The sequence below is a fragment of the Sphingobium mellinum genome (assembly GCF_037860795.1).
In the GTDB taxonomy this organism is placed as follows: Bacteria; Pseudomonadota; Alphaproteobacteria; order Sphingomonadales; family Sphingomonadaceae; genus Sphingobium; species Sphingobium mellinum.
In genome coordinates this window covers 56,042-112,274 of sequence record NZ_JBANRK010000001.1, presented here as the reverse complement: position 1 = coordinate 112,274, position 56,233 = coordinate 56,042, and the positions used below count along the sequence as shown (strand labels likewise).

Sequence of the window (56,233 nt, the reverse complement as noted above, 5' to 3'; positions counted from 1 at the left end):
AGGACGTGCCGCTCGTTCAGTTCTTCCTGAATATGCATCAGATATCCGTTCCGTTATCCGGTTCTTGCGCGCGCTCGCGGCGCTCAGAAATCATGCCGGTGAAGGCATAGTGCCACGCGCCGTTGTCGCGATGGGCGATGCGGACGGGAAAGCCCGCGATCGCGTCGAACATGCGGCTGAGATGCTCGCCGACATAGCGCGGACTGACCAGGACGCGGCTGACGCGGTGCTCATGGAAGTCGAAGCCTTCATCCAGATGGACTTCCCAATCCTCATTGTCCGCGTCGAAATGGTCGACCGTCCAGCCCTTCAGCTCGGCGGTGCCCGCGATCCGTTCGAAATCGAACGGTTCGCTCACATGAAGGCGCAGCTTGAGGTGAGCGGTCACACCAGCGCCTTTGCCTCATCCGACATGACGCCCGCGATCTGGTTGGGATCGAGCAGCATGTCGGTATGCGCCGCGCCCGAGGGAATCATCGGGAAGCAATTGGACAGCTTCGCCACGCGGCAGTCGACGATCACCGGGCCGGGTGTGTCGATCATCTGGCGGATGCCGGATTCCAGCTCCTGCGGCCCTTCGATGCGGATGCCCGTCCAGCCATAGGCTTCACCGAGCTTCACGAAGTCGGGCAGGCTGTCCGAATAGCTGTTGGAATAGCGGCTTTCATAGGTCAGTTCCTGCCACTGGCGGACCATGCCCATATATTCATTGTTGAGGATGAAGAGCTTGACCGGCAGTCGATACTGGCTGGCGGTGCCCATTTCCTGGATGTTCATCTGGACCGAGGCATCGCCGGCGATGCAGACGACCAGGCTGTCGGGATTGCCGACCTGCGCGCCGATGGCGGCGGGGAAGCCGTAGCCCATGGTGCCAAGGCCGCCCGAGGTCAGCCATTTGTTAGGCGCTTCGAAGCCGAAATGCTGGGCCGCCCACATCTGGTGCTGGCCGACTTCGGTGGTGATGATGACATCCTTCGCCCGGCGCGAGGCCTGGTAGAGCTGGGCAATCGCCTCCTGCGGCATGATCTCTTCCCGGCTTTCGGGATAGGCGAGGCTGTTGCGCGCACGCCACCCTTCGATCCGCGCCCACCATTCGGACAGGTCGGCGGGCCTGTGGCCCTGCGTCTTCCAGCCGGCGATCATGTCCGTCAGCGCGTTGGCGACGTCGGCGACGATGGGCAGGTCGACGTCGACGGTCTTGTTGATCGAGCTGCGGTCGATGTCGATGTGGATCTTCTTCGCATGCGGCGCGAAGGCGTCCAGCCGCCCGGTAACGCGATCGTCGAAGCGGGCGCCGATACAGAGGATCAGGTCCGCCTTGTTCATCGTCCAATTGGCTTCATAGGTGCCGTGCATGCCCAGCATCCCCAGCCATTGCGGCGAGGAGGCGGGGAAGGCGCCCAGGCCCATGAGCGTGGACGTGACGGGCGCGCCCGTCAGCTCCGCCAGTTCACGCAGCAGGATCGACGCCTTGGGCCCCGAATTGATGACTCCCCCGCCGGTATAGAAAACCGGACGCTCGGCCGCAGCGAGCATTTCGACCGCGGTCGCGATGGCCGATGCGTCCGCCTTGGTCTGGGGCTTGTAGCTCGCATGTTCAAAGCCCAGCGGCCGGACATAGGGCGCGGTCGCGATCTGGACATTCTTGGGAATGTCGATGACGACCGGGCCGGGGCGGCCGGTGGTGGCGATGTGGAACGCTTCATGGACGATGCCGGCGAGCTTGCCGGGATCCTTCACCAGATAATTATGCTTGGTGCAGTGGCGCGTGATGCCGACCGTGTCCGCTTCCTGGAACGCGTCGGTGCCGATCAGCTGCGTGGGAACCTGCCCGGTGATGACGATCATCGGAATGGAATCCATCAGCGCGTCGGTGATGCCGGTGACCGCGTTGGTCGCGCCCGGGCCGGACGTGACGAGGACGACGCCGGGCTTGCCGGTCGAGCGGGCATAGCCTTCGGCCATGTGGGTCGCGCCCTGTTCATGACGGACGAGGACGTGGCGGATTTTCGGATGTTCGAAAAGCGCGTCATAAATGGGCAGCACGGCGCCGCCCGGATAACCGAACACAACTTCGACGCCCAGATCGATCAGGCATTCAACCAAAATGTCCGCGCCGCTCTTTTCGGCCACGATGATACCCTTCCGCTAGATGCAGGTTTGGCCATCTGCCCGGGAAGCCGGAGAATGGCAAGGCGGTGCGATTATTCGACACAATATGGCAAGTCAATAGCTATTGTTGTAATTTAATTGCTAAATCAGCGATAATCTTATCATCAATGGTCTGCATTTCGCGCGGCCACTGCGGGGGAGGCTGGCGCGAGAACCAGGTATATTGGCGCTTGGCATATTGGCGGGTGGCGATGCGACCGCGTTCGAGCATGGTGTCGCGATCCACAGCGCCAGCCAGCCAGGCGGCGATTTCGGGCACGCCGATGGCCCGCATGACCGGCAGGTCGGGCGAGAGGCGGCGGGACAGCAGCGACCGCACTTCGTCGACCGCGCCGGCGTCCACCATCTGTTCAAAGCGCCGGTCGCATCGGGCGATCAGCCAGTCGCGCGGCGGCAGGAGGATGAGGGGGGAGAGGGCGATGCGATTGCCGATGCCCCCGCTCTTATACTGCTGCCATTGAGCGAGCGGCTTGCCGGTCGAGCGGACGACTTCCAGCGCGCGGGCGACGCGGGTGGTATCGGCGGGCGCGAGGCGGGCCGCGGCTTGCGGGTCCTCCATGGCCAGGGCGGCGTGCGCCTGTGCCACCGGCAGGGCGCGGACTTCGGCGCGGATCGCGGGATCTATGTCCGGGACTGGCGCAATGCCGTCGAGCAGCGTGCGGAGATAAAGGCCGGTGCCGCCGACCAGGATGGGCAGGCGTCCCTCGCCATGGACCCGGTCGATTTCCTGATGCGCTTCGGCGGCCCAGCGGGCGGCGGTGCATGCCTGGGCGCCATCGACATGGCCAAAGAGGCGGTGCGGCACGCCGGCCATCTCCTCCTCGCTCGGCCGGGCGGAGAGGATGGCGAGGTCGGCGTAGACCTGACTGGCGTCGGCGTTGATGACGACGCCACCACTCGCCTGCGCCAGTCGAACCGCGAGCGCGCTCTTGCCGCTGGCGGTCGGCCCGGCAATAAGCGCGACGCGCGGGCGGGATTCGCCCTTTGATGTTTCGGGCCTTGATGTTTCGGGCCTCGATGTTTCGGGAGTGTCCATGTTCGTCGCGACCTTAGTGGCAAGTGGGGCCTTGAGTCAGGAAGATATTGCCGACGCCGTCGCGCGGCTGGCAACCGCAGGCTGCGCCCCTGTGGATAGCGCCTGGCTGGATGACAGCAAGGCGGCTGACATCTTCTTCGGCAGCGATCCCGCGACGGCGCGCGCGGTGCTGACCGATGTCGGCGACAGGGTGGACGTGATCGTCCAGCCGGCGCAGGGGCGTGAAAAGAAGCTGCTGATCGCCGACATGGATTCTACCATGATCACTGTCGAGTGTATCGACGAGCTGGCCGACTATGCCGGAATCAAGCCGCAGATCGCGGATATCACCGAACGGGCGATGCGCGGCGAACTGGACTTTGCCGGCGCGCTGCATGAACGGGTCGCGCTGCTCAAGGGCCTGGCCGACGAAGCGATCGATCGCTGCCGCGCCGAACGGGTCAGGATCATGCCCGGCGCGCGAGCGCTGGTCCAGACGATGCGGGCGCGCGGCGCCAGGACGCTGTTGGTGTCGGGCGGCTTTACCCGTTTCACCGGGCCGGTGGCGGAAGAGATCGGATTCGAGCGCGCGGTCGCCAATGTGCTGGAGATCGCGGACGGAGCGCTGCTGGGCACGGTGACGATGCCGATCGTCGATGCCTCTCGCAAGCGCGCGGAACTGGAAGCTGCGATCGAGGACGGCATCGACCGCAGCCTGACGCTGGCCGTGGGGGACGGGGCGAACGATATCCCGATGATCCAGGGGGCGGGACTGGGCGTGGCCTATCATGCCAAGCCCAAGACCCGGGAAGCGGCAGCCGCAGAGATCGTGCACGGCGACCTGTCTGTGCTGTTGTACGCCCAGGGCATCGCGTCGGCCGAATGGATCGACGCATAGCGCCGGGGAAGGGCGCGCCATCCTGATTTCGTCGGTTCCGCATTCTACCGCTCGTTAGCCACGCCTCGTCGTCATTTCGATCCGGTAATGGAATCGAATGGACGGGATCATCGTTAACCTCTTGCTGCACTCCGCAGCGCAGATCCGGGCTTATCTGCTTGCACCGGCCCTGATGACGAATGCGTTTTCAGGAGGGTGGCAGGCGCCCGTCTGCCTTGAAAACGCTCAAGCTGGCGCGAGGCTTTGCGCCAAGGGAGAGGCTATGAATATCAAGCTAGTGGCACTTCTCGGCGGCACCGCGCTCGCTCTGGGCGCATGTTCGACGACGAGGGACGAGCCCATTGCACCTGCGCCGCCGGTCGGTCCGGGCGCGATCGCCGGCACTGTCGCCGCGGATCGCAACGGCGATGGCATTGTCGATGGCTATTATTCGCCCGACGGCATGTATCACGAGATCATGGGGCCGCCTTGCCCGCCGCCGCCGCCGCCTCCTCCGCCGCCGTCCCGGCGCGGAGAACGCGGCTGAAACAGTTCGTGTCGAGGGCGCGCCCTGCGAGGCGCGCCCGCCCGCTTTTGTGCCTGCTGACAGCGGGACTGCTGGCTGCCGGCATGTTTCCAGCCCCGGTGATGGCGCAGGCCGTCGCGGGGCAGGAGGCTGTGCGCTCGACCGTCGGCGCCGAGATCCGCGCGCTGGTGGGCGGCAAGCTGCGCGACTTCTATGCGCCGCGCGGCTATTGGCCTTTGTGGGTAGAGGGCGAGCGTCTCGGGCCGCAGGCGGAAAGCCTGCTGACGCTGATCCGCGATGTGCAGGCGGATGGACTGAACCCCCGCGACTATGATCTGCGCGGGCTTGAGCGCATGGTGGCCGAGGCAGACGGCAGCGGCGGCGATCCGCGCGTGCTTGCCCGCGCGGATCTCGCCTTGTCGAAGGCCTTTGCCGGACTGGTGAGCGACATGCGCGAGCCGTCGAAGCGCGTGAAGATGCGCTATCTCGATCCTGAAGTGCAGCCCCGGGACGAGGAGCCGGCCGAGATATTGCGCGCTGCCGCCGTGGCGCCTTCCTTCGCGGATTATGTGGGGCAGATGCAGTGGATGAACCCGCTCTACGGGAAGCTGCGCGCTGCGCGAGCCGGTTTTGCCGAACGCTGGGGCATGATGCCCGAGGTGGCCGTGCCGACCGCCGCGAAGCTGCGACCCGGCGCGAAGGGTGATGCATTGGCGCTGCTCCGCAGGCGGCTGGGCCTGCCAAGCGGAGGGGGCTATGACAAGGCGGTGACGGCGAAGGTCCGCGCCTTTCAGGCCGACCATGGCCTCAGGGCCGACGGCGTTGCGGGAGCGCAGACGATCGAGGCGCTCAATCGGCCATCGCGATGGTATGAGCGCGCGCTGGCGCTCAACATGGATCGGGCGCGTATCCTGCCGGGACCCTGGGTGCGCCACGTGGTGGTGGACGCGGCGTCGGCGCAACTCTGGTATTTCAGCAAGGGGCAGCAGGATGGCGTCATGAAGGTCGTGGTTGGCGCCACCGAGAGCCAGACGCCGATGATGGCCGGCATGGTCCGCTATGCCACGCTCAATCCCTATTGGAACGTGCCCACTGACCTGGTGCAGCGCAAGCTGTCCCACCGGATATTGGAGGGCGCCTCGCTCAGCAGCCTGCGTTATGAGGCGCTGTCGGACTGGAGCGCCAGCGCGCGACGGCTGGACCAGTCGGAGATCGACTGGCAGTCGGTGGCCGACGGGCGGCAGCAGCTGCGGGTCCGGCAGCTTCCGGGCGGCAACAATGCGATGGGGACGGTCAAGTTCATGTTCCCCAACGACCTTGGCATCTACCTGCACGACACGCCGTCGCGCGACCTGCTCGCCAAGCCGGCGCGTCATTTCAGCAATGGGTGTGTCAGGCTGGAGGATGCGCAGCGGTTGGGCAGCTGGTTCTTCGGCAAGCCGCTGAAGGCCGAGACGGACGAACCCGAGCAGCATGTTCCGTTGCCCCAGCCCGTGCCCGTCTACCTTACCTACCTGACGGCGGTGCCGACCGGCCAAGGCGTGCAGTTCCTGCCCGACGTCTATGGCCGGGACGCGATCCGGTCGGCCTTCGAGGACTGATCAGAAACCGGCCATCAGTCCGTCGATCGCGCCCTGCAGGATGTAGCTGGCCGCGAGCTTGTCGACCAGTTCGCCACGGCGCGCGCGGCTGGCGTCGGCTTCCAGCAAGGTGCGCGTGACCGCCTGGGTCGACCAGCGTTCGTCCCAGAGCAGGATCGGCCGGCCCAGGTCAGCGACGTTGCGCGCGAAGGCGCGGCTCGCTTGGCTGCGCGGGCTTTCGCTGCCGTCGAGGTTCAGCGGCAGGCCGACGACCAGACCCTTTACCTGCTGCTGGTCCATGAAGGCGGAAAGGGCGATCTTGTCCTTGCCGAACTTGCCGCGCGCGACGGTGTGGGCGGGGCTGGCGATCGACCAGCCTGCGTCGCACAGCGCCAGCCCGATGGTCTTGGTGCCGACGTCAAGGCCAAGCAGGCGTCCGCCCTCCGGCAGGGCTTCGCGAAAGGCCGCACGGTCGGCGGTCAGCAGGCTGATCGTCACGATTTCAGAAATGCCGCGAGGCGCGTTCGCGCATCGTCGCGCACATCCGCCCAGAACAGGCTGTAGTCGTAGACGTGATAATTGTTTCCCGGCAGCGTGAACGGGCCCATGTCGACCGGCTCGCCGATCAACAGCACCCCGCTGGTGTCGCATCGCGCCGGGACCACGCCCTTGAGCAGACGCGGCGGTTTGCTTTCATCACGGCTGTCGAGCGTGCCCTGGTTCGCGCTGGCGGGCGCGGTGCCGTTGAAGGTCCCGGTGATCGGGTTGGTGCAAAGCATGTGCGTGCCCTTGTGAGGGAGGCCGGTATAGCTGGCAAGGCGTTCGAAGCTTTCTACCAGCGGGGCGGGATCGGCCGGATCGGCATAGCTTTGCCAGCTGACGATACAGTGCGCCTGATCCGGGCGGGCGCAGGCAGGCAGGCCGAACGCGGGCAGATCCGCTTCCACCGACACGGGCCAGCCCACGGCATAGACGGCGGCGATGCGACGCTCGACCGGCTTGCCCGCCACCTGATCGCGCAGCAGCTGGAGCAGATGGCGCGATCCCTGGCTGTGGCCGGCCAGGATCAACGGGCCGGTGGGGTTGGCCTTGAGGAAGGCGGCGAAGGCCTGGGCCACGTCGCGATAGGCGGCGGCGAGCGCCGCGTCGCCGGCGGCCTCGCGCGTGAGGAAGGCGCCGTAATTGGCCTGGCGATAGCGTGGCACCCAGATGTCGCCGACCGCGTTGAAGGTGCTCGCCTGGCCCTGCACGAAGCGCCGGGCGGTGGCGAGCGCGTCCCGATCGTCAAGCCGCATGTTCCAGTGCGCGCCGCCGAAGGTCGTGATGTAGGAGGTGGGATGGATGAAGAAAACCGCCGCCTTCTGTGGGACGGGGGCATCCTTCAGGCCATCGGGCTTCCAGAGGGCCGGGTTGTCCTTCCTGATGTCGGGCCGGGCGATCCACATGGCGGGATCGTCATAGGCATCGGGTTTGAGTGGCTGGAGCGGCGTGAAAGCTTCGCGCGGCACCATGACCGCCCGGATCAGCTGCATCCCCCAGATGCGATATGCGAGCAGCGCCGCCAGCACGAGCACGATCAGGCTGGCGACGAGATACAGGAACTTGCGGGCCAACTATGCTCTCCGTCCGTTCGGCGCGCGCCCAAATGCCGCCTCCCGGGCCGCTTGTCTGGCGCAGCCGCAAGGGCTGCGCAAGTGTGGACTTGAAGCGGGCGTGAGCGGGTGGTAGCGGCGCCCCATGTCGATTGACCTTCAGACCGTAAAGAAGATCGCCTCGCTCTCGCGCATTTCGGTGACGGATGCGGAAGCCGAGGCGATGGTGCCCGAACTCAACAACATCCTTGGCTGGGTTGAGCAACTGGGCGAGGTGGACGTGACCGGCGTCGAGCCGATGACCGCCGTCATCCCCAACACGCTGCGCCTGCGCGAGGATGTCGTCACCGACGGCGGCGTGCGCGACAAGGTGCTGGCGAATGCGCCCCAGGCCGAACATGGCTTCTTTGCGGTGCCCAAGGTGATCGAATAATGCCAAATTCCACAGACAAAAGCGCTCTGACTGACCTGACGGTCGCGGAGATCCGCGACGGCTTCCGCGCGGGCGACTTTTCGGCGCGGGAAGTGGCGAGCGCTTTCAACGCCAATGTCGCTGCCGCCAGGGCGCTGAACGCGTTCATCGTCGAAACGCCGGACAAGGCGCTGGAAGCCGCCGACGCCGCCGACAGGGCCAAGGCCGCGGGCGAGGCGCTCAAGCCGCTGGCGGGCGTGCCCATCGGCATGAAGGACCTGTTCTGCACCGAGGGCGTGCAGACGACCGCCGCCAGTCACATGCTGGAAGGCTTCACGCCGACCTATGAGTCTACCGTTTCGAAGAAGCTGTGGGATGCGGGCGCGGGCATGCTGGGCAAGCTCAACATGGACCAGTTCGCCATGGGCTCGTCCAATGAGACGAGCTATTTCGGCAATGTGATCTCGCCGTGGCGGCGGGGCGGCGGCGACAATGCCGCGCTGGCGCCGGGCGGATCGTCGGGCGGCAGCTCGGCCGCGATCTCCGCGCGGCTCTGTCCGGCGGCGACCGGCACGGATACGGGCGGTTCGATCCGCCAGCCGGCAGCCTTCACCGGCATTTCGGGTATCAAGCCGACCTATGGCCGCTGCTCGCGCTGGGGCATCGTGGCCTTCGCCTCGTCGCTCGACCAGGCCGGGCCGATGGCGCGGACGGTGCGCGACACTGCGATCCTGCTGGAGACGATGGCGGGCTTTGACCCCAAGGATTCGACTTCGCTGGATCTGGCGGTCCCGCACTGGGAAGGCAATTTGTCGAGTGATCTCAAGGGCAAGAAGGTCGGTATTCCCAAGGAATATCGCCCGGACGGCCTGAACGCGGAAATCTCCGCCATGTGGGATCGCGGCATCGAATGGCTGAAGGACGCCGGCGCCGAGGTGGTCGACGTCTCGCTGCCGCATACCCAATATGCGCTGCCGACCTATTATATCATCGCCCCGGCCGAGGCTTCCTCGAACCTCGCCCGTTATGACGGCGTGCGTTACGGCCAGCGCGACCTGCCCGATGGGGCAGGCCTGCAGGACATGTATGCCGCGACACGTGCCGCCGGTTTCGGGCCGGAGGTCAAGCGCCGCATCATGATCGGCACCTATGTGCTGTCGGCGGGCTTCTACGACGCCTATTATACACAAGCGCAGAAGGTCCGGGCGCTGATCGCCCGCGATTTCGAGCAGGCGTTCGAGACGTGCGACCTGCTGCTGACGCCGACCGCACCGAGCGCGTCCTTCGCGCTGGGCGAGAAGCAGGCCGATCCGCTGGCCATGTATCTGAACGACGTTTTCACCGTTCCCGCCTCGCTGGCGGGGCTGCCGGCGATGGCGGTGCCGGGCGGGCTGGATTCTGCGGGGCTGCCGATCGGGTTGCAAGTCATCGGCAAGGCGCTGGACGAGCAGACCGTGCTGAACGCGGGTCTGGCGATCGAAGAGCGCGCAGGGTTCGTCGCGCGGCCGGACAAGTGGTGGTGAGATGGGCAACCTGCTGGAGATAATTCTCTGGTTGCTGCCCGATACGCTGATCTCCATTATCTTTGGAGGCGGCGAAAGAGAACAAGAAACGCGGATCGTCCCTCCGCCTGCCGAGGCTGATGATGATCTTGCTTAGGACTGATAGGTTGAAATGACCGAGACAGCATATCGCATCCAGGGCGCAACCGGCGAGTGGGAGGTCGTGATCGGCCTGGAAGTCCATGCGCAGGTGACGTCGAACGCCAAACTGTTCTCCGGCGCGGCGACGGCATTCGGGGCGGAGCCGAACACGCAAGTCAGCCTGGTCGACGCGGCGATGCCCGGCATGCTGCCCGTGCCGAACCGCGAGTGCATCCGCCAGGCGGTGCGCACCGGCATGGCGATCGACGCGCAGATCAACAAATGGTCGCGTTTCGACCGCAAGAATTATTTCTACGCCGATCTGCCGCAGGGCTATCAGATCAGCCAGCTCTATCACCCCATCGTGGGCGAAGGCGCGATCGACATCGTGCTGGACGAGAAGAACCCGCAGGCGAGCACCAAGCGGATCGGCGTCGAGCGCATCCATGTCGAGCAGGATGCCGGCAAGCTGATGCATGACCAGCATCCGACCCGCTCCTATGTCGACCTCAACCGGTCGGGCGTGGCGCTGATGGAAATCGTGTCGAAGCCGGACATGCGTTCGCCTGTCGAAGCAGGGGCTTATCTGTCGAAGCTGCGGACCATTCTGCGCTATGTGGGATCGTGCGACGGCAATATGGACCAGGGATCGATGCGCGCCGACGTGAACGTGTCAGTCCGCAAGCCGGGTGAGCCGTTCGGCACCCGTACCGAAACGAAGAACGTCAATTCGGTGCGTTTCGTCATGGCGGTCGTCGAACATGAGGCCAGCCGTCAGGTCGATGTGCTGGAGTCCGGCGGCAAGGTCGTGCAGGAAACCCGCCTGTACGATCCGGACAGGAATGAGACGCGGTCGATGCGGTCGAAGGAAGATGCGCATGACTATCGCTACTTCCCCGATCCCGACCTGTTGCCGCTGGAACTGGACGACGAATTCCTGGAGGCATGCCGCCAGTCGCTGCCCGAACTGCCCGACGCCAAGCGCCGCCGTTATGAGGAGCAGCTGGGGCTGTCCGCCTATAATGCCGCGACACTGACCGCTGACGCCGATACCGCTCGATGGTTCGAGGCGCTGCTGGCCGAAGGCGCGCGCATCCAGAAGAAGAGCGAGGCGGAGGTCGCCAAGGCATCGGCCAACTGGCTGCTGTCGGAATTATATGGCGCGCTCAACCGCATCGGCAAAAACCTCGAAGAAAGCCCGGTAAACCCCGAGGAAGGCGCTGAATTGCTGGCGCTGGTGGCCGATGGCACGATCAGCGGCACGATCGCCAAGCAAGTGTTCGAGATCATGCTGGAAACAGGGGGGCGCGCGCCCGACATCGTCGAGGAGAAGGGGTTGAAGCAGACCTCGGACACTGGCGCGATCGAAGCAGCCGTGGCCAAGGTGCTCGCCGACAATGGCGACAAGGTTGAGCAGTATAAGGCGGGCAAGGAAGCCCTGTTCGGCTTCTTCGTCGGCCAGACGATGAAGGCGATGCAGGGCAAGGCCAATCCGCAGGTTGTCAATGAGTTAGTCCGCAACGCGCTTGCATGAATCGAACGTCACCGTCTAAGTCCCTGACCTAAGGCCGAAAGCCCCGTCTTTCGGCAACAGGGGGGTAGACATGACTGCACGCGGGTTGATCGCAGGACTGATGCTGGCGGCTTGTGCGCTGCCGGGCGCCGCAAGGGCGGAAACATTGACCAATGACATGGTCGTCGCGCTGGTGAAGGCGGGGCTGGGCGAAGACGCCGTCATCGCGAAGGTCAAGGCGTCGGCCGGTCATTATGCGCTGGCGACCGACGATCTGATCGCGCTCAAGAAAAATGGCGTGCCGGGTCCGGTGATCGCCGCGATGATCGAGGCGGGGGCGCAGGGTTCGGTTTCAGCCAAGGCGGCCTTGTCTGCGGATTCCCCCGATCCGCTGGTGCCGCATCCTTCGGGCATCTACATGCTGATGGACAGCCCGCCCCAGGCGCGGATGGTCCGGATAGATCCCACCACGTCGAACCAGAGCAAGAGCGGCGGGATATTGGGCTATGCGCTGACGGCGGGCATCGCGTCGCTCAGCATCAAGGCGGTGATCCCCAATATCAGCGCGCGGGTGCGGACCGGGAACGGCCAGCCGACCTTCTACTTCTATTTCGACGAGGCCAATCGCGGTCTGTCGCAGGCGGGCACGTCGTCGTTCTGGCTGTCGGGACCGGCGAGCGCCGTCACATCGCCCAACGAGTTCAGCCTGATCCGGTTCGACGTGAAGAAGGACCGGCGCGAAACGCGGACCGGCAGCATGAACCTGGCGGGCGTCAAGGCAGGCGTGATGGACAAGGACCGAATCGGCTTCGACTATGAGCAGGTGACGCCGGGCGTGTTCAAGGTCGTGCCCAAAGCCGCACTGCCCGCCGGGGAATATGGCTTTCTCTATTCGCTAAGCGCCGGGACGGGGCCGGGCATGTGGGGCGCCGGCACGGGCGGGGCGCGCATCTTCGATTTCGCCGTGCAGCCCTGACGTTTCGTCGCGGCACGCCGGGCGAGAAAGGGACGTCGCCTAGCCCAGCAGGCGGCGCCCCTTTCCCTTGTGCCAGAGCCTCAGGGGGGAGGCATGGTGGCAACTGACGGGCCGGGAGGGTCGTGGGTTGACCCGTCAGTTCCTGATCATGACGTCGCGGCGCGAGATTTGCCGTCGCCCTCGATACGATGGCGACGTGAAAAATTTCGCGGCCTGAGTCTATTTGTCGCGACGCTGGTCGGTCGGCCCGGAAACGGCGCGCATTCTGGTCAAAAAGCCAGATCGATGCCGAACCTGAGCGTCCGCGGGCGCAGGGGCGTCGTATAGTCGCCGCGCAGGTTGAATGGGGTCCCGAGCGAGAAGCGGTTTCCGGCGGCGTCGAACAGATTGTTCAGCGTCAGCGAGAATTGCACCCGGCCGCTGGCGAGGCTGGCGAGGCTGGCGGCCAGCGCCGTGTCGACATAATCGCCCTGGGTGCGGCCCAGGATCGGCCCGACCCCGAGGCGCGACTTGCCCACATAGCGGGCCGATGCGTTGAGGTGGAGGGCCAGATTGTCGCTGAGGTCCGAGCGATGATCGACGGCCAGCCGCCCCCCCAGACCGGCGACATTGGGCAACGCCAGGGATTGGCCCGCGAAGCTGAGCAGCCGGACATAGGGGGCGGGGCGGATCAGGCGGCTGTCGTTGAAGATGATGCTGCTGTCGATCGTCAGTCCCGGCCAAGGGCTGAGGACGGCGCGCGCTTCGAAGGTGTAGATGCGCCCGTCGCCGATATTGGCGGTGGCCGGCAGCCCGATCCGGTCGATCACATCGGCCTGGATATCACGCCAGTCGGTATAGGCGAGGTTGGCGCTGAGCGCGATCCCGTCGCGGCCCGGCATCCCCTTGCGAAAGCCCAATTCCACCGTCGAAGCACGGTCGTTTCTGTAGCGGCCGACATGCTGGTCATCGACGGCAAGACCGCCCGGCCTGAAGCCCTGCTGATATCTGGCATAGAATGTGACGCCCGGCACCGCGTCGCTCAGCAGGGAAACGGACGGGAGGAAGATGGTTTCGTCCCGTTTCGCCTCTTCCTCGGCGGTGGCGATGAGCGCGGCCGGGAGGAAGGGCGTGGGATCGAGCGCCCGGCCGGAAAGACTGCTGTTGGTGAGCCGGCCGCCGAACGTCGCGACCAGACCCGCCATCGGTTCGAACGACGCCTCGCCAAAGAGGGTGGCTTCGTGAATGCGATTTCGCACGCCCGTCGTCGCGGCAGGCAGACCGCCGCCATAAAGCGGGACGCCGGGTATGACCTGCGCCGTCACCGGCTCCGGACCAAAGGAGGTGAGCGACCGGCTGATGTCGGAACGGCTTTCCAGATAGGAGATGCCCACCAGCCAGCCCAGCCCATTGTCCAGGTCGCGCACCAGCCGGTTTTCGGTGGAGAAGATCGAGACGCGATTGCGCTGGCGGAACAGGCTGGACGGCGTGTCCGGCTGGGTCGCGTCGTAGCTTTCGGTCAGGATGTTGCGGACATAGCCGGTGGACGACACGAAGCGCAGGTCGTCCCATTGCCGCTCGACCCGGAAATTGGCGAGCGCATAGTCCGCGGCATAGGGCTGGGCGACGCTGGACGCGCGGGCGAGGCGGCCGACCTGCTTGCTGGCATATTGCGCGTCATCGCCCTTGATCCGCTGGTAAAGACCCGTCAGGTCGATGGTCCAGTCTTCATCGGGCGCATAGCGCAGCGCGGCGCGGCCGCCATAGGTGCGGGTGCGGTTGACGTCATCCAGCTTGCGCTCGACATCGTTGATATAGCCGCCATCTTGCACGCCATAACCAACGATCCGCAGGGCGAGCTTTTCCGGCACGATCGGCACGTTGAGCGTTGCGGCAAGATCGCCGCCGGGGGCGCCGTGCGCCGTGGCGCTGATCCCCATAGAGGCCTGTCCGCCCAGCGCGGCGAGATTGGGCGGATTGGGGATGATGCGGATGATGCCGCCGAGCGATCCCGCGCCGTAAAGCGTGCCCTGGGGGCCTTCCAATATCTCTATGCCCTGCATGTCGTAGAGACGCAGATCGGGATCGGGCGCGGCATAGTTCAGCCGCATGTCGCCCAGATATTGCCCGGTGGTGGCCTGGGTGGGGCCGGCTATCCCGGAATCGGCGATGGCGCGCAGAAACAGCTTGTTGCGGCCGGTGCCGGCATGGGTGGAGCTGAGGCTGACGACGCGCGCGATCAGGCTTGCGGTTCCGGCTGCCGCTTCGGCGCTGGTGAAGCCGTTCTGCCCCATCACCTCGATCATGCCGGGGTAGCGGGGCAGCGGCATGTCGCGCTTCGATCCCGTGACGATGATCTCGGCCAGACCGCCATCCTGATGACGCCGGACCGGCGCCGGCGCAGCGCGGCCGGGGCGCCGCTCGATGCGCCAGGTGGTGCTGTCGATCTGCTGGGTGGCGGCGCGGCCGTGCAGCAGGCGCTTCAGCGCGTCCTGCGTCGATAGGTGGCCGCTGACTGCCGGCGTGGGCAGATTGGCGAGCGACTGGTCGGACATGCCGATGCTCGCGCCAGTCTGGCGGCCGAGCGCTATCACCGCCTCGCCCAGCCTTCCCGCCGCGATGCTGATCGATTGTCTGTCCGCCGCGTGCCCGGGCGATGCGGCCGTCAGGGCGAGGGCGCCGACGAAAAGGGCTTCAGCGTGGCGAGCCATCCCCCTCCTTGAGCAGCCAGCCATCGCCCTGCCGGACTGCGGACAGGCCCATCAGGGGAGCGGCGGCCGCGAAAAAGCGGACCGGGTCGCGCTCCAGCCTGATCGTGCCGGTGAAATGCATGGCGCGGGCGCGAGGCGTGGCGGTGATGCGCACCCCCAGCGAGCGGGCGATATCGCTGCTGATCTGGCTGACGCTGGCGTTGTCATAGGTCAGCCGACCCTGGCGCCAGCTGGCGACGGCCGGGGGCGCGATGTCCATGACGCGAAGCCCGCCCGCGTCCTGGCTGAGCGCGCGGCCGGCTGGCAGGGCGATGGCTTCGCGCCCGGGATTGTAGATGACCTTGCCCTCCGACACGTCGATGCGGGTCGCCGATGCGGTATGGACGATGTTGAAGACAGTGCCGGCGTCCTCGACCAGCGCGTCGCCGACCGTGACGCGGAAGGGATTCCGCGCGTCGTGGTGCACGGTGAAGGCCGCCTCTCCGCCGTCGAGCGCGGCAAAGCGGCTGTTCTTGCGATCAAGGCGCAGCGCCGTGCCGCCATTCATGTCGATCCGGGTTCCGTCGTCGAGCGCGATGCTACGCGTTTCGCCCGGCCGGGTGGCGACGGAATAGATGTCCGTGCGGTCGGGCAGCCCGATCGAGACAGCAGCGACCAAGGCAGCCGCCAGGACGCCACCGCCGATCCAGCGCATCGGCCGCCGTCGGCGGTCGCCGGCATCATTGGCGGGGGAGGGGATCGCAACGGGATTCGCAGGTATGATCGCGGGTAGATCAACGTCGGCGGCCATCAGCGCGTCATAGGCGGACGCATGCGCGGGATCGGCTTCCAGCCACAGGGTGAAAGCGTCCCAATCGGCAAAGTCCGGGTCGCGCGTGGCGATGACCCAGGCGAGCGCCCTCTCGTCGATCATGGCTCTTGCCCCTGTCATCGCATGCCCCATGCCGGGAGAGACGCCGCGAGTCCGCTCATTCCGTATCGAGCCTCTGCCGGAGGGCCATCATCGCGCGATAGGCCTTCTGCAAATCCTTCTCCACGGTGGTGAGGCTGATCCCCAGTTCCTCCGCGATGAGGCGCTGGCCGACCCCTTCGAGGCGGAAGCGGCGGAAGACCAGTTCCACCCGTGGCCCCAGATCCCTGAGCACCGCCTGCGCCTGCTCCAGCGCTTCGGTCAGGATCATGCGGTCGTCGATGGCGACTGCGGCTGTCGGGTCAGCCATGACTCCCCCCGCGCCCTCCGCCCAGTCCTGCTCCCGCCGCGCACGCCGGGCGCCGGAACGATAGCGGTCCAGCATAAGGTTGTTCGCCATGCGGTAGAGATAGGGAAGCGGATCGGCGACGGGTCCGATATCCTTTTCCTGCAACTTCATCCACATGTCTTGCAACAGGTCCTCTCCGTCCGCGCCCGCGCCGCGCGCGCGCAGGAAGCGCAGCAGCGCGGCGCGGTTTGCCAGGAAGGTTGCCGAAAGGCCGGTGGCCATGTCGTTTCAGGTCCGGTGCAGGTCAGGCCGGATGCCATAAAGGGCGACAGGGGGTGTTGGCAATGCGCTGAGGTGGCGGTTAACGAACCGCGCCTCCAATCTTGTCTTGGCACCGATTTCCGCCCAATGCGCTAGATCCGGCGAGGCACCAAAAGATGCTGGAGCAGGTTCAGCATTGGCGTGTTGGCGAATGACAGAGGCGGGATGCAGGCTGAAGGATCAGTTGACGTCAAGGCGGCGGAAGCCGCGGGCATGGACGCGGCGCGGCTGGAGGCGCTCGTCCGGCATCTTGAGCAACGCTATGTCGAGAGCGGCAGGCTGCCGCACCTGTCGCTGCTCGTTTCGCGCGACGAAGAGCCGCTGCTGCGCCATGTGAGCGGGACGGCGCGAGCGACGGGTGAGCCGCTGCGTGACGATGCCCTGTTCCGCATTGCCTCGATGACGAAGCCCGTGACCTCCGTCGCGTTCATGATGCTGGTCGAGCAGGGGCTGGTGACGCTGGACGAGCCGGTCACGACCGTCCTGCCCGAATTTGCGTCCTTGCGGGTGGGATTGCAGGGCAGGCCGCTCGACCGCCCGATGCGGATGATCGACCTGCTGCGCCATACATCGGGCCTCACCTACGGGTTGCAGCGGCACACGGCGATTGATGCGCGCTATCGGGAGCTTGGCCTGGACGAGTTCCAGCAAAAGCGTAGTCCCGACCAGTTCATCGCCGCCCTTGCGGCCCTGCCGCTGGAATTTTCGCCGGGGGAGCGATGGAATTATTCGGTCTCCACCGACGTGATCGGCGTGGTGGTGGAACGGCTGACCGGCGTCGACCTGAACGTTTTTTTCGGGGAGCGCATCTTTGCGCCGCTGGGCATGGAGGACAGCTTCTTCGACCTGCCCGAGGACAAGGTCGAGCGCATGACCGACGCCTGGCAGCTGGGGCCTGACGGGCGCCTGTCGCTTTATGATCGGGGCGCGCGCAGCGGCTGGCGGCGCCCGTCGCGGCTCCGGTCGGGAGGGGGCGGGCTGGTTTCCAGCGTCGCTGACTATCATCGCTTCACGCGGATGCTGCTGCGCGGCGGTGAATTGGAGGGAGCGCGGCTCCTGCAGCCGGAAACGATCGCCCTGATGCGGGAAAACCAGCTGCCGGGCGGACGCGATCTGGCCAGCCTGTCGACGTCGATGTTCAGCGAGGCGGACTATGCCGACGTCGGCTTCGGCCTGGGTTTCGCCACTGACCTGCGCACGCGGGAATATTTTTGGGGCGGAGTGTTTTCGACCTTCTTCTTCATCGATCCGGTCGAGCGGCTGATCGGTCTGCTGATGACCCAGCATCTGCCATCGAGCGTCTATCCCATTCGCCGCGAACTGCGCGACGGCGTTCACGGCGCCATAAGGGACAGGCGCGGCTGATCCAGGGTTGCGGAAGATCATGCTGCGCTGCAAAATTGCTGTTGGAAAGCGGCGCCGGCCTGTGCCATCATCCTTCCTGGATTCAGCAGGGGACCCCAGCCGATGAACCTTCAGGGCAAAGCCACGCTTCCCAAGCCCGCGCCGCGACAAGTCGACCCGGAGGCGCTTGCCCATGAGATCGTCGAAAGGCTGACCTATCGCATCGGCAAGAATGCGACAGCGGCCAAGCCGCATGACTGGCTGCATGCGGTGATCCTGTCGATCCGCGACCGGGTGATCGACGCGTGGATCGCCTCCACGCAGAAGACCTATGAGGAACAGGGGCGGCGGGTCTATTATCTGTCCCTCGAATTCCTGATCGGCCGGCTGATGCGCGACGCCGCGTCCAACATGGAGATGCTGGACGACATGCAGGCGGCGCTGGCCTCGCTCGGCGTCGACATGGACATCATCGCCGCGCTGGAGCCGGACGCGGCGCTGGGCAATGGCGGCCTGGGGCGGCTCGCCGCCTGCTTCATGGAGAGCATGGCGACGGTCGACGTGCCTGCCTATGGCTATGGCATCCGCTATGTGAACGGCATGTTCCGGCAGGAAATTTCGGACGGCTGGCAGGTGGAATTGCCCGAAACATGGCTGACCCACGGCAATCCCTGGGAATTCGAACGGCGCGAGGCGAGCTATGAGATCGGCTTTGGCGGGCGCGTTGACCCGTCGGAGGAAGAGGATGCCAGCCCGCACCAGATGCGCTGGCGACCCGCCGAGCGGGTAATCGCGACCCCCTATGACACGCCGATCGCCGGCTGGCGCGGCAAGCGCATCAACACGCTCCGCCTGTGGGAAGCGCAGCCGATCGATCCGATCCTGCTCGACCGCTTCAATGCCGGCGATCATCTTGGCGCGCTGGCCGAGAGCAACCGGGCCGAAGCGCTGACGCGGGTTCTCTATCCCGCCGACAGTTCTCCGGCCGGGCAGGAATTGCGGCTGCGCCAGGAATATTTCTTCTCGTCCGCGTCGCTGCAGGACATCGTGCGGCGGCACATCCAATATTTCGGTGACATCCGGACCTTGCCGGACAAGGCGGCGATCCAGCTCAACGATACCCATCCGGCCGTAGCGGTCGCGGAAATGATGCGCATCCTGCTCGACGAGCATGGGCTCGACTTCGACGAAGCCTGGGACCTGACGCGGCGCGTCTTCAGCTATACCAACCACACGCTGCTGCCCGAGGCGCTGGAAAGCTGGCCGGTGCCGCTGTTCGAGCGGTTGCTGCCGCGTCACATGCAGATTGTCTATGCGGTCAACAGCCGGCTCTTGGGCGAGGCCCGCCGATCGGGCCATTTCGATGACGGTGCGATCGGCACGATATCGCTGATTGACGAGGGCGGCGAGCGGCGGGTGCGCATGGGCAACCTGGCCTTCGCGGGATCGCACAGCGTCAATGGCGTGTCGGCGCTGCATACCGACCTCATGAAGGAGACCGTCTTCGCGGACCTCCATCGCCTCTACCCCACGCGGATCAACAACAAGACCAATGGCGTCACCTTCCGCCGCTGGCTGATGCAATGCAATCCCGGCCTGACCGGCCTGATCCGCGAGGCGATCGGCGACAAGTTCATGGACGATCCCGAAGCGCTGCGCGAGCTTGACGGCTTTGCCGACGACAAGGGGTTTCAGGAGAAGTTCCTGGCCGTCAAGCGCGCCAACAAGGCAGCGCTGTCCGACCTGTTGCGCCGGCGGATCAATGCGCGGATCGATCCCGCCGCACTGTTCGACATGCACATCAAGCGCATCCACGAATATAAGCGGCAGCTGCTCAACATCATTGAGGCGGTGTCCCTGTACGACCAGATCCGGTCGCATCCGGAGAAGGATTGGGTGCCCAGGGTCAAGCTGTTCGGCGGCAAGGCCGCGCCCAGCTATCATAACGCCAAGCTCATCATAAAGCTGGCCGGCGATGTGGCGCGGGCCGTCAATCATGACCCGGCGGTCCAGGGCCTGCTGAAGGTGCAGTTCGTGCCCAATTACAATGTCTCGATGGCGGAGCTGATGATTCCGGCGGCGGATCTGTCCGAACAGATTTCGACGGCGGGCATGGAAGCGTCGGGCACGGGCAACATGAAGTTCGCCGTCAATGGCGCGCTCACCATCGGGACGCTGGATGGCGCCAACGTCGAGATGCGCGACCATGTAGGCGAGGAGAATATCATCATCTTCGGCCTGACAGCGGCCCAGGTGAACGAGCGTCGCGCGCAGGGCTATGTTCCACGAGAGGTCATCGCGCACAGCCGGGAACTGGGGCAGGCGCTCGACGCGATAGCGGGCGGGGTATTTTCGCCCGACGATCCGAGCCGCTATCGCGAGCTGGTGCAGGGCATCTACGACCATGACTGGTTCATGGTCGCGGCGGATTTCGACAGCTATTCCGCGGCCCAGCGGCGGGTCGATGCGATCTGGCGCGACCCCGCGCAATGGGCTCGACACGCGATCCACAATGTCGCGCGCATGGGATGGTTTTCTTCGGACCGCACCATCCGCGAATATGCCACGGACATATGGAAGGTGCTATGACGCGGTGCTGAGCCCGGATCAGGTCGACCGGCTGGTCGAAGGGCGCGACGACGATCCCTTTGCCACGCTGGGCGTGCATCCGGCGGATGGTTCTTGTGGCAAGGGGGGCTTTGTCGCCTGCCTCCTGTTGCCCGATGCGGTCAGCGTGACCGCGCATCGGCTGGACGGCAAAGTCGCGGGGACGCTCGAGCAGATCGACCGGCGCGGGTTGTTCCGGGGCAAGGTGTCAATCCGCAAGCGGCAACCGCTGCGCTATCAGGCGAGCTATGCCGACGGCAGCGATTACTGGTTTATCGATCCCTATGCGTTCGGGCCGGTGCTGGGGCCGCTCGACGACTATTATTTCGCGGAAGGATCGCACGGGCGCCTGTTCGACAAGATGGGCGCTCACCTGATGACCCATGAAGGCGTGGAGGGCACGAATTTCGCGGTCTGGGCGCCCAATGCCCGGCGGGTAGCGGTGGTCGGCGACTTCAATCGCTGGGACGGGCGGCGGGGGCTGATGCGGCGGCGGCAGGACACGGGCGTCTGGGAGATGTTCCTGCCCGAAGTCGGTCCAGGCGCGCGGTACAAATATGAGATACTGGGCCCAGACGGCGTGTTGCTGCCGCTCAAGGCCGATCCCTTCGCATTCCAGTCCGAGTTGCGGCCTTCGACCGCGTCGATCGTGGCCGCGCCGGCGGATCATGACTGGGGCGATCATCGGCATCGCGAATATTGGGCGAGTGCTGACCCGCGCCGCGAGCCGATATCGATCTACGAGGTCCATGCCGGATCATGGCAGCGCGACGAGCATGGCCAGTTCCTCAGCTGGGAAGAACTGGCGAACCGGCTGATCCCCTATGTCGTGGGCATGGGCTTTACCCATATCGAATTTCTGCCGGTCAGCGAATATCCCTATGATCCGAGCTGGGGGTATCAGACCACCGGCCTCTACGCGCCGACCGCGCGCTTCGGCGACCCGCAAGGCTTTGCGCGCTTCGTCGATGGCGCGCATCGGGCAGGGGTGGGGGTTATTCTAGATTGGGTGCCGGCGCATTTCCCGACCGATGCCCATGGCCTTGCCCGCTTCGATGGCACGGCGCTGTACGAACATGCTGATCCCCGTCAGGGGTTCCATCCCGACTGGAATACGGCGATCTACAATTTCGGGCGGCGGGAGGTCGCGCAGTTCCTCATCAACAACGCGCTGTTCTGGGCCGAGCGCTATCATGTCGATGGCCTGCGCGTCGATGCGGTCGCCTCGATGCTGTACCTGGATTATTCACGCAAGGCGGGAGAGTGGATCCCCAACGCGCAAGGCGGGCGGGAGAATATCGAAGCGGTCGACTTCCTCCAGCAGATGAACAAGGCGCTGTATGGCACGCATGCGGGCGTGATGACCATCGCGGAGGAATCGACCAGCTGGCCCAAGGTGTCGCAGCCGGTGCATGAGGGCGGACTGGGTTTCGGTTTCAAGTGGAATATGGGCTTCATGCACGACACGCTGCGCTACCTGGAGCGCGATCCGGTGCATCGGCGTCATCATCATGACGATATCACCTTCGGCCTGCTCTACGCCTTTACAGAGAATTTCGTCCTGGCGCTCAGCCATGACGAGGTTGTCCATGGCAAGGCGTCGCTGTTGCACAAGATGCCGGGCGACGATTGGCAGAAATTCGCGACATTGCGCGCTTACTACGCCATGATGTGGGGGTATCCGGGTAAGAAGCTGTTGTTCATGGGGCAGGAATTCGCCCAGCGCGACGAATGGAGCGAGGCGCGGTCGCTGGATTGGCAGTTGCTTGACCATGAGCCCCACCAGGGCGTGCAGCGGCTGGTGAGCGACCTCAATCGACTGTATCGCACGCGGTCCGCGCTGCATGCGCGTGATTGCGAGCCGGAGGGGTTCGAATGGGTGTTGGTGGACGGCGCGGCCGATTCGCTCTTCGCCTGGGTGCGGCGCGCGCCCAAGGCGGCGCCTATCGTCGTCATCAGCCATTTCACGCCACTGTTGCGGACGGGCTATCGCATGCGGCTGCCTTCGGCAGGGCGGTGGCGTGAGATCATGAACAGCGACGCGGCCGACTATGGCGGCAGCGGCGCGGGCAATATGGGGTCGGTGTTCGCCGATGAGGAGGGATGGGCGCATGTTACCGTTCCGCCGCTCGGAACGCTGATGCTGGAACTGGATTATCAAGACCGACGGACATGAGCCGGACGGTCGCGGGCAGGAAGGAGAGCAGCCCCATGCAGCCGAGATATCAGCCGATCGCGCGCGATGCCATGGCCTATGTCCTGGCGGGCGGGCGCGGCAGCCGCCTAGGCGAATTGACCGACCGCCGCGCGAAGCCCGCCGTCCATTTCGGCGGTAAGGCGCGGATCATCGATTTCGCGCTGTCCAATGCGCTCAACAGCGGCATCCGGCGCATTGGCGTTGCGACCCAGTACAAGGCGCATTCGCTGATCCGCCACCTGCAGCGCGGCTGGAACTTCCTGCGGCCCGAGCGCAATGAAAGCTTCGACATCCTGCCCGCCAGCCAGCGCGTGTCGGAAAGCCAGTGGTATGAGGGCACGGCCGACGCGGTATTCCAGAATATCGACATCATCGAAAGCTATGCGCCCGAATATATGGTCATCCTGGCGGGCGATCATGTCTACAAGATGGACTATGAGCTGATGCTCCAGCAGCATGTCGACAGTGGCGCCGACGTCACCGTTGGCTGCATGGACGTGCCGGTGAAGGAAGCCACCGGCTTTGGCGTCATGCATGTCGATGAGCAGGACGTCATCACCGACTTTATCGAAAAGCCGAAGAACCCGCCCTCTATTCCGGGGAAGCCGGGGATCGCGCTGGCGTCGATGGGCATTTATGTGTTTCGCACCAGCTTCCTGATCGATCAGGTGCGGCGCGATGCCGACGACGCGGCAAGCAGGCGGGATTTTGGCGGTGACATCATTCCCTATATCGTGCGCAACGGAAAAGCGGTCGCCCACCGCTTTTCAAGCAGTTGCGTGCGCGCGGAAAGCGAACCGGTGCCCTATTGGCGCGACGTCGGGACGATCGACGCCTATTGGCAGGCGAATATCGACCTGACCGAGGTCGTACCGTCGCTCGACCTGTATGATCGCAACTGGCCGCTATGGACCTATTCGGAGGTCACGCCCCCCGCCAAGTTCGTGCATAATGAGGAGGGCCGCAGGGGTTCGGCGACGTCTTCGCTGATTGCCGGAGGCTGCATCGTGTCAGGCTCGGCTCTGCACAAGAGCCTGCTGTTTTCAGGCGTCCGCACGCACAGCTTTTCATCGGTGACCGAAAGCGTCATCATGCCCGACTGCATCATCGGGCGGGGCGCAAGGTTGACCAAATGCGTGCTGGATTCCGGGGTCGTGATTCCCGAGGGGCTGGTCGTCGGCGAGGATTTGCAGCATGATGCGGCACGGTTCCACCGGACTGACAGCGGCATTTGCCTGATCACACAGCATATGATCGAACGGCTGGCGGACTGAGCGACTTGGGCAAGACAAGCCAGATGAAAGTGCTTTCGGTCGCTTCCGAAATCTTTCCGTTGATCAAGACGGGCGGGCTGGCCGACGTGGCCGGCGCCCTGCCCGGCGCGCTGGCGGCGCACGGGGTTGATGTGCGGACGCTGATTCCGGGCTATCCTTCGGTGCTGGCCCGGATCGGCAAGGGGAAAGTCGTGCGGCGCTATGAGGCGCTGTTTGGCGCGGCGGCGTCCGTGCTGGCGGCAAAGGCCGGCGATCTAGACCTGCTGGTGCTGGATGCGCCGGATTTGTTCGCGCGCGAGGGGGGGCCATATGGCGACGTTGCCGGTCGCGACTGGAGCGATAATTGGCGCCGTTTCGCCGCGCTGAGCCGTGTCGGCGCGGAGATCGCGGCGGAGGGCGCGAAAGGTTGGCAGCCTGACCTGGTCCACGCGCATGACTGGCAGGCGGCGATGACGGCCGCCTATATGCGCTTTGGCCCTGCCCACGCGAAGCCCAAGATCGTAACCATCCACAATCTGGCTTTCCAGGGACGGTTCGGCGCCGACATTTTCGCCGGGCTTGGCCTTCCGCCAGAGGCCTGGGGCGTGGACGGCGTCGAATATTATGGCGGCATTGGCTATCTGAAAGCGGGACTGGTGTCGGCCGATGCGATCACCACCGTCAGCCCGAGCTATGCGGACGAGATCCGGTCGCCCGCCCATGGCATGGGGCTGGATGGCCTGATCAACGGCCGGGCCGATCGATTGCACGGGATATTGAACGGCGTCGACACGGAGATCTGGAACCCGGCAGGCGACCCGTTGATCGCCCGGTCCTACACTGCCCGATCGCTGGGCGCGCGGGGCGCCAACCGGCGCGCGCTGGAACAGCATTTCGCGCTGGATCGCGACGATGCGCCGATCTTCATCATCGTCAGCCGCCTGACGTGGCAGAAGGGCATGGACATGGTGGCGGCCGCGATCGACCATCTTGTCGGACTGGGGGGCAAACTCGCGGTGCTGGGGTCGGGCGATCATCCGCTTGAAGGCGCTTTCCTGGCGGCGGCGGATCGGCATCGCGGGCGGGTAGGCACGCATATCGGCTATGACGAGCCGCTGTCGCACCTGATGCAGGCGGGTGGCGACGCCATATTGATCCCGTCGCGCTTTGAACCCTGCGGGCTGACGCAGCTTTATGGCCTGCGCTATGGATGCCTGCCGGTGGTGGCGCGGGTCGGGGGCCTTGCCGACACGGTGATCGACGCCAATGAAGCGGCGCTGGGCGCCGGCGCCGCGACCGGCGTCGTTTTCGCGCCGTCCGATCCGTTGGCGCTGCATGGCGCGATCGCGCGGGCGGTGCGGCTGCATAAGGAGCGTGCGCTATGGCAGGCGATGCAGCGGGCGGGAATGCGAGCAGATTTTTCCTGGACACACAGCGCCGCGCGTTACGCGCGGCTGTTCCGCTCCTTGCTGTCGCAAGAGGCGGCATGACGCGGCTGCTGGGAGCGCAGACCAGCCCCGGCGGCACCCGCTTCCGGGTCCGCGCGCCCGATGCGTCGCAGCTCTGGCTCTGCCTGTTCGACGAGCAGGATCGGGAAAGCCGGCTGGCGATGGCGCAAAATGGCGACTGCTGGGCTATCGAGGTCGCTGGAGTTGGCGCGGGCGCACGCTACGGGTTGCGGGCTGACGGCCTCTATGACCCGGACGCCGGGCTTTGGTTCGACCCGGACAAGCTGCTGCTCGATCCATGCGCCCGCGCGATCGACAAGGCTTTCGTCTACGATGCCGCGCTGGCGGCCCGACGCGGCGAGGGCACTGATACCGCCGCCCTGATGCCCAAAGGCGTTGTAGTCGAAGCGTTGCCGCCCGTCGCGGGCGAGGCTGCTTTCTTCCGGCCGGGCGGGCTGATCTACGAACTGCAGGTGCGCAGCTTTTCGCTGCTGCATCCCGACCTGCCCGAGGAGCAGCGCGGCACGATCGCGGCGCTGGGGCACCCGGCCATCATCGACCATCTGCGGCGATTACATGTCAGCGCCGTGGAACTGATGCCGATCAACGCCTGGATCGACGAGCGTCATCTGGGGTCGCTCGGTCTGCGCAACGCGTGGGGCTATAATCCGGTAAGCTGGTTCGCGCTCGACCCGCGGATCGCGCCGGGCGGCATGGCGGAATTGCGGTCCGCGATCGCGGCATTGCACGACGCGGGGATCGGTGTGCTCATCGACATGGTCTATAATCATGACGGCGAAAGCGATTGTGAAGGCCCCACATTGTCGTTGCGGGGATTGGACGCGCGGGCGGCTTTTCGCCACGCGGCGGACGGACAGCTGATCAACGACACCGGCACGGGCAACAGCATCGATTGCAATCACCCGGCGATGCAGGCGCTGATCCTGGAATCGTTGCGGGATTTCGTCCTTCAGGCGGGGGTGGACGGGTTTCGTTTCGACCTGGCGCCGGCTTTGGGGCGGCTGCCGCATGGGTTTGACGGGCATGCGCCGCTGCTGAGGGCAATGCGCGACGACCCGGTGCTTGCCGACCGGGTGATGATCGCCGAGCCGTGGGATATTGGACCCGGAGGCTATCAGCTGGGGCGCTTTGGCGACGGTTGGCTGGAATGGAACGACCGCTATCGCGACGACATGCGGCGCTTCTGGCGAGGCGATGCCGGCATGCTGGGGGCGTTTGCCACCCGGATCGCGGGCTCTTCCGACCTGTTCGGTGGCGGCGCCGAAACGCGGTCAGTCAATTATCTCGCTGCCCATGATGGCTTCACTCTGGCGGATGTCACAGCCTATGAACAGCGCCATAATGAGGCCAATGGCGAAGCGAACCGTGACGGCCATGGTGAAAATTTCAGTTGGAATAACGGGGTGGAGGGGCAGAGCGACGATCCTGCGGTCACGCAAGCGCGGCGGCGCGATGTGAAGGCCTTGTTGTCCACGCTCTTCTGTTCCCGCGGGACGATCATGCTGACCGCGGGTGACGAGTTCGGCCGATCGCAGCAGGGCAACAACAATGCCTATGCGCATGACAACGCGATCGGCTGGGTCGACTGGCTGGGGCGCGATAGCGATATTGAAGCGCATGCATTTGCGCTGGCCGGGCTGCGAGCGCGGCAGGATGATCTGTCAGCGACCAAGTTGTTGACCGATGATGATGTCGAGTGGCTAGACGAAGCCGGCCATCCGCTAGGCCCGCCGCAGTGGGAAGAGCCGGATCGGCGACGCCTGATTATGCGCTATAGGGCTTCGGGGCTGGCCCTCTGTATTAATGGCGGTGCGCAAGACTGCCGCTTTCGGATTGGGGACCGGGAGATCATGGTTTTCGCCCGCTCGATCCTGCCTGTTCCTGGCGATGGCGACTAGAGGCAGGCCGTGGCGGAGCAGCGTGGCTGGCCATGGTGAGCCCTGCTGGATTCGAACCAGCGACCTACTGATTAAAAGTCAGTTGCTCTACCGACTGAGCTAAGGGCCCGCATGCTTGCGAGTGGGCACGCACTAGAGGGGGCGATGCGGCTGGTCAACCTCTAGCTGGCGGCAAAGCTGTCGCTTTTCTTGATCGGGCGTGGAGCTGGCGGACGGTGAGGCCAGAGACGGGGTCGCGCCATGTGGCGGCGATTGTCCGCAGCGGCGTGAGAACGAAGGCGCGCGTGCGGAAATGCGGGTGGGGGATGCGCAGGGATGGGCTGTTCCAGCGTCCCCCCGACCAAAGGATGATGTCGATGTCCATGCGGCGGGCGCCCCAGCGGCGGTGACGCCGGCGGCCCAGACGCTTTTCGATCATCTGGAGCGCGTGCAGCATCGCTTCGGGGCCCAGCGCGCTTTCGATGACGAGTGCGCCGTTGGCGAAGTCGCGCAGCGATGGGCCTATCGCCAAGGTCGTGATGACGGGTGCGATTGCCTGGACCTTGCCCAGCTGTGCGATCAGAATCGCGGCCTCGGCCAACAGGCGGCGGGGCGGGCGGGAGGCTGACTGCGCCCGGTTGGACCCCAGGGCGAGGGCATAACGGTGAAGAGCGCTTGTGTTTGCCATCGGCCAGCGCCTACTGCGTCGCCATGACGCTGCAAAGCCCCCTCGCGCAGAGCGAGCCGCCCCGTGACTGCCCGCACTGTCCGCGCCTTGTCGCCTTGCGGGAGCAGTGCCGCGCGGAGCATCCCGAGTGGTGGAATGCGCCGGTGCCGTCCTTTGGCGATCCGCAGGCCCGGATCGCGCTGGTCGGGCTGGCGCCGGGGCGTAATGGCGCGAACCGGACCGGACGCCCCTTCACCGGCGATTTCGCAGGGGAATTGCTATATGCGACGCTCGCCAAATTCGGCCTGGCGGAGGGGCGGTATGAGGCGCGGGCCGATGACGAGCTGGTGCTGAGCGGCGTGATCATCGTCAATGCCGTTCGATGCCTGCCGCCGCAGAACAAGCCGCTGCCCGAGGAAGTTCGCAATTGCCGCGCCTTTCTGGAGCCAGCCCTCGCAGCCTTGCCGCGTGCCCGCGTTTTCGTCGCGCTGGGCCAGATCGCGCACCAGTCGACGGTCAAGGCGCTGGGCGGCAAGCTGCCCAAGGCGCGTTTCGATCATCTTGCCGAACATCGCATGCCCAGCGGCAAGGTCGTGATCGATAGCTATCATTGTTCGCGCTACAACCAGAATACGGGGCGGCTGACCGCCGAGATGTTCGAGGCCGTGTTCGCCCGTGCCGTCACGCTCGCCGGTCAGATGTCCTGAGCGATCCGGGCGTAAAGCTCGGGCCGACGGTCGCGGAAGAAGCCCATGCCGGCACGGTGCTTGCGTGCCTGCGCCAGATCGAGCGTCGCCACCAGCGCGCCGCTGTCCCTCGCGTCGGCGTCCGCGAGGAAATCGCCCCATTCATCGGTGATGAAGCTGTGGCCGTAAAATGTCTGGCCATCCTCTTCGCCGATGCGGTTGGCCGCGATCACGGGCGTGCAGTTGCTGACCGCGTGGCCCAGCATCGCGCGGCGCCACATCCGGCTTGTATCGAGCTCGGCATCATAGGGCTCCGACCCGATTGCTGTCGGATAGAAGAGCATTTCCGCGCCCATCAGCGCCATGACGCGCGCGGCTTCGGGATACCATTGGTCCCAGCAGATGCCGACGCCGATCGTGCCATATTTGGTGGCCCACACCTTGAAGCCCGAATTGCCGGGCCGGAAATAATATTTCTCTTCATAGCCGGGGCCATCGGGAATGTGGCTCTTGCGGTAGACGCCCATGACCTCACCTTCATCGTCGATCATGGCGAGCGAATTATAATGATGCTGGCCGTCACGCTCGAAGAAGCTGGTGGGGATGTAGACGCCTTCCGCCCTGGCGAGCTTGCGCATTTCCTGGACGGCGGGATGCTGGTCCAGCGGCTGAGCGGTCGCGAACAGCGCCTCGTCCTCCACCTTGCAGAAATAGGGGCCTTCGAACAGTTCGGGCGGCAGGACGATCTTTGCCCCGCGCGCGGCGGCCTTCACGACATGGCCGGCGACCATGTCGATATTGTCGGCCATGTCGTCGGAAAAGGCGAGCTGAAGGGCGGCAACGGTGACTTTGGTCATTTCGATCAGGGTCCCTAGAGGCGAATGCCCATGCGCGTGGCGATGGCGACGGTGAGGAGATAGAGAAGGATCGTCAGCACGCAACCGACGATCAGCGCCGGCGCGAAGCAAATGCCCCGCCGCAGCAGAAGGGGGATCAGCAGGAACATCGGCAGCGACGGGATGACATAGAAGAAGGTCGCCTCCGCATGGCGCGCCATATTCTCCGCGTCAGGCTTGTCGTTCCACAGCCAGATCATCCCCAGCACCGAGATCAGCGGCAGCGATGCGATCAGCGCTCCGAGCCCCGGGAAGCGGCGCGAGACCACCGAGACGATGGCGACGAGGATGCCGGACAGCAGCGCCCGCAGCGCAAGCATCGCGGTCATCAGCCGGCCGGCATCTGCTGGCTGCAACAATGGAAGCTGCCCCCGCCGGACAATATGGCATCGCTTCGCAGGGGGACGACGTCCCGGCCGGGGAAAAAGGGCCGGAGGGCGTCGAGCGCGGCCTGGTCATTGGGCTGGCCATAGATGGGCACGATCACGGCGGCGTTGCCGATGGCGAAGTTCATGTAGCTCGCCGGGATCACCTCGCCATCCACCGTCACGCGGCCGGGGGAGGGCATGGATACGACCTCTACCCCGAACGCTTTTGCGCGCGCGCGCGCGTCGGCGTAAATGGCGGCGTTGGGATCATCGTCGCTACTCGCCTCCGGCAGCGCGAGCACCCCCGGCGCCACGAAGCGGGCGAGATTGTCGACATGCCCATCGGTATGATCGTTGATAAGGCCTTCGCCCAGCCACAGCATGTTGGACAGGCCGAGCGAACCGGCGAGCAGCGTTTCGATCTTGCCGCGGTCGAGCTCGGGATTGCGGTTGGGGTTGAGCAGGCACTGTTCGGTCGTCACGAACAGGCCGGTTCCGTCGGTATCGACCGCGCCGCCTTCGAATATCCAGTGCTGGGTCGATGTCGTGAGGCCGGTGGCAGCCGCCAGCCGGGCGCCGACATCTTCGTCTCCGGGCATCTGATATTTGCCGCCCCAGCCGTTGAAGCCGAAGTCCACCAGAGCGCGCTCATGACCGCGCATCACGGCGATGGGTGCTGTATCGCGCAGCCACACGTCGCCGAGAGGCTCCACCAGGATGGTGATGCCGGGATCAACCAGAGCGCGCGCCGTTTCCGCGTCCGCTTCGTTCGCCACCACGAGCCGAACCTCTTCGCCCCTCCCGCCGGCGTACAGCGCATTGGCAAATGCCGTGATCTGCCGACGCGCGTCGTCGAAGGCGCCGGGCCATTCGGCGGGATTGGTGGGAAAGCCGATCCAGGTCCATTCATGCGGCGCCCATTCTGCGGGCATGCGGAAGGTCATGGGCGTTGCTCCTGTGCTGGCGATCCTGAAGGCGCGCTCTACAAGATTGTGGCCTGCATGACAGCGGCAATTAACGGGGCCAATCCACCTTTGTCGCCCCGGTTGAGCGGCGAAGGGAGGAACAGGGCCGTCGTGCCTTGGCAGGGCCAGGATCGGTTTCCCTCACTTCCCGGTCCGGCTCCGGTCCCGGATGGCGCGAAATTCATCGCCAGGCATCCAGTTCGGCCAATCGGTCGTGTTCGCAAGCGCGCGACCGACGTCATAATAGAGTTTCAGGTCCGCCTTGACCCCGCTCCAGTCCCATTTGGGATCATATTCGTCCTTGGGGCCATGATAGCGATGCTCTTCATAATCCTTCGCGGCCCTGGCGCCGGCGGCGGGGCCGCCCTTCACCAGGTCCTGCCCGCCTTCGAAATAAAGCATCGGCACGCCATGTTTGGCGAAGCTGAAATGGTCTGATCGATAGTAGAACCCCTTTTCCGGCGTCGGCTCCATGCTGGCAATGCGCTTCTGCGCGGAGAGGGCCCGGTCGAGATAGGCGTCGAGTTGCGATTTACCCTTGCCGATCACCACGACATTGCGCGCGAGGCCGGCCATGCTGAGCGCGTCCATGTTGACGCCGCCCACGGTCTGACCGAGCGGGAAAACCGGATGGTCGCCATAATAGGCCGATCCGAGCAGCCCCGATTCCTCGGCCGTAGTCGCCAGGAACACCTGGCTGCGATCGGTCGGGCCGGCTTTCACATTGGCTTCTGCCAGTGCGACGAGCGCTGCTGTGCCCGTGGCATTGTCGACCGCGCCGTTACAGATGTCATCGCCGTCGGGAGCCGCCTCGCAGTGGCCCAGATGATCCCAGTGCGCGGCGTAGAGGACATATTCATCGGGACGGGTCTTGCCGGGCAGCAGTGCCACGACATTTTTAGAACTATGCTTGCGCGCCGCAGTGTCAAAGCGCACCGACGCCTTCACGTCCTTGAGCGGAACAGCCTTGAAGCCGCGCCTCTTCGCGGCCGTCATCAGCGTGTCGAGGTTCAGGCCGGCGCTGGCCATGAGTGCTGCCGCCTTGTCCTTCTGCATCCAGCCGATGGCGGCGGACTGGCCGGCGTTGCCGTTGGCGCCGTCGGCGACATGCTGTGGGCCGGTCCAGCTGGATTGCACCACGTTCCAGCCATAGGCGGCCGGAACCGTGTCATGGATGATGATCGCAGCCGCCGCGCCCTGTCGCGCGGCTTCCTCGAACTTGTAGGTCCAGCGGCCGTAATAGGTCATGGCTCGCCCATTGAAAGGGCCGCGCAGGCCGGGCATCTGATAGTCGGGATCATTCACCAGGATGATGACCGTCCTTCCCTTCACATTGACGCCGGCATAGTCATTCCACTTCTTTTCCGGCGCATGGATGCCATAGCCGACGAAGACGACCGGGCTGTCCTTCACTTTCACCTGGCTCTGTCCGGTGCGATAGGTGGCGATCACCATTTCGGGGCCATAGGTGGCGGACACAGCGCTCTTTCCGCCGGTGAAGCGGAGCGGCGAGACATTGCTCGTCGTGATTTCGACGAGCGGGACGTCCTGGAACCAGCTGCCCTTGTTGCCGGGCTTCAGGCCCAGCGCCCGAAACCGCTGCACCAGATAGGCAAGCGTCTTTTCCTCGCCCGCCGTCCCTGGGGCGCGCCCTTCATAGGCGTCCGAGGAAATCTCCTTCACGACCTCCTTCATCGTTTCGATGGAAGGCCCGGCGCCGGGCGAGGCGGCGGTTGACGCGGTGCTGGCGGCCAGGGCGATCAGAGGCAGGAGGGCAAGCGCGCGCATGGCAAGAGCCTTGAAAAGACGGCGGATGGACAGGTGATGCCAGCAGCCCGTTCGTCGCACAAGGCGTGTTGAACAAACAAAAAAGGCGGCCCCGAAGGACCGCCTTTCCTGTATTTCGCGAGGCCTGGATTTTAGCGCGAATAGAATTCGACGACCAGGTTCGGTTCCATCTTCACCGGATAGGGTACTTCGTCCAGCGTCGGAACGCGGACATAAGTGACCTTGGCAGTGCCATCGGGCGACACATAGTCGGGAATGTCGCGCTCGGGCAAGCTCTGCGCTTCCAGCACCAGCGCCATTTCCTGCGCCTTCTTGCCCAGGGTGATTTCGTCGCCCGGCTTCACCAGGCGGCTTGCGATGTTGCACTTCACGCCATTCACATAGATGTGGCCGTGCGACACGATCTGACGGGCCGACCAGATGGTGGGCGCGAACTTGGCGCGATAGACGACGGCGTCCAGGCGACGCTCCAGCAGGCCGATCAGGTTCTGGCCGGTGTCGCCCTTCATGCGAGCCGCTTCGGTGTAGTTCTTCTTGAACTGCTTTTCGGTGATGTCGCCGTAATAGCCCTTCAGCTTCTGTTTGGCGCGCAGCTGGATGCCGTAGTCCGACATCTTGCCCTTGCGGCGCTGGCCGTGCTGACCGGGGCCATATTCACGCTTGTTGACCGGGCTCTTCGGGCGACCCCAGATATTTTCGCCCATGCGGCGGTCAAGTTTGTACTTCGCGCTGGAACGCTTCGACATGATACATCCTTCGATCTGCTAACAACGATATTCCCGGTCCTCGCCTGCTTGCCACAAGGGGGCAGGGCCACCGCTTCACCGGGGTGCGGGGCCAATCGCGAAGGCGCGCGTATGAAGAAGGGGGGGCGTCATGTCAACCCTCGACAGAGCCGTGCGCTGGCCCTAGTCAGCGCTGCCATGAACCCGGATAGTTATACGACCATGGCAGAGGTCCGCGCGGGCGTGGACGAGATCGACCGGCAACTGGTCGCTCTGCTGGGACAACGCTTCGCCCATATGCGGGCCGCCGCCAGGATCAAGCCGGAACGTGGCGCCGTCCGCGACGAAGCGCGCAAGGCGCAGGTGATCGGGAATGCCCGGGCGCGGGCCGAAAGGCTGGGCGCTCCTGCCGACGTGATCGCCGAGCTGTGGGAGCAACTGGTCGAAGCGTCGATCGCCTATGAGATGGTCGAGTTCGACCGGTTGAAGGGATCATGACCCCTGTCGCAACCGGATCCGGGTCAGCGCGTTCGCGGATTGCCGAGCGCTGACAGCACGCCCCGCAGGGTGCGTACCTCCAGATGGTTCCAGCCCGGCTTCGTCAGCAGATTGCGAAGCGTCCTTTTGGTCGCGGGCGCGCGATCGGCCGGGAAGAAATAGCCAGCGCCCTCCAGCAGCGTCTCGAACTGGGCGATCATACCTTCCAGTTCGGCCTGTGGCGCGGGTTCGCCCAGGTCCACCACTGTGGGCTGTTCCAGCGCGGCCTGCTTTGACCATTCATAGGCGCACAGGATCACCGCCTGGGCAAGGTTGAGCGAACCGAAGTCGGGATTGATCGGCACGGTCAGGATTTTCCGCGCGAGTGCAACGTCTTCAGTTTCCAGGCCCGATCGTTCCGGCCCGAAGACATAGGCGGATCGGCCCTGTGCGGAGTGGATTTCCCGTGCTGCTTCCTCCGGCGTGACGACGGGTTTGGTAACGCCTCGCTTGCGGACGGTCGTCGCATAGACATGAGCGCAGTCGGACACGGCCTCGGCGAGCGTTTCGAAGACTTGCGCCTGGTCCAGAACAAGGTCCGCGCCGGCGGCGGAGGGGCCTGCGTCCGGATTGGGCCAGCCGTCGCGCGGGCTCACCAACCGCATTTCGGTGAGGCCGAAATTCAGCATCGCGCGTGCGGCCTTGCCGATGTTTTCGCCGAGTTGGGGGCGAACCAGGACGATGACGGGGGCAGGGGTTTTCATATCGTTCTCGACACGCTTGAACCGAATGGAGAAGCGGCCATGGACAGGCCGTTTCGACCTCGCTCAATGGCTACTCAGGAGGAACGGAGTGACAAGCAGAACCGCCTCATTCACTCCCCACTTCCTTGATGCTTCCGGCGAAATCCTCGAAATCCCGAGCGTCGGTGAAGTCCTTATAGACGCTGGCGAAGCGGATATAGGCGACGCTGTCGAGGCGCTTGAGTCCTTCCATCACCATTTCACCGATTGCGCGCGCGGGCACTTCGCCATCCCCGCTGGTTTCGAGCTGGCGCTGGATGCCGGAGATCAGCTTTTCCAGCCGGCTGGGGTCGATCTGACGTTTGCGGCAAGCGATTTCAATGGAGCGGGCGAGCTTGTCGCGGTCGAACGCTTCCTTGCGGCCTTCGCTCTTCACCACCCAGATGTCGCGCAACTGGATGCGTTCGAAGGTGGTAAAGCGCGCGCCGCACGCCTCGCACTGGCGGCGGCGGCGGATGGCCGCGCCGTCCTCGGTGGGACGGCTGTCCTTAACCTGACTGTCGTCATGAGTGCAGAAGGGGCAGCGCATGCGGCAATCAGCTCCGGTCGTTTCGAAAGGGTCGAGACCCCAGATGGCACAGCGGCGGGGTCTCGACTACCCTCGATCCGAACGGAAGATATCAGCCTTCATAGATCGGGAAGCGCGCGCAGAGCGCCGATACGCGTTCGCGCACATGGGCTTCGACCGTCGCGTCGCCATGTTCGCCATGATCGCGCAGGCCTTCGAGAACGTCCGCGATCATGTCGCCGATCGCCTCGAACTCGGCAACGCCAAAGCCGCGCGTCGTGCCGGCGGGTGAACCCACGCGGATGCCGCTGGTCTTGGTAGGCGGCAGCGGGTCGCCCGGCACGCCATTCTTGTTGCAGGTGATGAAGCTGCGCTCCAGCGCCTCATCCGCGTCCTTTCCTGAAATGCCGTAGGGACGAAGATCGATGAGGGCGAGGTGCGTGTCAGTGCCGCCCGAAATGACGGCGAGGCCGCGCTGCTCCAGCTTGCCGGCCAGGGCCTTCGCGTTGGTGACGATCGCCTGGGCATAGGTCTTGAACTCGGGGCGCAGCGCTTCGCCGAACGCCACGGCCTTGGCGGCGATGACGTGCATCAGCGGGCCGCCCTGAAGGCCGGGGAAGACCGCCGAGTTGATCTTTTTCGCGATCGCCTCGTCATCGGTCAGGATCATGCCGCCACGCGGGCCGCGCAGCGTCTTGTGCGTGGTGGTGGTGACGACATGGGCATGGCCGAAGGGCGTGGGATGCGCGCCGCCGGCGACGAGGCCGGCGAAGTGCGCCATGTCGACCATCAGCAGCGCGCCGACCTTGTCCGCGATCGCACGGAAACGGGCGAAGTCGAGGTGACGCGGATAGGCGGAGCCGCCCGCGATGATAAGGGTGGGCTTCGCCTCGATCGCCTGCGCTTCGAGCGCGTCATAGTCTATGAGGTGCGTATCCTCGCGCACGCCATATTGGACGGCATTATACCATTTGCCCGACAACGCCGGCTTCGCGCCGTGCGTGAGGTGGCCGCCAGCGTCGAGCGACAGGCCCATGATCGTGTCGCCCGGCTTGGTCAGCGCCAGCATCACCGCGCCGTTCGCCTGCGCGCCGGAATGGGGCTGCACATTGACGAAGCCGCAGTTGAAAATCTGCTTGGCTCGGTCGATGGCGAGTTGTTCGACCTCGTCCGACGGCGCGCAGCCCTGATAATAGCGCTTGCCCGGATAGCCCTCAGCATATTTGTTGGTGAAGACGCTGCCCTGCGCCTCCAGCACGGCCTTGCTGACGATATTTTCCGAGGCGATCAGTTCGATCTGGTTCTGCTCGCGCTTCAATTCCCTGGTGACGCCAGCGAAAACGGCCGGATCGGCATCAGCCAGGCTGCGCGTGAAATAGCCTTCCGCGCGTATGTCGGAGAGATTGGTGAGGGTGGCGGTGCTCATCGGGCAGGCTCCTTAAAGCGCGGGCTGGGTGAGTTTATCGACGCGGCCACTGTGGCGGCCGCCGCCGAATTGGGTGGAAAGGAAGGCAGTGACGCAGGCCTTGGCCATGTCGACCCCAGTCAGACGGGCGCCGAGCGCAAGGACATTGGCGTCATTATGTTCGCGGCTGAGAGCGGCCGACAGCGGTTCGGACACCAGCGCGCAGCGACAGGCGGGGTTGCGGTTGACGGCGATCGAAATGCCGATACCGGAACCGCAGAGCGCGATGCCCCGCTCCGCCGCGCCGGAAGCAACGGCGTTCGCGAGCTTGTAGCCGAAATCGGGATAGTCGACCCGGTCGGCGGTCGCCGGCCCGAGATCATCGACATCATGGCCTTCGGCGCGCAGCCAGTCGGCAAGTTCCGCCTTCAGATCCACGGCGGCATGATCGGAAGCGAGGGCGATTTTCACGGGTTGACTATCCTGTCACGCAAAAGCTGATTCGTTTCCGCGCCTCTTAGGGGCACGGGCGCGCAATTGCCACAGTCCAGCGGGACGCCTATGGCCTGCTTCATGGCAGGCACTATTCTTTCCATCCTGATGCTGGCGGGCGTGCTCCTGACCGGCGGCGGCATCTACGCGATCGCCAAGAGAGGCGATCGCAAGCGCGGTACGTTGATGATCATAGCGGGCCTCGTGATGTTCGCCAATGTCGCGATCACCGCCATTCCCGGCCCCGACGTGCCGCTGCTGGAAAAGCAGCCGAACTGATCAGGCGCGCAGGGCGATCGCGGCGAGGAGGTCAGTCTGCGTGACCAGGCCGCGCAGCATGCGGTCGTCATCCACGACGATCGCCTCGCGCCGGCCGCCATCGGTCAGCGGACGCAGCAGCGCAGCCACAGGCGTTCCTTCATGAACGACATAGGGTTCCGAAGCGATGTCCCGCGCGTGCTCGCCCTGTCGCAACAGATCCAGCGGTCCAATCACGCCGCGCACGCGCCCTGTAGTGTCGAGCACCGGCAGGGAAAGCAGCCTGCGCGCGTGCAGCAAGGCCTGCGCGGTTTCCACCGGCTGTCCTTCGTGCACGGCAATCACGTCGCGCGACATGATCTCGCCGCATATCAGCCGGCCATGTGCGCGCTCGGCGGCGCGCATCTCGGCATCGTGGAGGACAAGCTGCAAGTCGGCGGCGTCGACATCAAGCGTATCGCCATAGGCTTGCAGTGCTTGCTCGACATCCTGTTCCGAAGGCGTGCGCAACAGCGGCGCAGGATCGGTGGTGCCGTGGGCACTGGCGGTCTTTGGCACGACATGGGGATAATTATGGCCGGAGAGGCGATGGAAGATGATGGCGACGGCGACCAGAAGCGCCGTGTTCACGCCCACTGGCACGAAGGCGAACATGTAGCTCGGTGCGCCGTGGGTGGCGCCGAGTACGGTGGATAGCGCCACGGCGCCGCCCGGCGGATGGAGGCAGCGCATCAGCGACATGGCGCCTATGGCGCAGCCCACGGCAAGCGCGGCGGCGATGGTCGGATCGGGTATCAGCCTGGCCACGGTGACCCCTGTCAGCGCCGACACGACATTGCCGCCGAGGACCGGCCATGGCTGGGCCAGCGGGCTGGCGGGCACGGCGAACAGAAGGACGGCGGAAGCGCCCATCGGTGCCACCAGTAGCGGGTGCGCCATGCCGTTCCCCAGCATCAGCCCGCACAGCAAGCCGGTTATGGCTATGCCGCCGATCGCGCCGCTGGCTGCCTTGAGCCGATCGACGAAGCCCGGCCGGACCGGGGCAGGGATGAAGGCGCTGTAGTAGCGGCTCCAGATCAGGCGGGGGTCATTCTTCTGCTCACTCATCAGGCGCCGCCGCTAGAGCGCCGGGCCGCTCGCGCCAAGCGGGAATTTCCTCTTCCGGCCCAATCCTGGCTTGTCCTGGCCAGCGGGAATCGTCGTGCGACTTTGCGCCTGCACGTGAAGAGATGAGGCCGCAGCAGCAGCCCCCTTCATCTTGCGCTCAAGCGATTCAGCGGATCGGCGAGTCCGGCGCCAGGCGCATGTCGAGATAATTGTCGACCGACTTCATCAACTGATCCAGTTCATGCTCGAAAAAGTGGTTTGCGCCACGGATTTCGTCATGATGGATGGTGATGCCCTTCTGGGTCCGCAGCTTGTCGACAAGCTTCTGCACCGCGCTGGCCGTCACGACCTCGTCAGCCGTGCCCTGCACGATGATGCCCGACGAGGGGCAGGGCGCGAGGAAGGAGAAGTCATACATGTTCGCTGGTGGCGCGACCGAGATGAAGCCGCGGATTTCGGGGCGGCGCATCAACAACTGCATCCCGATCCAGGCACCGAAGGAGAAACCCGCGATCCACGTCGTCTGCGCTTCGGGATGGAAGCTCTGCACCCAATCGAGCGCGGCGGCTGCGTCGGACAACTCGCCGATGCCATTGTCGAACGTGCCCTGGCTGCGGCCGACGCCACGGAAGTTGAAGCGCAGTGTCGCGAAGCCGCGCTTCACGAAGGTCTTGTAGAGCGCCTGGGTGATCCGGTCGTTCATCGTGCCGCCGCCCTGCGGATGCGGATGCAGGATCATCGCGACGGGCGCGCGCGGACGGGGTGGGGGGCTGAAGCGGCCTTCGAGACGGCCTTCGGGTCCGGGAAAGATAACGTCGGGCATGGCACCTGTTATGGTTCTGGCCGCCCGCCGGACAAGCGGAAGGCGGTGTGGATGCGGGGGCGCGACACGCCTGTGCTGGCGTTGCGCGGCAGACCGCCTATATAGAAGGCGCGACCATTTCCGCAATCAATGAGTAACACGCCGCCCTTGGACGTCGATCGCCTTTATCTGGACCATGCCGCAACCACGCCCATGCTGCCGGAGGCGCGCGCCGCGATGGTGGAGGGAATGGAACGATGGGCCAACCCTTCCAGCCCCCATGCAGATGGCCGCGCGGCCCGCGCCGCGTTGGAACAGGCGCGCGCGCGGATCGCCGCGGCGCTGGGCTGGGGCGGGCATGTGATCTTCACGTCGGGCGCCAGCGAGGCGATTTCTATCGGCTTGGTTCGCGCCAAGGCGAGTGAGGTCATGACCTCCACGGTTGAGCATGATTCGGTGTTGCGGGTTACGCCGCAGGCAACACGGCTGGAGGTGACGGCCGATGGTCTTGTAAGCCGAGCGGAAAGCGGCAGCCCCGTTGGGACGGGCGGCATCTTGCTCGCGATTCAGCACGTCAACAACGAAACCGGCGTAGTCCAGCCGCTCGACACGATCGACCGCGACGGCGTGCTGCTCTTCGCCGACTGCGCCCAGAGCGCCGGCAAGCTCCCGCTGCCCGAGGCCGACATGATCGCGATCAGCGCGCACAAATTTGGCGGTCCGCCTGGCGTCGGCGCGTTATTGGTCAAAGACCTCGCGATGCTGGAGCCCAGCGGCGGTCAGGAGCAGGGCTATCGAGCGGGCACCGAAAATCTGCCGGGTATTCTTTCGATGGCCGCGGCGCTGGAAGCACGGGACGACTGGCTACCGGCTGCGGCCCGCCTGCGCGCCAGGTTGGACGACGGCATAGAGGCGGGCGGCGGCGAGATCATCGGACGGGACGCGCCGCGCATCCCTGTGATTGCAAGCTACCGGATGCCGGGCGTTTCGGCGCGCGCGCAGCTTATCCAGTTCGACCTCGCCGGCATTTCCGTGTCCGCCGGCAGCGCCTGTTCGTCGGGATCGCTCAAGACCAGCCACGTGCTGCGCGCGATGGGATGGGACGAGCAGGCCGCGGCGGAGGTTGTCCGGGTGAGCTTTGGTCCCGCTACAAGCGAGGCGGACGTGGATCGTTTCCTTGACCAGTGGCGGGCGATGGCAGCACGGGCGCGATGACGATCTATCTCGATTATCAGGCAACGACGCCACTCGCGCCCGAAGCCTTTGACGCCATGGTTCCGCTGCTGCGCGACCAGTTCGCCAATCCACACAGTCCGCATCGCCTGGGGCGCATGGCCGCCGCCCAGGTCGAAATTGCTCGATCGGAAATCGGGCAGCTGCTGCCGGAGGGTGGCCGCCTGCTCTTCACCTCGGGCGCGACCGAGGCGATCAACATCGCGATCCAGGGAGCGCCGCGCGGCGACATCGTGACGCTAGCGAGCGAGCATGCCGCCGTACTCGACACGGCCCAGGCCATGGCCGCGCAAGGGCATCGGGTCATCGTGCTGCCTGTCGGGCCGGACGGGCTGGTCGACCTGGCCGCTGCGGCCGAAGCGATCCAGCCGGGTGTCGCGTTGGTCGCAGCGATGCTGGTCAATAATGAGATTGGCGTGATCCAGCCGATCGGCGCGCTCGCCGACCTTGCCCATCAGGCTGGCGCCTTGTTTCTCTGCGATGCCGTTCAGGGCTATGGCCGGGTACCGATCCCGCGCGAGTGCGACATGATCGCGGTTAGCGCGCACAAAATACATGGCCCCAAGGGCGTGGGAGCATTGTGGTTGCGGGACGGGGTCAATCTTGCGCCGGTCTTTCACGGCGGAGGGCAGGAAGGCGGTCTGCGTTCTGGCACGCTCTCGCCTGCTCTTTGTGCGGGTTTTGGCGTGGCGGCTCGTCTGATGCGCGAACGGGCGGGCGAGGACCGCGCCCATGTCGAAATGCTCTGGACGGAGGCGCGCATGTTGTTCCGGAACTGGGCGTTGAACGGAAGCGCGGAAGCGCGCTATCACGGCAACCTCAATATCCGGCGCAATGGGGTGGACGGGGGGCGTTTGTTGTCCGAATGCCGCGATGTCGCTTTTTCGCTCGGCAGCGCTTGCGCCAGTGGGTCGGGGCGGCCTAGCCATGTGCTGCGTGCCATCGGGTTGTCAGACCGCGAGGCGCGGGGATCGGTTCGGATCGGCTTCGGCCGCTATACGACGCTTGCTGACGTGAGCGAAGCGGCGAGACTGATGAATGAAGTGGCAGCCGCACAAGCGGCGCCTTGAGCAGGGAAAGTCGCAAATCATGGTCAGGGTCACCTTCATCAGCGCGGATGGCGAGCAGCGGCAGCAGGTCGATGCCCCGGCCGGTTCGGTCCTGCTGGACGTGGCACAGGCCGCTGGCCAGCCGCTGGAGGGCACGTGTGAAGGGCAGATGGCCTGTTCCACCTGCCATGTCATCGTCGATGCGACGGATTTCGAGAAGCTGAAGGCGGCGAGCGAGGCCGAAGAGGACATGCTGGACCTGGCCGCCGCAGCGACGCGGACAAGCCGTCTGGCCTGCCAGATCATACTGGAAGAGCGACTGGATGGCCTGACTGTCCGGATTCCTGGAGAATCCTACAACATGCAGGGCATGTAAGCGTGCGCTTTGCTTTTCTGGGCCTGGCCGCGCTGCCGCTTCTCGTCGGCGCATCCGCGCCGGCGCAGACCGGCGGCGAGCGGCAGTCGCTGCTCCCGCCCGCGCCGCGCTACATGGTGAGCGATTCCGCGATGAAGGCCGTCCGCAATCCGCGCGACATAGAGAAGGAGAGCGGCGGGCGGCTGGGGGTGGCGCTGGTCGACAGCAAGGGTGCGCTGCTGCTGGGCTTCAATCGTGACGAGCGGTTCGCGCTGTGTTCGACCTTCAAGGCGCCGCTGGCCGCCGCTGTGCTGAGCGGCGCTGAAAGCGGCAAGTTCGGCCTGGACGGGCAGGTCGCCTTCACCAAGGATGATGTTCTGGACTATGCGCCGGCCGTTAAGCAGAACCGCAAGCGCGGCCGCATGTCCATGGCCGAACTGGCGGAGGCCGCCGTTACTCTGAGCGACAACAGCGCGGCCAACCTGCTGCTGCCCTTCGTCGGCGGACCCGAGGGGCTGACCGCTTTCGCCCGCACCCATGGCGACCGCGTGACGCGGCTCGACCGGACGGAGCCCGCGCTGAATGAGAATGCCGAGGGCGACGAACGCGACACGACCAGCCCTGCGGCGATGGCCGAGCTGATGGCACGGCTCCTTTTTCGTGACCTTAAGCCCGACAGTGCGAAGCGGCTGCGCCAATGGCTGGACGCCAGCACGACCGGCGACCGGCGGATCAAGGCGGGCCTGCCTCAGGGATGGACGTCGGGCGGCAAGACGGGAAGCTGCGGAACCGCGTTCAATGATGTGGCGCTGGTCAGATCCCCTGCGGGCGACGAGTATCTGCTCGCCATCTATCTTGACCGGCCGACGGTGGACGCCAAGGCGGCGGACGCTGCGATCGCCGAGACGGCTCGCGCCGCGCTGGATTTCGTCGGGAAGGCGCAGCGCACCGGCCTCGATTGAGGAAGCGTTCGTCATCGGCCTTGTCAGGGCTGCCGCACTTCGCCATATGCCGGCCCGGGAGTCGGGCGGACGTGGTCGTCGCCAACCTGGTCAGATCCTGACGGAAGCAGCCACAGTGATTTCGCCGCGGGTCGTTCCGGCTCCCACCTTTGTCCGGCTTTTCCGGCTTCGACAGCCGCTCCCCTAGCCGCTAGATTGATCGTCATGTCCGATTCCCCCCAGCCCTATCGTGTGCTCGCGCGCAAATACCGGCCGCGCAATTTTCGTGAGCTGATCGGGCAGGACGCCATGGTCCAGACATTGGGCAACGCCATCCGCCGGGGACGGCTGGCCCATGCGTTCCTGATGACGGGGGTGCGTGGCGTGGGCAAGACATCGACGGCGCGCCTGATTGCCAAAGCGCTCAACTGCGTGGGTCCGGACGGGCAGGGCGGCCCCACCATCGACCCGTGCGGCATTTGCGAACCGTGCAGGGCGATCGCCGAGGGGCGCCATATCGACGTTGTCGAAATGGACGCCGCCAGCCATACGGGCGTCGACGACGTGCGCGAGATCATCGAAGCGGTGCGCTATGCCGCCGTGTCGGCGCGCTACAAGATCTACATCATCGATGAAGTCCACATGCTCTCTAAAAATGCCTTCAACGCGCTGTTGAAGACGCTGGAAGAGCCGCCCGCGCATGTGAAGTTTCTGTTCGCGACGACTGAGGTGAACAAGGTTCCGGTCACGGTCCTGTCGCGCTGCCAGCGTTTCGACCTGCGCCGCATCCCCGCCGAATTGCTCGCCAGCCATTTCGCTCATGTGGTGGAGGCCGAGAGCGTCGCGGCCGAGCCTGACGCGCTGGCCCTGATCGCCCAGGCGGCTGAAGGGTCGGCGCGCGACGGTCTCTCGATCCTCGACCAGGCGATCGCGCACGCGGAAATGGGCGAAGGCGCGCCGCTCGTCACCGCCGCCCAGGTGCGCGAGATGCTGGGTCTGTCGGATCGGGGAGCGGTGCGTCGCCTGATGGGCCTGCTGCTGCAAGGTGACAGCGGCGCGTTGCTGGGCGGTGTTCGCGATCAATATGCGCTGGGCGTCGAGCCGCTCGCCCTCATGCGCGGGCTGCTGGAACTGGTGCATGCCGTCACCCTGATGAAGGCCGGTCGCGATATCGTTAGTCCCGGCCAGTCGGCCGAGGAACGGGAGGCGTTGAGCGAGTGGGCCGGGCAGATCGGTTTCGCGCCGCTGCACCGGCTCTGGCAACTGCTGCTCAAGGGGCATGACGAGGTCGCAAGCGCGGGATTCCCGATCGAAGCGTGCGAAATGGCCTTGCTGCGCGTGATGCACGCCGCGAGCATGCCCGATCCGGGCGAACTGGCCAGGATGCTGCGCCAAGGCGCTGCGGCCCCTGGGGCGTCTGCTACGCCGGCGGAGGCGGTTACTCCCTCGCTTCCTTCCTCCTTCGAAGAGATGATCGCGGCGCTGGAGGACGGCGGCCGCCACATGATCGCCGGGCAGGTCAGGGACTGCGTCCGGCTGGTGCGGTATGAGCCGCGGGCGATCGATGTCCAGTTGGTGCCGCCGCTGGGGCGGGATTTTGCCAAGACGCTCGAAAGCGCGCTGCATCAAGTGACGCAGGTGCGCTGGCAGGTGCAGATTAGCGAGGGTGCTGCCGCGCCGACCCTGCTGGAACGGGCCGAGGCCGCCGAGGCAAGAGAGCGGGCCGAGATTTTTGAAACCCCGGTGGTCAAGGCTGCGTTCGCCGCCTTCCCCGACGCCGATCTTGATCGGGTGGAACCATGGAGCGCTGAGCGATGAAGGATCTGAACGAAATATTGGGCATGGCCAGCCGTGTGCAGGAAGAATTGCAACGCGCGCAGGAAAATCTCGACAAGATCGAGGTTGAAGGCGCGGCCGGCGGCGGCCTCGTTAAGGTGCGCGCTTCAGCCAAAGGACGGATCCTTGGCGTGTCGATCGACGACAGCCTGCTCGCGCCGAGCGAGAAGCAGATGCTGGAGGATCTTGTCGCCGCAGCCTTCAACGACGCGCGCAAGAAGGCCGATGAGGCCAGCGCTGCGGAGATGTCGAAGATGACGAGCGGCCTGCCGCTGCCTCCCGGCTTCAAGCTGCCCTTCTGAGCGGAACAGGATAGATCAGCAGCCGTTCATTTGCCCTTCACCAAGGCTAGCCGATTGAACAGGGCAGCAACCATCCCCATAAAACGATGAACCGCATGGCGCCGCCATTTTTCCTGCGGCCTCCGGAGATCGAATGACCACGCAATATCCCCTGCTTCCGCTGCGCGACATTGTCGTTTTCCCGCAGATGATCGTGCCCCTGTTCGTCGGGCGCGACAAAAGCGTCGCCTCATTGGAAGCGGCGATGGAAGCCGATAAGGAAATCTTCCTCGTCTCGCAGCTTGATCCTGCCGAAGATGATCCCGGTCGCGACTCGCTTTACGACACCGGCGTCATTGCCGTCGTGCTGCAGTTGCTGAAGCTACCGGACGGGACCGTTCGCGTGCTGGTCGAAGGCAAGCAGCGCGCTCAGTTGGAAGCGATCGGTTCGGCCGGCAACCATCTGGTGGCTGACGTGAGCCGGGTGGAGGAGGTTGCGGCGGAAGGCCCGGAGGCTGCCGCGCTCATGCGGTCCGTCGCCGAGCAATTCGAAAATTACGCGAAGCTCAACAAGAAATTGCCTGCCGAAACGCCGGTGCAACTGCGCGAGATCGAGGATGCGGGGCGTCTGGCCGATGCCGTCGCCGCCAACATCAACGTCAAGGTCGCAGACAAGCAGTCGCTGCTGGTCGAGGCCGATCCGGTCAAGCGGCTGGAGATGGTCTTCGCCTTCATGGAAGGTGAACTGGGCGTGCTGCAGGTCGAAAAGAAGATCCGCGGCCGCGTGAAGCGCCAGATGGAAAAGACTCAGCGCGAATATTATCTGAACGAGCAGTTGAAGGCGATCCAGCGCGAACTGGGCAACAGCGAAGGCGAGGAAGGCGACGAGCTTGCCGAGCTGGCCGACAAGATCGCCAAGACCAAGCTCAGCAAGGAGGCGCGGGCCAAGGCGAACGCGGAGTTCAAGAAGCTGAAGGGCATGCAGCCCATGTCGGCCGAAGCGACCGTCGTGCGCAATTATCTCGACGTGCTGCTCGGCCTGCCCTGGGGCAAGAAGGGCAAGGTCAAGACCGACCTCAAGCGCGCCCAGGCCATCCTGGACGAGGATCATTTCGCGCTTGAAAAGGTCAAGGACCGCATCGTCGAATATCTCGCGGTGCAGGCGCGCACCAACAAGCTGAAGGGACCGATCCTCTGCCTCGTCGGCCCGCCGGGCGTCGGCAAGACCTCGCTGGGCCGCAGCATCGCCAAAGCGACGGGCCGCGAATTCGTGCGCCAGTCACTGGGTGGCGTGCGCGACGAAGCGGAAATCCGAGGCCACAGGCGGACCTATATCGGATCGCTGCCGGGCAAGATCGTGACCAACCTCAAGAAGGCGGGAACGATGAACCCGCTCTTCCTGCTCGACGAGATCGACAAGCTTGGCCAGGACTTCCGGGGCGATCCTGCGTCGGCTCTGCTTGAGGTGCTCGACCCCGAACAGAACAGCAAGTTCCAGGACCATTATCTGGAAATAGACGTGGATCTGTCGGACGTGATGTTCGTCACCACCGCCAATTCGCTCAACCTGCCGCAGCCGCTGCTCGATCGCATGGAGATTATCCGGCTCGAAGGCTATACCGAGGATGAGAAGGTGGAAATCGCCCAGCGTCACCTGCTGCCCAAGCAGATCGACGCCCATGGGCTGAAGGAAGGCGAGGTGGAGATAACGGAAGCCGCCATCCGCGACCTTATCCGCCATTATACCCGTGAGGCAGGCGTTCGTACGCTTGAACGTGAAGTGGCCCGGCTCGCCCGCAAGGCGCTGCGCAAGATCCTTGAGGGCGCATATGACAAGGTGACGATCACGCCGGAAAATCTTTCCGATTATGCCGGTGTCAGGAAATTCCGCCATGGCGTCGGCGAGGAAGAAAACCAGATCGGCGCTGTGACAGGATTGGCGTGGACCGAAGTGGGCGGCGAGCTGCTGACCATCGAGGCCGTGACGGTGCCGGGCAAGGGTGCGATCCGGACCACGGGCAAGCTTGGAGAGGTGATGAACGAGTCGGTCCAGGCTGCCTTTTCCTATGTGAAGGCGCGCTCGCCGGGCTATGGCATCAAGCCGAGCGTTTTCCACCGCAAGGATATCCACATCCACTTGCCCGAAGGCGCGGTGCCCAAGGACGGTCCTTCGGCCGGTATCGGCATGGTCACGACTATCGTCAGCACGCTGACGGGCATCCCGGTCCACAAGGATGTGGCGATGACCGGCGAAGTCACGCTGCGCGGCCGCGTATTGCCGATAGGCGGCCTCAAGGAAAAGCTGCTCGCAGCGTTGCGCGGCGGCATCAAGACGGTGCTGATCCCCGCCGAAAATGAAAAGGATCTGGCCGAAATCCCGGCGAATATCCGCGAGGGTCTGGATATCGTTCCGGTCAGTCATGTCGACGAAGTGCTCGCGCGAGCGCTGGTCAGCGTGCCCGAGGCCATCGCCTGGACCGAGGAGGATGACCTGGCCGCGCAGCCCAGTCCGGCGTCGGGCCGGGATGGGGAGGCGTCGCTGAGGCACTGATCTGGGTTGGTTTTTCCCCGATTAACTGCCAGTCCCTGCGCGTTTTGTCCCTAAATGGGCAAAAACGCGTCGAAGCTGGCGGCTTCGTCTCTTTCCCTTTGACAGTTGTTTAAAGCTGCGCCTTATTGCGCCGCCTAACGCTGCGATTCCACCATTATTCCGTACAACTAGAAGGGGGTTCCCAAGGCATGAACAAGCAGGATTTGATCGGCGCCGTCGCTGAAAACAGCGGTCTTAGCAAAAGCGACGCCACGAAGGCCGTTGAAGCTGTTTTCGATTCCATTTCCGCTGCCCTAAAAAAGGGGGACGAAGTGCGCCTGGTCGGCTTCGGCACTTTCTCGGTTTCGCAGCGCAAGGCGTCGACTGGTCGTAATCCACGGACCGGCGAGACGATGACCATCAAGGCATCTGCCCAGCCCAAGTTCAAGGCTGGCAAGGGTCTGAAGGACTCGGTCAACTGACAGGGATCGGACGCTCCTGATCGGGCGTCCCTATCGACTTGTCCGCCATTCATGGCGGGCTTGAAAGTTCTAGGAGGGTAGCGCTGCATCAGGCGATAACGCCATTGCGCGCATGTATGTCGAAGGCTGAAGAGGGGCGAGGGCAGGTGGCCTTCGCCCCTCATCTTTTTTCGGCCGCGGCGGTGATTTGGCCGCTTGACGACCAGGGAAGGGCCGCATATGTGCCGCTTCTCTCTCGGGCCGCCTGGCCCTGTGGCGATCGTAGCTCAGTTGGTTAGAGCGCTGGTTTGTGGTACCAGAGGTCGCGGGTTCGGATCCCGTCGATCGCCCCATTTTCGCTTTCGACAGTCTTGCCCAGCCTCTGGGCTCCCTTCTTGCGTCGCTCATTCTGGGCCTTCGCATCGGCGCCGTTGCCGCCTATATGGCCATGATGGACCAAGCGCGCGACCGGGGCTTCACCCTCAATCCCAAATATGACCAGGACGGGCTGATCACCGCCGTTGTCACGGATGCCGAACAAGGCGACGTGCTGATGGTCGCGCATATGAATGCGCAGGCTCTCGCTCTGACGGTGGAAACGGGGTTGGCTCATTTCTGGTCGCGCAGCCGGCAATCGCTGTGGAAGAAGGGGGAGACCTCCGGCCACATGCTGCAGGTGCGCGATATCCGCATTGATTGCGACCAGGACGCGGTCTGGGTGAAAGCGGTGCCTGCGGGCCCCACCTGCCATACGGGCGCGCGATCCTGCTTCTTCCGCCGCGTAGGGGCGGATGGGCTGACGGCGGTCGATGCGGCAGATTAGCCTGGCGTTTCTGTTCTGTCTGGCGTCATGCCAGCCGAGTGCGCCATCATCGACCATGGTCGGGGACAAGGGATCATCGGCCGCCGGTCTGGAACGCGCGGCGATCGACAGTGGCGTCATTGCCGATGCCGCGCGTCTGTCGCCCGTTGGCGTCTATCAGCGCCGGCATGAGGCCGGCCGAGATGTGCTGTGCATCATCCCTGCCAAAAGGGGCGACTTCCGCTTCGGCCTGGAGGCCATGTTCGGCGAAGAACAAAACTGTCATGGCCACGGATCGGCTCGCAGGGCAGGCGACAAGCTGATCCTCAGCTTTTCCGGTCGAGGTGACCACTGTATCATCGTAGGCCAATATGATGGCGACCAGCTGTCCCTCCCGGGTGTCGTAGACATAAAATGCAACACTTTGTGCGAGGGGCGCGGATCACTGGGGGGGGTCAGTTTCCCGCGCTTGAGTAGCGATGCGGGATACGCTCTGCGCGCCGCCGACCGGGACGGTCGCGCACTTTGCGATGCCGATTGAGAGCGACGGTGGCTGGGCGTTTTTCAATCCGATTGCGTCGGCCCGGAAACCCCAGGTCATATTCTGGCGCGTTTTCCGAACTGGCAGATCATTCTGTTCGGTTAGAAGGCGCCCTAGGTCGTGGCCCTGGTCCGGCTCACGTCCAGCATCTTGCCATTGGTGATGATGACGAGGTCGCCCAGCCTCGCGACTGCGAACAGCTTGCGGGCGAAGGCTTTCGGCACGCCAATGCAGCCATGCGTCGCATTCCCCCATCTGACGTCGCTACCGTGGATCGCCACCCCGTCGTTGGTCAGGCGCAGCATATATGGCATGGGCGCGTTGCCATAGGTGCGCGAATAATGGTCGGCATCCTTCTGTGTTATCGGGAAGGCGCCCAGCGGGCTCGGCTTGTCGTCGGCGCCATAGATGACCACTGCCGCGCCGATTTCATGCCCGTCCCGAAAGACGGACAGGGTTTGTGCCTTAAGGTCCACGGTGATGATGACCGGGCCAGCAGCAGGCGCGGCGCTTTCATCCCAGACATAATCGCCGTGACGGAAAGGGCCGTGAATAGGAAGAACGCTTCGCACCACCAGCGCACGAGGGTCGATAGGCAAGGCCTGGTCCCGGCTTCGCTCCACCGGCGCCGCAGACGAGCGAGGCGGGGGTGAGAGGTGCGGCGGGACGACAGGCTCAAGGTCGCGTCCACGCTCGAGCGAGAACCCGACCACCAGAGTTATGCCAGCCATGACGCAGCCGATCGCCAGCTTGGGGCCGGCCGCCTTCGCCAGTGCGGCCAAGAGTCGCGCCATGTCTGTTCCTTCGCCCGTTTGCGTTTGGCGCCCGCTATGGACGAAAAAGGTTAAACTCAGCCTTCCCGATCGACTTCTGCCGCCGCAATCGCGGTCAGATTGAGGATGCCGCGCGCCGTCACGCCGGGGGTCAAAACATGAATCGGTTGGGCGAGGCCCATCAACATCGGGCCCACTGTGGGCGAGCTGGAGGAGGCGGAAAGAGCCGTAAGCGTGATGTTGGCCGCGTCCAGATTGGGCATGACCAGCAGGTTCGCCGGACCGTCGAAGCGCGCATCGGGCACCAGCCGCTCGCGCAACGACTGGCTGAGCGCGGCATCGGCATGCATTTCGCCATCCACCAACAGATCCGGAGCGGACTGATGCACCAGTTTCAACGCCGTCCGCATCTTGCGCGCGCTGGGACTGTGCGACGCCCCGAAATTGGAATGAGACAGCAGCGCCACGCGGGGCGTCAGGCCAAAATGCTTCAACTCCGTCGCACCTGCGATCGCCATTTCGGCGACCTGCTCTGGCGTTGGATCGGGCACCATGTGCGTATCGGTGATGAACAGCGCGCCCGGATCGAGGATAAGCCCGGTCAGGGCATAGACCCGGCTATGGCTTGGCTTGCGATCGATTATGCGCAGCACATGTTCGACCTGCCCCCAATATTCGCTGTTGCCGCCAACCAGCGCCGCATCCACGCGCCGGGTACGAAGCAGCATGGCGGCGGTGACGGTGGGGCGCCGATAGACATGGCGCAGCAGTTCGGCGGCAGGAACTCCCTTGCGGGAGGCGATGGTGCGATACGCTTCAACGAGTTCGCCAAGCAGCTCATGGTCGGTCTCCGGGTCGACCACTTCCACGTCGCGGTCCAGTTCCAGACGCAGACCGAGTCCCGGCAGCTTCTCCTTCAGGATGCGTCGGCGCGCGACGATCACGGGACGCACGATGCCTTCGTCGAGCGCATCCTGGACGGCTCGCAGCACACGTTCGTCCTCGCCTTCGCCATAGGCGATGCGTCGGCAGCTGCCCCGTGCCGCTTCGAAAACGGGCAGCATCAACTGCGCCGAGCGCGTATTCTGCTGCGCCAGCGCGCGTCGGTATGCATCGATGTCCAACGCCCGCTTGGCGACGCCGCTGTCCATCGCCGCCTTGGCGACGGCAGGCGCGATCTCCGCGATCAGGCGTGGGTCGAAGGGGGTGGGGATGATATAGTCCGGCCCAAAGGCAAGTCGTCGCCCGCCATAGGCCTGTGCCACGCTGTCATGAGCCGGCAGGCGCGCCAGGGCAGCGATCGCTTCGGCCGCGGCCGCCTTCATCGGCTCGTTGATCTCCGTGGCGCGCGCGTCGAGTGCGCCTCGAAAGATATAGGGGAAGCACAGGACATTATTGACCTGATTGGGATAGTCCGATCGCCCGGTGGCGATGATGGCGTCGGGTCGCGCCTCGCGCGCGACCTCCGGCCGGATTTCCGGCTCCGGATTGGCCAGAGCGAAGATCAGCGGATTGGGCGCGAGCAAGGGCAGCCATTCCGGTTTGAGCACGCCCGGCGCCGACAGGCCCAGGAAGATGTTCGCACCCGGCAGCACTTCTGGCAAAGTCCGCGCGTTGGTGTCGCGGGCATAGCGCGCCATGTTGGGCAACATGCCTTCGCGTCCCGAATGGATCACGCCATCCTTGTCGGTCAGCGTAACATGATCGACCGGCAGGCCCATGGATACCAAAAGGTCGACGCAGGCGAGCGCCGCGGCGCCCGCGCCCGACGTCACCAGCCGCGCGTCAGCCAGCGTCTTTCCCTGCAGCACCAGCGCATTGCGGACCGCCGCAGCGACGACGATGGCGGTGCCATGCTGGTCATCGTGGAAGACGGGGATGTTCATCCGCTTTTTTAGTTCCGCCTCGATCGCGAAACATTCCGGCGCCTTGATATCCTCCAGGTTGATCCCGCCGAAGGTAGGTTCCAGCAGCGCGACTGCTTCGACGAACTTGTCGGGGTCGGTCGTATCAACCTCTATGTCGAACACGTCGATATCGGCGAATTTCTTGAAGAGGACCGCCTTGCCTTCCATTACCGGCTTGGACGCGAGCGCCCCGATCGAGCCTAGCCCGAGCACGGCCGTCCCGTTGGAGATGACGGCGACAAGATTGCCGCGCGCGGTATAGTCCATCGCCTTGTCGGCATCTTCCGCAATCTCGAGGCACGGCGCCGCCACGCCGGGCGAATAGGCCAGCGCCAGGTCGCGCTGGTTGACCATGCGCTTGGTCGGCTCGATGCGAAGCTTTCCGGGTTGCGGAAAGCGGTGATAGTCGAGGGCTGCCCGGCGGGTATTGTCGTCCATGTCCGGCCATTAGAACCCATTGCCCGGCGGAGCAATGCCGCGCCCGACTCGAGGCGCGCTATTTCCTGGGCATCGAGGGCACCTGTCGGACCAGGAAACCCGATGGGCCGATACGATGAAAAGCCCCGCTTGTGCGTCGGAGCGCTTCCCACTAAATCGCGCGCATGACTTCGACCAACGACATTCGCCGCTCTTTCCTCGACTATTTCGGGGCCAACGGCCACACCATCGTTCCGTCCGCGCCTCTGGTGCCGCACAACGACCCGACATTGATGTTCGTCAATGCGGGTATGGTGCCCTTCAAGAATGTCTTCACGGGACTGGAATCCCGACTTTATTCGACCGCCACCAGCAGCCAGAAATCGGTGCGCGCGGGCGGCAAGCATAACGACCTCGACAATGTCGGATATACCGCGCGCCATCATACCTTTTTCGAAATGCTCGGCAATTTCAGCTTCGGCGACTATTTCAAGGAGCAGGCGATCACCCATGCCTGGACCTTGCTGACCAGGGAATGGGGCATCCCGGCCGACAAGCTGACCGCCACCGTCTATCACACCGATGATGAAGCCTTCGACCTCTGGAAGAAGATCGCGGGCTTGCCCGAAGCGCGCATCATCCGCATCCCCACCAAGGATAATTTCTGGGCGATGGGCGACAGCGGTCCCTGCGGTCCCTGCTCGGAAATCTTCTACGACCATGGCGACCATATCTGGGGCGGCCCCCCCGGAAGCCCTGAGGAAGATGGCGACCGCTTCGTCGAGATCTGGAACCTCGTCTTCATGCAATATGAGCAGGAAGCGAACGAGATCGTCTCCGAACTGCCAAAGCCCAGCATCGACACCGGCATGGGTCTGGAGCGCATCGCCGCCGTGTTGCAGGGCGTCCACGACAATTACGACACCGACACCTTCAAGGCACTGATCGAGGAATCGGGCGCACTGACCCGGACCGCAACCGACGGAGAGCATAAGGCCAGCCATCGCGTGATCGCCGACCACCTGCGCTCGACCAGCTTTCTGATCGCGGACGGCGTGCTCCCCGCGAACGAAGGGCGCGGCTATGTCCTGCGCCGCATCATGCGCCGCGCGATGCGACACGCGCACATTCTCGGCGCGAAGGAGCCGTTGATGCATCGCCTGGTGCCCAGCCTCGTTTCCGAAATGGGCGGCGCGTATCAGGAACTGGTTCGCGCCCAGCCGCTGATCGAGGAAACGCTGCTGCGCGAGGAAACCCGCTTCCGCCAGACGCTGGAGAAGGGGCTGAAGCTGCTCGACGAAGCAACCGTTGACATGTCCGAAGGCGGCACGCTGCCCGGGGAGACCGCGTTCAAACTCTATGATACATTCGGTTTCCCCTATGACCTGACCGAAGACGCGCTGCGCTCTCGCGGCCTGAGCGTCGATCGTGCCGGCTTCGATGCCGCCATGGCCGAGCAGAAGGCTGCCGCCCGCGCCGCATGGAAGGGGTCGGGGGAAAAGGCGTCGGATGAAATCTGGTTCGACATCGCCGAAACCGCCGGCAGCACCGAATTCATCGGCTATAGCGGGACCGAAGGGGAGGCCGAAGTCCTCGCGCTGATCAAAGATGGTGCCCGCGTGGAGAGCGCGCAGTCAGGCGATGAGGTGGTGATCATCACCAACCAGACGCCTTTCTATGGCGAAAGCGGCGGCCAGATGGGCGACGCGGGCACGATCAGTTCGCAGGCTGGGCTTGCGGCCGCGGTTGAGGACACGGCCAAGCCGCTGGGCCGGCTTCACGCGCACAGGGCGAAGATCACCGCGGGCAGCGTCAAGCTGGGCGATACGGTGCATCTGACTGTCGATGTCGACCGCCGTGACCGCATCCGCGCCAACCACAGCGCAACCCACCTGCTCCATGCTGCGCTCCGCCACACGTTGGGCGCGCATGTCACGCAAAAGGGCAGCCTCGTCGCGCCCGAGCGTCTGCGGTTCGATTTTTCGCATCCCGAAGCGCTCACACCGAGCCAGATCGCCGCGGTCGAAGCCGATGTGAACGAGCAGATCCGTCACAATGAAGCGGTCACGACTCGCCTCATGACCCCGGACGACGCAATCGCGGCCGGAGCGATGGCCCTTTTCGGCGAAAAATACGGCGATGAAGTACGCGTACTGTCCATGGGCAGGGGTGATAGCAACAGCTATTCGGTCGAACTGTGCGGCGGTACGCATGTTCGCGCGACGGGCGACATCGCGCTCTTCAAGATCATATCGGAGTCGGCTGTTTCCTCCGGCGTCCGCCGCATTGAGGCGCTGACCGGCGAAGCGGCGCGCCTGTGGCTTTCGGACCGTGAGGAGCGCCTGCGCCAGTCCGCCGCTACGCTCAAGACGACGCCAGAGGATGTCCCGGCCCGTATCGCTTCCCTTGTCGAACAGAGCCGCAAGCTGGAACGTGAACTTGCCGAAGCGAAGAAGGCGCTGGCGTTGGGCGGCGGCGGTTCGGCCCAGCCCACCGGTCCGGAGCAGGTCGGCGCCATCAACTTCATCGGCCAGGTAATCGATGGCCTCGACCCCAAGGAACTGCGCGGCATCGTCGACCAGAACAAGGCGACGCTGGGCAGCGGTGTATCGGCGGTATTGGCCCTGGTCGACGGCCGCGCCAGCATTGCCGTCGGCGTGACCGATGATCTGGTCGGAAGCATCAGTGCGGTCGACCTCGTCCGCGCGGGCGTGGAGGCTCTGGGCGGCAAGGGCGGCGGTGGCCGTCCCGACATGGCTCAGGGCGGTGGTCCCGACGGCGACAAGGCCGACGCGGCGATCCAGGCGGTCAGGTCCGCGCTGGCCGGCGTGCTGGCGTAACATCTTCTTAAAAGCAAAGGGTTAGGGCAGGTCCCTTCATCACAGGGGGAATCGTTTTGCCGTCCTTGCTTTCGATCATCTTGGCCGTCGCCGTACCGGCGGCGACGCCTCCACCACCCACGATTTCGTCAGTGCGCGTACCGCCGCCTGTCTTCGATCCCATGCCGATTGCCGCCGAAGGGGATCGCCTGTCGCCCGTACCGGTGAAGGTTGCCGTCTGGCTCGGACGTGAGGCGCTCTGGTCGGGCACCTTGTCCGTCGGATCGTCGCCCGCCCGCCTTTCGCTAAACGAAGCGGTCGAGACCAAAGGCGATTGCGCGCTGCCTTCCTACCGAGCGAACGCACGGACGATCGAAGTCACGCTCAGCCGCCAGGCCTATCGCGTGAAGGACGGTTTTGCGTTGACGGCTCGATACAGTCGGCCCGCGCAGGATGGCCTCTGTCCCACCGGAACACGGCAAGTGTCGCTGGACCAGCTGCTGTCCCTGTCTGACGGCAGCGTCACCGTCGAAGGGGATGGCGGCTTTCGCGTTACGTTGACCAGATAGATAATATTCAGCCTCACGGCACTTCGTCTGGCCTCAAACGCCGCAGCTTGGGCGCCGTCTCCATTTGCGCGGCGTCCTTGATACCCATGCGCAAATCCTCCCGCGTCTGGTGGATCGACGCGATCACCGGCCCCATCGCTACCCCCAGATCGACGAGCGCCGTTTCCGCAAGTTGCAGCGAGCTTTCCAGCGTCTCGGGCACCGCGTCGCTTGCGCCAGCCTGGTATAGCTGCGCAGCATGATTCGTGTCCCTCGCCCGGGCGATGATGGGGAGGTCTGGCACCCATCCCCGCACCCGTTTCGTGACTCGCACCGATAGAACAGGATCGTCCATCGTCAGGATCAGTGCCCGGGCGTGGCCGAGGCGTAACTTGTCGAGCATTTCGGTGCGCGACACGTCGCCGAACAGTATCGGATATCCATTTCGGCGCCCCTCCGCCGCCACGTCCGGGTCCGATTCGACCACCGTGAAGCGCTGATTATGCAATCGCAAAAGGTCGCAGACCATG

The 56,233-nt window shown here is 64.8% G+C and carries 52 protein-coding genes, 2 tRNA genes, 1 other RNA gene and 1 pseudogene (2 of these 56 cut by a window edge); 31 read left to right on the top strand and 25 right to left on the bottom strand.

All coding sequences use genetic code 11. The features are described 5' to 3' along the window. The 4 genes from ilvN to miaA form a co-directional block, all read right to left on the bottom strand. Window positions 1-38, bottom strand: partial view of an acetolactate synthase small subunit gene (ilvN, locus tag AAC640_RS00565; protein WP_340264126.1) — the 5' portion only. 478 nt of this gene lie to the left of the window's left edge; only the first 38 of its 516 coding nucleotides appear in the window; its start codon is at window positions 36-38; its stop codon lies beyond the left edge, outside the window. After that, window positions 38-388: a hypothetical protein gene (locus tag AAC640_RS00560; protein WP_340264125.1), complete on the bottom strand. Its 351-nt coding sequence runs from the start codon at window positions 386-388 to the stop codon at window positions 38-40. The genes ilvN and AAC640_RS00560 overlap by 1 nt, the downstream gene beginning before the upstream one ends. Then, window positions 385-2,133, bottom strand: coding sequence for an acetolactate synthase 3 large subunit (locus AAC640_RS00555; RefSeq protein ID WP_340264124.1), 1,749 nt, complete (start codon window positions 2,131-2,133; stop codon window positions 385-387). The genes AAC640_RS00560 and AAC640_RS00555 overlap by 4 nt, the downstream gene beginning before the upstream one ends. 100 nt (window positions 2,134-2,233) lie before the next feature. Beyond that, a complete protein-coding gene (gene miaA, locus AAC640_RS00550; RefSeq protein ID WP_340264123.1) occupies window positions 2,234-3,208 on the bottom strand; it encodes a tRNA (adenosine(37)-N6)-dimethylallyltransferase MiaA in 975 nt (324 codons plus the stop codon). Here miaA and serB point away from each other — a divergent pair. From serB to AAC640_RS00535, 3 genes are all read left to right on the top strand, one after another. Next, the gene (serB, locus tag AAC640_RS00545) at window positions 3,207-4,085 is read left to right on the top strand and encodes a phosphoserine phosphatase SerB (RefSeq protein ID WP_340264122.1); all 879 of its coding nucleotides are present in this window, start codon (window positions 3,207-3,209) and stop codon (window positions 4,083-4,085) included. The two genes, miaA and serB, sit on opposite strands and share 2 nt — an antisense overlap. 262 nt (window positions 4,086-4,347) lie before the next feature. Further along, the gene (locus AAC640_RS00540) at window positions 4,348-4,611 is read left to right on the top strand and encodes a hypothetical protein (protein WP_340264121.1); all 264 of its coding nucleotides are present in this window, start codon (window positions 4,348-4,350) and stop codon (window positions 4,609-4,611) included. A gap of 83 nt (window positions 4,612-4,694) precedes the next feature. Then, a complete protein-coding gene (locus AAC640_RS00535) occupies window positions 4,695-6,191 on the top strand; it encodes a L,D-transpeptidase scaffold domain-containing protein (protein ID WP_340264120.1) in 1,497 nt (498 codons plus the stop codon). Here AAC640_RS00535 and ruvX read toward each other — a convergent pair whose 3' ends face one another. Both ruvX and AAC640_RS00525 read right to left on the bottom strand, forming a co-directional pair. Beyond that, window positions 6,192-6,662, bottom strand: a complete 471-nt coding sequence (gene ruvX, locus AAC640_RS00530; protein WP_422794945.1) for a Holliday junction resolvase RuvX — start codon at window positions 6,660-6,662, stop codon at window positions 6,192-6,194. Between the two features lie 2 nt (window positions 6,663-6,664). Beyond that, window positions 6,665-7,783: a DUF3089 domain-containing protein gene (locus AAC640_RS00525; RefSeq protein ID WP_340264119.1), complete on the bottom strand. Its 1,119-nt coding sequence runs from the start codon at window positions 7,781-7,783 to the stop codon at window positions 6,665-6,667. Window positions 7,784-7,907: 124 nt separating this feature from the next. Here AAC640_RS00525 and gatC point away from each other — a divergent pair, with 124 nt between their 5' ends. From gatC to AAC640_RS00500, 5 genes are all read left to right on the top strand, one after another. Further along, window positions 7,908-8,195 carry an Asp-tRNA(Asn)/Glu-tRNA(Gln) amidotransferase subunit GatC gene (gene gatC, locus AAC640_RS00520; RefSeq protein WP_340264118.1) on the top strand — a complete coding sequence of 96 codons (288 nt, stop codon included), beginning with the start codon at window positions 7,908-7,910 and terminating at the stop codon, window positions 8,193-8,195. After that, window positions 8,195-9,697, top strand: coding sequence for an Asp-tRNA(Asn)/Glu-tRNA(Gln) amidotransferase subunit GatA (gatA, locus tag AAC640_RS00515; RefSeq protein ID WP_340264117.1), 1,503 nt, complete (start codon window positions 8,195-8,197; stop codon window positions 9,695-9,697). Before gatC ends, gatA begins: the two co-directional genes overlap by 1 nt. Before the next feature lies 1 nt (window position 9,698). Then, complete coding sequence (locus tag AAC640_RS00510; protein WP_340264116.1) at window positions 9,699-9,833, top strand: hypothetical protein; 135 nt, start codon at window positions 9,699-9,701, stop codon at window positions 9,831-9,833. Window positions 9,834-9,848: 15 nt separating this feature from the next. Next, window positions 9,849-11,351 carry an Asp-tRNA(Asn)/Glu-tRNA(Gln) amidotransferase subunit GatB gene (gene gatB, locus AAC640_RS00505; protein WP_340264115.1) on the top strand — a complete coding sequence of 501 codons (1,503 nt, stop codon included), beginning with the start codon at window positions 9,849-9,851 and terminating at the stop codon, window positions 11,349-11,351. Window positions 11,352-11,421: 70 nt separating this feature from the next. Continuing rightward, window positions 11,422-12,306 carry a hypothetical protein gene (locus AAC640_RS00500; protein ID WP_340264114.1) on the top strand — a complete coding sequence of 295 codons (885 nt, stop codon included), beginning with the start codon at window positions 11,422-11,424 and terminating at the stop codon, window positions 12,304-12,306. A 269-nt stretch (window positions 12,307-12,575) separates the two neighbouring features. Here the strand turns inward: AAC640_RS00500 and AAC640_RS00495 are convergent, their stop codons facing one another. Genes AAC640_RS00495 through AAC640_RS00485 form a run of 3 tightly spaced genes read right to left on the bottom strand, consistent with a single transcriptional unit; the run spans window position 12,576 to window position 16,477 of the window. Continuing rightward, on the bottom strand, window positions 12,576-14,996 hold the full coding sequence (locus AAC640_RS00495; RefSeq protein ID WP_340264113.1) for a TonB-dependent receptor: 2,421 nt from the start codon (window positions 14,994-14,996) through the stop codon (window positions 12,576-12,578). Beyond that, window positions 14,980-15,909, bottom strand: coding sequence for a FecR family protein (locus tag AAC640_RS00490; RefSeq protein WP_340264112.1), 930 nt, complete (start codon window positions 15,907-15,909; stop codon window positions 14,980-14,982). The genes AAC640_RS00495 and AAC640_RS00490 overlap by 17 nt, the downstream gene beginning before the upstream one ends. Before the next feature lie 55 nt (window positions 15,910-15,964). Then, window positions 15,965-16,477, bottom strand: a complete 513-nt coding sequence (locus AAC640_RS00485) for an RNA polymerase sigma factor (RefSeq protein WP_340264111.1) — start codon at window positions 16,475-16,477, stop codon at window positions 15,965-15,967. A 204-nt stretch (window positions 16,478-16,681) separates the two neighbouring features. On the opposite strand from AAC640_RS00485, the gene AAC640_RS00480 reads away from it, so the two are divergent. The 6 genes from AAC640_RS00480 to glgX all read left to right on the top strand — a co-directional run bounded on the left by AAC640_RS00480 (window position 16,682) and on the right by glgX (window position 27,284). Beyond that, window positions 16,682-17,881, top strand: a complete 1,200-nt coding sequence (locus AAC640_RS00480; RefSeq protein WP_340264110.1) for a serine hydrolase domain-containing protein — start codon at window positions 16,682-16,684, stop codon at window positions 17,879-17,881. A gap of 102 nt (window positions 17,882-17,983) precedes the next feature. After that, the gene (locus AAC640_RS00475) at window positions 17,984-20,449 is read left to right on the top strand and encodes a glycogen/starch/alpha-glucan phosphorylase (protein WP_340264109.1); all 2,466 of its coding nucleotides are present in this window, start codon (window positions 17,984-17,986) and stop codon (window positions 20,447-20,449) included. A gap of 4 nt (window positions 20,450-20,453) precedes the next feature. After that, entirely contained in the window at window positions 20,454-22,643 is a 2,190-nt protein-coding gene (glgB, locus tag AAC640_RS00470) for a 1,4-alpha-glucan branching protein GlgB (protein WP_340264108.1), read from the top strand. Between the two features lie 35 nt (window positions 22,644-22,678). Beyond that, a complete protein-coding gene (gene glgC, locus AAC640_RS00465) occupies window positions 22,679-23,938 on the top strand; it encodes a glucose-1-phosphate adenylyltransferase (protein WP_340264107.1) in 1,260 nt (419 codons plus the stop codon). A gap of 23 nt (window positions 23,939-23,961) precedes the next feature. Next, a complete protein-coding gene (glgA, locus tag AAC640_RS00460) occupies window positions 23,962-25,407 on the top strand; it encodes a glycogen synthase GlgA (RefSeq protein ID WP_340264106.1) in 1,446 nt (481 codons plus the stop codon). After that, window positions 25,404-27,284, top strand: a complete 1,881-nt coding sequence (glgX, locus tag AAC640_RS00455) for a glycogen debranching protein GlgX (protein ID WP_340264105.1) — start codon at window positions 25,404-25,406, stop codon at window positions 27,282-27,284. The genes glgA and glgX overlap by 4 nt, the downstream gene beginning before the upstream one ends. Window positions 27,285-27,317: 33 nt before the next feature. On the opposite strand, the gene AAC640_RS00450 is transcribed toward glgX, so the two are convergent. Next, window positions 27,318-27,393: transfer RNA gene (locus AAC640_RS00450), tRNA-Lys, on the bottom strand. Window positions 27,394-27,438: 45 nt separating this feature from the next. Then, window positions 27,439-27,951: a 2-amino-4-hydroxy-6-hydroxymethyldihydropteridine diphosphokinase gene (gene folK, locus AAC640_RS00445; protein ID WP_340264104.1), complete on the bottom strand. Its 513-nt coding sequence runs from the start codon at window positions 27,949-27,951 to the stop codon at window positions 27,439-27,441. Between the two features lie 23 nt (window positions 27,952-27,974). On the opposite strand from folK, the gene AAC640_RS00440 reads away from it, so the two are divergent. Then, the gene (locus AAC640_RS00440; RefSeq protein WP_340264103.1) at window positions 27,975-28,637 is read left to right on the top strand and encodes a uracil-DNA glycosylase; all 663 of its coding nucleotides are present in this window, start codon (window positions 27,975-27,977) and stop codon (window positions 28,635-28,637) included. Here the strand turns inward: AAC640_RS00440 and aguB are convergent. The 5 genes from aguB to rpsD form a co-directional block, all read right to left on the bottom strand. Further along, window positions 28,625-29,473, bottom strand: a complete 849-nt coding sequence (gene aguB, locus AAC640_RS00435; RefSeq protein ID WP_340264102.1) for an N-carbamoylputrescine amidase — start codon at window positions 29,471-29,473, stop codon at window positions 28,625-28,627. The genes AAC640_RS00440 and aguB overlap by 13 nt on opposite strands. 14 nt (window positions 29,474-29,487) lie before the next feature. After that, window positions 29,488-29,841 carry a DUF3147 family protein gene (locus tag AAC640_RS00430; protein WP_422794936.1) on the bottom strand — a complete coding sequence of 118 codons (354 nt, stop codon included), beginning with the start codon at window positions 29,839-29,841 and terminating at the stop codon, window positions 29,488-29,490. Further along, a complete protein-coding gene (locus tag AAC640_RS00425; protein WP_340264101.1) occupies window positions 29,841-30,824 on the bottom strand; it encodes an agmatine deiminase family protein in 984 nt (327 codons plus the stop codon). The genes AAC640_RS00430 and AAC640_RS00425 overlap by 1 nt, the downstream gene beginning before the upstream one ends. 162 nt (window positions 30,825-30,986) lie before the next feature. After that, a complete protein-coding gene (locus AAC640_RS00420) occupies window positions 30,987-32,633 on the bottom strand; it encodes a M28 family peptidase (RefSeq protein ID WP_340264100.1) in 1,647 nt (548 codons plus the stop codon). Between the two features lie 131 nt (window positions 32,634-32,764). Beyond that, window positions 32,765-33,379, bottom strand: a complete 615-nt coding sequence (gene rpsD, locus AAC640_RS00415) for a 30S ribosomal protein S4 (RefSeq protein ID WP_340264099.1) — start codon at window positions 33,377-33,379, stop codon at window positions 32,765-32,767. Window positions 33,380-33,556: 177 nt separating this feature from the next. Between rpsD and AAC640_RS00410 the strand changes: the two genes are divergently transcribed. Beyond that, entirely contained in the window at window positions 33,557-33,856 is a 300-nt protein-coding gene (locus tag AAC640_RS00410; protein WP_340264098.1) for a chorismate mutase, read from the top strand. A gap of 23 nt (window positions 33,857-33,879) precedes the next feature. Here the strand turns inward: AAC640_RS00410 and AAC640_RS00405 are convergent. The 4 genes and pseudogenes from AAC640_RS00405 to rpiB form a co-directional block, all read right to left on the bottom strand. Continuing rightward, window positions 33,880-34,590 (bottom strand): annotated as a pseudogene (locus tag AAC640_RS00405) (RNA methyltransferase); the annotation flags it as partial. 115 nt (window positions 34,591-34,705) lie between these two features. After that, window positions 34,706-35,167, bottom strand: coding sequence for a transcriptional regulator NrdR (gene nrdR, locus AAC640_RS00400; protein WP_340264096.1), 462 nt, complete (start codon window positions 35,165-35,167; stop codon window positions 34,706-34,708). Between the two features lie 91 nt (window positions 35,168-35,258). Next, on the bottom strand, window positions 35,259-36,572 hold the full coding sequence (gene glyA, locus AAC640_RS00395) for a serine hydroxymethyltransferase (RefSeq protein ID WP_340264095.1): 1,314 nt from the start codon (window positions 36,570-36,572) through the stop codon (window positions 35,259-35,261). 12 nt (window positions 36,573-36,584) lie between these two features. Then, a complete protein-coding gene (gene rpiB / locus AAC640_RS00390; protein ID WP_340264094.1) occupies window positions 36,585-37,022 on the bottom strand; it encodes a ribose 5-phosphate isomerase B in 438 nt (145 codons plus the stop codon). A gap of 102 nt (window positions 37,023-37,124) precedes the next feature. Between rpiB and AAC640_RS00385 the strand changes: the two genes are divergently transcribed. Beyond that, a complete protein-coding gene (locus tag AAC640_RS00385; RefSeq protein WP_340264093.1) occupies window positions 37,125-37,322 on the top strand; it encodes a hypothetical protein in 198 nt (65 codons plus the stop codon). Here AAC640_RS00385 and AAC640_RS00380 read toward each other — a convergent pair whose 3' ends face one another. Together AAC640_RS00380 and AAC640_RS00375 are read right to left on the bottom strand one after the other, a co-directional pair. Then, entirely contained in the window at window positions 37,323-38,408 is a 1,086-nt protein-coding gene (locus AAC640_RS00380) for an HPP family protein (protein WP_340264092.1), read from the bottom strand. It lies immediately after the preceding gene. 166 nt (window positions 38,409-38,574) lie between these two features. Beyond that, window positions 38,575-39,231 carry an alpha/beta hydrolase gene (locus AAC640_RS00375; RefSeq protein ID WP_340264091.1) on the bottom strand — a complete coding sequence of 219 codons (657 nt, stop codon included), beginning with the start codon at window positions 39,229-39,231 and terminating at the stop codon, window positions 38,575-38,577. Between the two features lie 147 nt (window positions 39,232-39,378). Here AAC640_RS00375 and AAC640_RS00370 point away from each other — a divergent pair, with 147 nt between their 5' ends. The 12 genes from AAC640_RS00370 (at window position 39,379) to AAC640_RS00315 (ending at window position 49,239) form a co-directional block, all read left to right on the top strand. Further along, entirely contained in the window at window positions 39,379-40,425 is a 1,047-nt protein-coding gene (locus AAC640_RS00370) for a cysteine desulfurase family protein (RefSeq protein WP_340264090.1), read from the top strand. Beyond that, complete coding sequence (locus AAC640_RS00365; RefSeq protein ID WP_340264089.1) at window positions 40,422-41,513, top strand: cysteine desulfurase family protein; 1,092 nt, start codon at window positions 40,422-40,424, stop codon at window positions 41,511-41,513. The genes AAC640_RS00370 and AAC640_RS00365 overlap by 4 nt, the downstream gene beginning before the upstream one ends. Before the next feature lie 19 nt (window positions 41,514-41,532). After that, entirely contained in the window at window positions 41,533-41,868 is a 336-nt protein-coding gene (locus tag AAC640_RS00360; protein WP_340264088.1) for a 2Fe-2S iron-sulfur cluster-binding protein, read from the top strand. A 32-nt stretch (window positions 41,869-41,900) separates the two neighbouring features. Further along, complete coding sequence (gene blaSGM, locus AAC640_RS00355; protein WP_340264850.1) at window positions 41,901-42,809, top strand: SGM family class A beta-lactamase; 909 nt, start codon at window positions 41,901-41,903, stop codon at window positions 42,807-42,809. Window positions 42,810-42,862: 53 nt separating this feature from the next. Further along, an RNA gene (gene ffs, locus AAC640_RS00350) (signal recognition particle sRNA small type) lies at window positions 42,863-42,960 on the top strand. 53 nt (window positions 42,961-43,013) lie between these two features. Further along, window positions 43,014-44,606, top strand: coding sequence for a DNA polymerase III subunit gamma/tau (locus AAC640_RS00345; RefSeq protein WP_340264087.1), 1,593 nt, complete (start codon window positions 43,014-43,016; stop codon window positions 44,604-44,606). Next, window positions 44,603-44,926 carry a YbaB/EbfC family nucleoid-associated protein gene (locus tag AAC640_RS00340; protein ID WP_340264086.1) on the top strand — a complete coding sequence of 108 codons (324 nt, stop codon included), beginning with the start codon at window positions 44,603-44,605 and terminating at the stop codon, window positions 44,924-44,926. Before AAC640_RS00345 ends, AAC640_RS00340 begins: the two co-directional genes overlap by 4 nt. Window positions 44,927-45,059: 133 nt before the next feature. Next, complete coding sequence (gene lon / locus AAC640_RS00335; protein ID WP_340264085.1) at window positions 45,060-47,456, top strand: endopeptidase La; 2,397 nt, start codon at window positions 45,060-45,062, stop codon at window positions 47,454-47,456. Window positions 47,457-47,644: 188 nt separating this feature from the next. Then, window positions 47,645-47,917 carry an HU family DNA-binding protein gene (locus tag AAC640_RS00330; RefSeq protein WP_340264084.1) on the top strand — a complete coding sequence of 91 codons (273 nt, stop codon included), beginning with the start codon at window positions 47,645-47,647 and terminating at the stop codon, window positions 47,915-47,917. Window positions 47,918-48,172: 255 nt separating this feature from the next. After that, window positions 48,173-48,249: transfer RNA gene (locus tag AAC640_RS00325), tRNA-His, on the top strand. 98 nt (window positions 48,250-48,347) lie between these two features. Further along, window positions 48,348-48,719: a phosphoribosyl-AMP cyclohydrolase gene (hisI, locus tag AAC640_RS00320; protein ID WP_340264849.1), complete on the top strand. Its 372-nt coding sequence runs from the start codon at window positions 48,348-48,350 to the stop codon at window positions 48,717-48,719. Then, window positions 48,706-49,239: a hypothetical protein gene (locus tag AAC640_RS00315; protein ID WP_340264083.1), complete on the top strand. Its 534-nt coding sequence runs from the start codon at window positions 48,706-48,708 to the stop codon at window positions 49,237-49,239. The genes hisI and AAC640_RS00315 overlap by 14 nt, the downstream gene beginning before the upstream one ends. Before the next feature lie 113 nt (window positions 49,240-49,352). On the opposite strand, the gene AAC640_RS00310 is transcribed toward AAC640_RS00315, so the two are convergent. Together AAC640_RS00310 and AAC640_RS00305 are read right to left on the bottom strand one after the other, a co-directional pair. Further along, on the bottom strand, window positions 49,353-50,033 hold the full coding sequence (locus AAC640_RS00310) for a L,D-transpeptidase family protein (RefSeq protein WP_340264082.1): 681 nt from the start codon (window positions 50,031-50,033) through the stop codon (window positions 49,353-49,355). A 56-nt stretch (window positions 50,034-50,089) separates the two neighbouring features. Beyond that, the gene (locus tag AAC640_RS00305; RefSeq protein WP_340264081.1) at window positions 50,090-52,357 is read right to left on the bottom strand and encodes an NADP-dependent malic enzyme; all 2,268 of its coding nucleotides are present in this window, start codon (window positions 52,355-52,357) and stop codon (window positions 50,090-50,092) included. A gap of 164 nt (window positions 52,358-52,521) precedes the next feature. On the opposite strand from AAC640_RS00305, the gene alaS reads away from it, so the two are divergent. Then, window positions 52,522-55,176, top strand: a complete 2,655-nt coding sequence (gene alaS, locus AAC640_RS00300) for an alanine--tRNA ligase (protein ID WP_340264080.1) — start codon at window positions 52,522-52,524, stop codon at window positions 55,174-55,176. A gap of 56 nt (window positions 55,177-55,232) precedes the next feature. Beyond that, a complete protein-coding gene (locus AAC640_RS00295; RefSeq protein ID WP_340264079.1) occupies window positions 55,233-55,724 on the top strand; it encodes a hypothetical protein in 492 nt (163 codons plus the stop codon). A gap of 13 nt (window positions 55,725-55,737) precedes the next feature. Here AAC640_RS00295 and AAC640_RS00290 read toward each other — a convergent pair whose 3' ends face one another. Further along, window positions 55,738-56,233, bottom strand: partial view of a cation:proton antiporter domain-containing protein gene (locus tag AAC640_RS00290; RefSeq protein ID WP_340264078.1) — the 3' portion only. The gene runs 1,286 nt beyond the window's last position; only the last 496 of its 1,782 coding nucleotides appear in the window; its start codon lies beyond the right edge, outside the window — the gene reads right to left on this strand; the stop codon is at window positions 55,738-55,740.

Bases quoted from the DNA above. Each gene is read 5' to 3' on its own strand.
- serB (WP_340264122.1), top strand. From the start codon at position 3,207: ATGTTCGTCGCGACCTTAGTGGCAAGTGGGGCCTTGAGTCAGGAAGAT.
- miaA (WP_340264123.1), bottom strand. From the start codon at position 3,208: ATGGACACTCCCGAAACATCGAGGCCCGAAACATCAAGGCCCGAAACA.
- AAC640_RS00540 (WP_340264121.1), top strand. From the start codon at position 4,348: ATGAATATCAAGCTAGTGGCACTTCTCGGCGGCACCGCGCTCGCTCTG.
- AAC640_RS00535 (WP_340264120.1), top strand. From the start codon at position 4,695: ATGTTTCCAGCCCCGGTGATGGCGCAGGCCGTCGCGGGGCAGGAGGCT.
- gatC (WP_340264118.1), top strand. From the start codon at position 7,908: ATGTCGATTGACCTTCAGACCGTAAAGAAGATCGCCTCGCTCTCGCGC.
- gatA (WP_340264117.1), top strand. From the start codon at position 8,195: ATGCCAAATTCCACAGACAAAAGCGCTCTGACTGACCTGACGGTCGCG.
- AAC640_RS00510 (WP_340264116.1), top strand. From the start codon at position 9,699: ATGGGCAACCTGCTGGAGATAATTCTCTGGTTGCTGCCCGATACGCTG.
- gatB (WP_340264115.1), top strand. From the start codon at position 9,849: ATGACCGAGACAGCATATCGCATCCAGGGCGCAACCGGCGAGTGGGAG.
- AAC640_RS00500 (WP_340264114.1), top strand. From the start codon at position 11,422: ATGACTGCACGCGGGTTGATCGCAGGACTGATGCTGGCGGCTTGTGCG.
- AAC640_RS00495 (WP_340264113.1), bottom strand. From the start codon at position 14,996: ATGGCTCGCCACGCTGAAGCCCTTTTCGTCGGCGCCCTCGCCCTGACG.
- AAC640_RS00490 (WP_340264112.1), bottom strand. From the start codon at position 15,909: ATGATCGACGAGAGGGCGCTCGCCTGGGTCATCGCCACGCGCGACCCG.
- AAC640_RS00485 (WP_340264111.1), bottom strand. From the start codon at position 16,477: ATGGCCACCGGCCTTTCGGCAACCTTCCTGGCAAACCGCGCCGCGCTG.
- AAC640_RS00480 (WP_340264110.1), top strand. From the start codon at position 16,682: ATGCAGGCTGAAGGATCAGTTGACGTCAAGGCGGCGGAAGCCGCGGGC.
- AAC640_RS00475 (WP_340264109.1), top strand. From the start codon at position 17,984: ATGAACCTTCAGGGCAAAGCCACGCTTCCCAAGCCCGCGCCGCGACAA.
- glgC (WP_340264107.1), top strand. From the start codon at position 22,679: ATGCAGCCGAGATATCAGCCGATCGCGCGCGATGCCATGGCCTATGTC.
- glgA (WP_340264106.1), top strand. From the start codon at position 23,962: ATGAAAGTGCTTTCGGTCGCTTCCGAAATCTTTCCGTTGATCAAGACG.
- glgX (WP_340264105.1), top strand. From the start codon at position 25,404: ATGACGCGGCTGCTGGGAGCGCAGACCAGCCCCGGCGGCACCCGCTTC.
- folK (WP_340264104.1), bottom strand. From the start codon at position 27,951: ATGGCAAACACAAGCGCTCTTCACCGTTATGCCCTCGCCCTGGGGTCC.
- AAC640_RS00440 (WP_340264103.1), top strand. From the start codon at position 27,975: ATGACGCTGCAAAGCCCCCTCGCGCAGAGCGAGCCGCCCCGTGACTGC.
- aguB (WP_340264102.1), bottom strand. From the start codon at position 29,473: ATGACCAAAGTCACCGTTGCCGCCCTTCAGCTCGCCTTTTCCGACGAC.
- AAC640_RS00430 (WP_422794936.1), bottom strand. From the start codon at position 29,841: ATGACCGCGATGCTTGCGCTGCGGGCGCTGCTGTCCGGCATCCTCGTC.
- AAC640_RS00425 (WP_340264101.1), bottom strand. From the start codon at position 30,824: ATGACCTTCCGCATGCCCGCAGAATGGGCGCCGCATGAATGGACCTGG.
- AAC640_RS00420 (WP_340264100.1), bottom strand. From the start codon at position 32,633: ATGCGCGCGCTTGCCCTCCTGCCTCTGATCGCCCTGGCCGCCAGCACC.
- rpsD (WP_340264099.1), bottom strand. From the start codon at position 33,379: ATGTCGAAGCGTTCCAGCGCGAAGTACAAACTTGACCGCCGCATGGGC.
- AAC640_RS00410 (WP_340264098.1), top strand. From the start codon at position 33,557: ATGAACCCGGATAGTTATACGACCATGGCAGAGGTCCGCGCGGGCGTG.
- nrdR (WP_340264096.1), bottom strand. From the start codon at position 35,167: ATGCGCTGCCCCTTCTGCACTCATGACGACAGTCAGGTTAAGGACAGC.
- glyA (WP_340264095.1), bottom strand. From the start codon at position 36,572: ATGAGCACCGCCACCCTCACCAATCTCTCCGACATACGCGCGGAAGGC.
- AAC640_RS00385 (WP_340264093.1), top strand. From the start codon at position 37,125: ATGGCAGGCACTATTCTTTCCATCCTGATGCTGGCGGGCGTGCTCCTG.
- AAC640_RS00380 (WP_340264092.1), bottom strand. From the start codon at position 38,408: ATGAGTGAGCAGAAGAATGACCCCCGCCTGATCTGGAGCCGCTACTAC.
- AAC640_RS00375 (WP_340264091.1), bottom strand. From the start codon at position 39,231: ATGCCCGACGTTATCTTTCCCGGACCCGAAGGCCGTCTCGAAGGCCGC.
- AAC640_RS00365 (WP_340264089.1), top strand. From the start codon at position 40,422: ATGACGATCTATCTCGATTATCAGGCAACGACGCCACTCGCGCCCGAA.
- AAC640_RS00360 (WP_340264088.1), top strand. From the start codon at position 41,533: ATGGTCAGGGTCACCTTCATCAGCGCGGATGGCGAGCAGCGGCAGCAG.
- AAC640_RS00345 (WP_340264087.1), top strand. From the start codon at position 43,014: ATGTCCGATTCCCCCCAGCCCTATCGTGTGCTCGCGCGCAAATACCGG.
- AAC640_RS00340 (WP_340264086.1), top strand. From the start codon at position 44,603: ATGAAGGATCTGAACGAAATATTGGGCATGGCCAGCCGTGTGCAGGAA.
- lon (WP_340264085.1), top strand. From the start codon at position 45,060: ATGACCACGCAATATCCCCTGCTTCCGCTGCGCGACATTGTCGTTTTC.
- AAC640_RS00330 (WP_340264084.1), top strand. From the start codon at position 47,645: ATGAACAAGCAGGATTTGATCGGCGCCGTCGCTGAAAACAGCGGTCTT.
- hisI (WP_340264849.1), top strand. From the start codon at position 48,348: ATGGACCAAGCGCGCGACCGGGGCTTCACCCTCAATCCCAAATATGAC.
- AAC640_RS00315 (WP_340264083.1), top strand. From the start codon at position 48,706: ATGCGGCAGATTAGCCTGGCGTTTCTGTTCTGTCTGGCGTCATGCCAG.
- AAC640_RS00310 (WP_340264082.1), bottom strand. From the start codon at position 50,033: ATGGCGCGACTCTTGGCCGCACTGGCGAAGGCGGCCGGCCCCAAGCTG.
- AAC640_RS00305 (WP_340264081.1), bottom strand. From the start codon at position 52,357: ATGGACGACAATACCCGCCGGGCAGCCCTCGACTATCACCGCTTTCCG.
- alaS (WP_340264080.1), top strand. From the start codon at position 52,522: ATGACTTCGACCAACGACATTCGCCGCTCTTTCCTCGACTATTTCGGG.